The 42,738-nt window shown below is 62.8% G+C and carries 42 protein-coding genes and 2 pseudogenes; 16 read left to right on the top strand and 28 right to left on the bottom strand.

Features of this window, described 5'->3' with window-relative positions:
* Positions 1-257: 257 nt before the first annotated feature.
* Positions 258-1,145 (top strand): threonine/homoserine exporter RhtA, encoded by an 888-nt coding sequence (gene rhtA / locus AC19YT_RS23220; RefSeq protein ID WP_500598445.1) that lies wholly within the window; start codon positions 258-260, stop codon positions 1,143-1,145.
* A gap of 163 nt (positions 1,146-1,308) precedes the next feature.
* Complete coding sequence (locus AC19YT_RS23215; protein ID WP_095110585.1) at positions 1,309-1,590, top strand: hypothetical protein; 282 nt, start codon at positions 1,309-1,311, stop codon at positions 1,588-1,590.
* 4 nt (positions 1,591-1,594) lie between these two features.
* Here AC19YT_RS23215 and AC19YT_RS23210 read toward each other — a convergent pair whose 3' ends face one another.
* Complete coding sequence (locus AC19YT_RS23210; protein WP_500598443.1) at positions 1,595-2,164, bottom strand: TetR/AcrR family transcriptional regulator; 570 nt, start codon at positions 2,162-2,164, stop codon at positions 1,595-1,597.
* 93 nt (positions 2,165-2,257) lie between these two features.
* Between AC19YT_RS23210 and AC19YT_RS23205 the strand changes: the two genes are divergently transcribed.
* The gene (locus tag AC19YT_RS23205; RefSeq protein ID WP_095110587.1) at positions 2,258-2,998 is read left to right on the top strand and encodes an SDR family oxidoreductase; all 741 of its coding nucleotides are present in this window, start codon (positions 2,258-2,260) and stop codon (positions 2,996-2,998) included.
* A gap of 32 nt (positions 2,999-3,030) precedes the next feature.
* Positions 3,031-3,621: a 2-hydroxychromene-2-carboxylate isomerase gene (locus AC19YT_RS23200; protein ID WP_500598440.1), complete on the top strand. Its 591-nt coding sequence runs from the start codon at positions 3,031-3,033 to the stop codon at positions 3,619-3,621.
* A 40-nt stretch (positions 3,622-3,661) separates the two neighbouring features.
* Here the strand turns inward: AC19YT_RS23200 and AC19YT_RS23195 are convergent, their stop codons facing one another.
* The 4 genes from AC19YT_RS23195 to earP form a co-directional block, all read right to left on the bottom strand.
* On the bottom strand, positions 3,662-5,458 hold the full coding sequence (locus tag AC19YT_RS23195; protein ID WP_500598439.1) for an aminopeptidase P family protein: 1,797 nt from the start codon (positions 5,456-5,458) through the stop codon (positions 3,662-3,664).
* Positions 5,459-5,506: 48 nt separating this feature from the next.
* Positions 5,507-6,676 (bottom strand): cysteine desulfurase family protein, encoded by a 1,170-nt coding sequence (locus AC19YT_RS23190; RefSeq protein ID WP_500611090.1) that lies wholly within the window; start codon positions 6,674-6,676, stop codon positions 5,507-5,509.
* 238 nt (positions 6,677-6,914) lie between these two features.
* Positions 6,915-7,487 carry an elongation factor P gene (locus tag AC19YT_RS23185; protein ID WP_095110591.1) on the bottom strand — a complete coding sequence of 191 codons (573 nt, stop codon included), beginning with the start codon at positions 7,485-7,487 and terminating at the stop codon, positions 6,915-6,917.
* A 48-nt stretch (positions 7,488-7,535) separates the two neighbouring features.
* Positions 7,536-8,669, bottom strand: a complete 1,134-nt coding sequence (gene earP, locus AC19YT_RS23180) for an elongation factor P maturation arginine rhamnosyltransferase EarP (RefSeq protein ID WP_500611089.1) — start codon at positions 8,667-8,669, stop codon at positions 7,536-7,538.
* Positions 8,670-8,805: 136 nt separating this feature from the next.
* On the opposite strand from earP, the gene AC19YT_RS23175 reads away from it, so the two are divergent.
* Positions 8,806-9,186, top strand: a complete 381-nt coding sequence (locus AC19YT_RS23175; RefSeq protein ID WP_500611088.1) for a hypothetical protein — start codon at positions 8,806-8,808, stop codon at positions 9,184-9,186.
* A gap of 2 nt (positions 9,187-9,188) precedes the next feature.
* Positions 9,189-9,671: a GreA/GreB family elongation factor gene (locus AC19YT_RS23170; protein ID WP_095110594.1), complete on the top strand. Its 483-nt coding sequence runs from the start codon at positions 9,189-9,191 to the stop codon at positions 9,669-9,671.
* 8 nt (positions 9,672-9,679) lie between these two features.
* Here the strand turns inward: AC19YT_RS23170 and cysB are convergent, their stop codons facing one another.
* From cysB to AC19YT_RS23150, 4 genes are all read right to left on the bottom strand, one after another.
* Entirely contained in the window at positions 9,680-10,654 is a 975-nt protein-coding gene (cysB, locus tag AC19YT_RS23165) for an HTH-type transcriptional regulator CysB (RefSeq protein ID WP_500598432.1), read from the bottom strand.
* 110 nt (positions 10,655-10,764) lie between these two features.
* Positions 10,765-11,265, bottom strand: coding sequence for a universal stress protein (locus AC19YT_RS23160; RefSeq protein WP_095110596.1), 501 nt, complete (start codon positions 11,263-11,265; stop codon positions 10,765-10,767).
* Between the two features lie 85 nt (positions 11,266-11,350).
* Positions 11,351-12,244, bottom strand: a complete 894-nt coding sequence (locus tag AC19YT_RS23155) for a 5'-nucleotidase (RefSeq protein WP_095110597.1) — start codon at positions 12,242-12,244, stop codon at positions 11,351-11,353.
* A gap of 34 nt (positions 12,245-12,278) precedes the next feature.
* On the bottom strand, positions 12,279-12,665 hold the full coding sequence (locus AC19YT_RS23150; RefSeq protein ID WP_500598430.1) for a thioredoxin family protein: 387 nt from the start codon (positions 12,663-12,665) through the stop codon (positions 12,279-12,281).
* On the opposite strand from AC19YT_RS23150, the gene AC19YT_RS23145 reads away from it, so the two are divergent.
* Positions 12,664-13,107 carry a PilZ domain-containing protein gene (locus tag AC19YT_RS23145; protein ID WP_500611087.1) on the top strand — a complete coding sequence of 148 codons (444 nt, stop codon included), beginning with the start codon at positions 12,664-12,666 and terminating at the stop codon, positions 13,105-13,107. The genes AC19YT_RS23150 and AC19YT_RS23145 overlap by 2 nt on opposite strands.
* 135 nt (positions 13,108-13,242) lie before the next feature.
* Positions 13,243-14,319: a 3-deoxy-7-phosphoheptulonate synthase gene (locus AC19YT_RS23140; protein ID WP_095110600.1), complete on the top strand. Its 1,077-nt coding sequence runs from the start codon at positions 13,243-13,245 to the stop codon at positions 14,317-14,319.
* A gap of 59 nt (positions 14,320-14,378) precedes the next feature.
* On the opposite strand, the gene AC19YT_RS23135 is transcribed toward AC19YT_RS23140, so the two are convergent.
* Complete coding sequence (locus AC19YT_RS23135; protein WP_095110601.1) at positions 14,379-15,140, bottom strand: SDR family oxidoreductase; 762 nt, start codon at positions 15,138-15,140, stop codon at positions 14,379-14,381.
* 233 nt (positions 15,141-15,373) lie between these two features.
* On the opposite strand from AC19YT_RS23135, the gene AC19YT_RS23130 reads away from it, so the two are divergent.
* Positions 15,374-16,381: an NADP-dependent oxidoreductase gene (locus AC19YT_RS23130; RefSeq protein WP_095110602.1), complete on the top strand. Its 1,008-nt coding sequence runs from the start codon at positions 15,374-15,376 to the stop codon at positions 16,379-16,381.
* Positions 16,382-16,424: 43 nt separating this feature from the next.
* On the opposite strand, the gene pyrF is transcribed toward AC19YT_RS23130, so the two are convergent.
* From pyrF to AC19YT_RS23105, 5 genes are all read right to left on the bottom strand, one after another.
* On the bottom strand, positions 16,425-17,123 hold the full coding sequence (pyrF, locus tag AC19YT_RS23125) for an orotidine-5'-phosphate decarboxylase (protein ID WP_500611086.1): 699 nt from the start codon (positions 17,121-17,123) through the stop codon (positions 16,425-16,427).
* Between the two features lie 111 nt (positions 17,124-17,234).
* Positions 17,235-18,287 (bottom strand): AI-2E family transporter, encoded by a 1,053-nt coding sequence (locus tag AC19YT_RS23120; RefSeq protein ID WP_095110604.1) that lies wholly within the window; start codon positions 18,285-18,287, stop codon positions 17,235-17,237.
* A 71-nt stretch (positions 18,288-18,358) separates the two neighbouring features.
* On the bottom strand, positions 18,359-19,165 hold the full coding sequence (locus tag AC19YT_RS23115; protein ID WP_500611085.1) for a DUF4892 domain-containing protein: 807 nt from the start codon (positions 19,163-19,165) through the stop codon (positions 18,359-18,361).
* Positions 19,166-19,286: 121 nt separating this feature from the next.
* A complete protein-coding gene (locus tag AC19YT_RS23110; protein ID WP_500611084.1) occupies positions 19,287-20,141 on the bottom strand; it encodes an alpha/beta hydrolase in 855 nt (284 codons plus the stop codon).
* Positions 20,138-20,944: an alpha/beta fold hydrolase gene (locus AC19YT_RS23105; protein WP_095110607.1), complete on the bottom strand. Its 807-nt coding sequence runs from the start codon at positions 20,942-20,944 to the stop codon at positions 20,138-20,140. Before AC19YT_RS23105 ends, AC19YT_RS23110 begins: the two co-directional genes overlap by 4 nt.
* A 196-nt stretch (positions 20,945-21,140) precedes the next feature.
* Between AC19YT_RS23105 and AC19YT_RS23100 the strand changes: the two genes are divergently transcribed.
* The gene (locus AC19YT_RS23100) at positions 21,141-24,125 is read left to right on the top strand and encodes an RHS repeat-associated core domain-containing protein (RefSeq protein ID WP_500611083.1); all 2,985 of its coding nucleotides are present in this window, start codon (positions 21,141-21,143) and stop codon (positions 24,123-24,125) included.
* Between the two features lie 6 nt (positions 24,126-24,131).
* Here AC19YT_RS23100 and AC19YT_RS23095 read toward each other — a convergent pair whose 3' ends face one another.
* From AC19YT_RS23095 to AC19YT_RS23075, 5 genes are all read right to left on the bottom strand, one after another.
* Complete coding sequence (locus AC19YT_RS23095; RefSeq protein WP_095110608.1) at positions 24,132-24,575, bottom strand: hotdog fold thioesterase; 444 nt, start codon at positions 24,573-24,575, stop codon at positions 24,132-24,134.
* A gap of 31 nt (positions 24,576-24,606) precedes the next feature.
* Complete coding sequence (locus AC19YT_RS23090) at positions 24,607-26,262, bottom strand: AMP-binding protein (RefSeq protein ID WP_500611082.1); 1,656 nt, start codon at positions 26,260-26,262, stop codon at positions 24,607-24,609.
* 303 nt (positions 26,263-26,565) lie between these two features.
* Entirely contained in the window at positions 26,566-27,006 is a 441-nt protein-coding gene (sixA, locus tag AC19YT_RS23085) for a phosphohistidine phosphatase SixA (RefSeq protein ID WP_500598418.1), read from the bottom strand.
* On the bottom strand, positions 27,003-27,350 hold the full coding sequence (locus AC19YT_RS23080; RefSeq protein ID WP_095110611.1) for a DUF4389 domain-containing protein: 348 nt from the start codon (positions 27,348-27,350) through the stop codon (positions 27,003-27,005). Before AC19YT_RS23080 ends, sixA begins: the two co-directional genes overlap by 4 nt.
* A gap of 19 nt (positions 27,351-27,369) precedes the next feature.
* Positions 27,370-28,395: an NAD(P)H-dependent glycerol-3-phosphate dehydrogenase gene (locus AC19YT_RS23075; RefSeq protein WP_500598416.1), complete on the bottom strand. Its 1,026-nt coding sequence runs from the start codon at positions 28,393-28,395 to the stop codon at positions 27,370-27,372.
* Between the two features lie 195 nt (positions 28,396-28,590).
* Here AC19YT_RS23075 and AC19YT_RS23070 point away from each other — a divergent pair, with 195 nt between their 5' ends.
* The 5 genes from AC19YT_RS23070 (at position 28,591) to fabB (ending at position 35,544) form a co-directional block, all read left to right on the top strand.
* Positions 28,591-30,717: a TonB-dependent receptor plug domain-containing protein gene (locus AC19YT_RS23070; protein WP_500611081.1), complete on the top strand. Its 2,127-nt coding sequence runs from the start codon at positions 28,591-28,593 to the stop codon at positions 30,715-30,717.
* Position 30,718: 1 nt separating this feature from the next.
* Positions 30,719-31,651 (top strand): ABC transporter substrate-binding protein, encoded by a 933-nt coding sequence (locus tag AC19YT_RS23065; protein WP_500611080.1) that lies wholly within the window; start codon positions 30,719-30,721, stop codon positions 31,649-31,651.
* Positions 31,648-33,549: an ATP-binding protein gene (locus AC19YT_RS23060; protein ID WP_500598414.1), complete on the top strand. Its 1,902-nt coding sequence runs from the start codon at positions 31,648-31,650 to the stop codon at positions 33,547-33,549. The genes AC19YT_RS23065 and AC19YT_RS23060 overlap by 4 nt, the downstream gene beginning before the upstream one ends.
* A 247-nt stretch (positions 33,550-33,796) precedes the next feature.
* Positions 33,797-34,312 carry a 3-hydroxyacyl-[acyl-carrier-protein] dehydratase FabA gene (fabA, locus tag AC19YT_RS23055; RefSeq protein WP_095110615.1) on the top strand — a complete coding sequence of 172 codons (516 nt, stop codon included), beginning with the start codon at positions 33,797-33,799 and terminating at the stop codon, positions 34,310-34,312.
* An 11-nt stretch (positions 34,313-34,323) separates the two neighbouring features.
* Positions 34,324-35,544: a beta-ketoacyl-ACP synthase I gene (gene fabB / locus AC19YT_RS23050; RefSeq protein WP_095110616.1), complete on the top strand. Its 1,221-nt coding sequence runs from the start codon at positions 34,324-34,326 to the stop codon at positions 35,542-35,544.
* A gap of 137 nt (positions 35,545-35,681) precedes the next feature.
* Here the strand turns inward: fabB and AC19YT_RS23045 are convergent, their stop codons facing one another.
* The 4 genes and pseudogenes from AC19YT_RS23045 to AC19YT_RS23030 form a co-directional block, all read right to left on the bottom strand.
* Positions 35,682-36,545 (bottom strand): methyl-accepting chemotaxis protein, encoded by an 864-nt coding sequence (locus tag AC19YT_RS23045; RefSeq protein WP_371856249.1) that lies wholly within the window; start codon positions 36,543-36,545, stop codon positions 35,682-35,684.
* A pseudogene (locus tag AC19YT_RS23040) lies at positions 36,537-37,307 on the bottom strand (MCP four helix bundle domain-containing protein); the annotation flags it as partial. The pseudogene AC19YT_RS23040 and the gene AC19YT_RS23045, both read right to left, overlap by 9 nt.
* 137 nt (positions 37,308-37,444) lie before the next feature.
* Positions 37,445-37,909: a DUF3859 domain-containing protein gene (locus AC19YT_RS23035; protein WP_500611079.1), complete on the bottom strand. Its 465-nt coding sequence runs from the start codon at positions 37,907-37,909 to the stop codon at positions 37,445-37,447.
* 70 nt (positions 37,910-37,979) lie between these two features.
* Entirely contained in the window at positions 37,980-38,984 is a 1,005-nt protein-coding gene (locus AC19YT_RS23030) for an amidohydrolase family protein (RefSeq protein WP_500611078.1), read from the bottom strand.
* Positions 38,985-39,152: 168 nt separating this feature from the next.
* On the opposite strand from AC19YT_RS23030, the gene AC19YT_RS23025 reads away from it, so the two are divergent.
* Positions 39,153-39,569, top strand: a complete 417-nt coding sequence (locus tag AC19YT_RS23025; protein ID WP_095110620.1) for an OsmC family protein — start codon at positions 39,153-39,155, stop codon at positions 39,567-39,569.
* Positions 39,570-39,685: 116 nt separating this feature from the next.
* Here the strand turns inward: AC19YT_RS23025 and htpG are convergent, their stop codons facing one another.
* The 4 genes and pseudogenes from htpG to AC19YT_RS23005 all read right to left on the bottom strand — a co-directional run.
* Positions 39,686-41,590 (bottom strand): molecular chaperone HtpG, encoded by a 1,905-nt coding sequence (htpG, locus tag AC19YT_RS23020; protein WP_095110621.1) that lies wholly within the window; start codon positions 41,588-41,590, stop codon positions 39,686-39,688.
* 108 nt (positions 41,591-41,698) lie between these two features.
* Positions 41,699-42,142, bottom strand: coding sequence for a PaaI family thioesterase (locus tag AC19YT_RS23015; RefSeq protein ID WP_095110622.1), 444 nt, complete (start codon positions 42,140-42,142; stop codon positions 41,699-41,701).
* Entirely contained in the window at positions 42,139-42,612 is a 474-nt protein-coding gene (locus AC19YT_RS23010) for a PaaI family thioesterase (protein WP_500611077.1), read from the bottom strand. The genes AC19YT_RS23015 and AC19YT_RS23010 overlap by 4 nt, the downstream gene beginning before the upstream one ends.
* A 7-nt stretch (positions 42,613-42,619) precedes the next feature.
* Positions 42,620-42,738, bottom strand: a pseudogene (locus AC19YT_RS23005) (IS30 family transposase); the annotation flags it as partial.

Genomic DNA, 42,738 nt, shown 5'->3' with positions numbered 1-42,738 from the left:
GATGACCTGAAGCTCCGCGCTGTCGAAACCTACATAACTCTTTGTTTACCAAGGAGTTTTCCGTTTCGACTGCGCTGGAAGTGGGGCGAATTATAGACAGATATAAATCGCCGTCAACCGTTAATTCAGGTTTTCTATCAATACAGAAGCATCGCAAACAATCTTAGCTCTCGGGAAGTGCGCACTATATTGCTCATTCCTCTAGATTTGAGCATCATACACCTCGTATTACCCCCCCTACAGGATGGCGCGACATCATGACCAGCCCTCAACGCAGCCTCGCCTCCACCCTGTTCCCGGTTGGCCTGCTATTAATAGCCATGACTTCCATCCAGTCCGGTGCGGCCCTGGCCAAAAGCATGTTTCCCGTGGTCGGCGCACAAGGCACCACGACGCTGCGTTTGATCTTTGCCAGTTTCATCATGCTGCTGCTATTGCGCCCTTGGCGTGCCAAGTTAACCTTTGCATCCTTGCGCACAGTGATCGTGTATGGCGTCGCACTGGGAGGGATGAACCTGCTCTTCTATATGTCACTGCAAACCGTCCCGCTGGGAATCGCGGTGGCGTTAGAGTTCACCGGGCCGTTGGCGGTCGCGATCTTCGCCTCACGCCGTGTCCTGGACTTTCTCTGGATAGCCCTGGCGATCCTGGGTTTGCTGTTGCTCATTCCCACAGGCGAGACCCGCGGTGGGATTGACCTGCTCGGCGCAGGCTACGCATTGGCCGCCGGAGTGTGTTGGGCGCTCTATATTCTGTTCGGGCAAAAGGCTGGGGCAGACAATGGCGTTCAAACCGCAGCCCTGGGGGTGATGATCGCCGCACTGGTTGTCAGCCCCATCGGCATTGCGCATGCGGGCGCAGCGCTGTTGACACCCGCCCTGATGCCCGTTGCGCTAGCGGTCGCTATCCTGTCTACCGCCCTGCCCTACACGCTGGAAATGGTCGCTTTGACCAAAATCCCCACCAGGACCTTCGGTACCCTTATGAGCATCGAGCCCGCCATCGGCGCGCTATCTGGACTGCTGTTCCTGCATGAACACCTTTCCCTGACGCAATGGCTGGCAATCCTGTGCATTATTCTTGCTTGCGTAGGGGCAACGACGACTATACGCAGGGAACCCCACGTCGTTGTTGCACGCGATTGAGTCTGATTTGACGAAGCTCTGGCATTTACCGCTCAATTAGGCCATGTTTAGCCGCAACCCGGTGTAAGCCATGGATTTTTTCGCAAGGGATAGCTTCAGTTGGCATATAGCGCGGATAAAGCCAGGCTCAGGGCCCGCTGCGAAGCAAGCTATAAGGAAGGGAATGAAACACGTTTTGATACTGCTAGCAGTACTGGCGATTGCGGGCTGCGCCGCGACGTCTAAAACCTCGGTCAAACACGGCAAGAAAGGCGTGCATATCAACTGCTCTGGCCTGTCCTCCTCGTGGGACAAGTGCCACACCCGCGCCGCCAACTCCTGCGGGGCAAAAGGCTATAAGGTCATCGCCAAGTCAGGGGACTCCGTGGAAGAACCGGGCGACTACCTCTTTGGCCTCAATCCGGCGGGCTACACCAGCCGAAGCATGATCGTGATCTGCAAGTAAGCACTCACTCGTCGGCTTGACGGGCAACCTGACGCCGGATTTGCAGACGATTGGTCGTCAACACGGTGTTTTGCAACGCTGGATCGACCATCATCCGCGCAACCACCAGCGCGCCCACGCATTGCGAAAGAACAGCCCAAGCCAAACTTTCGCTTTCCAGGGTACGAGCCCAGTTCTCGTGCAAGCGACAAATCCATTCCTGGGCCCGCAGTCGCACCTCAACATCAGACCGGGCAATCTCAGCCCCCAGCGCCGGCAAAGCACACCCAACCTCTGGCTTTTTAACGTGGGCCATGCTCAGGTAATGGTTCAGGCAACGCTCCAGCCGTTCCAGGCTCTGTTCGCCCTCACCACTTAACCGCTCAAGGCTATGCCGCAGTTCGCGCTCGACAATCGCGCCGAACAATTCGTCCTTTGACGAAAAGTGGCTGTAGAACGCCGCACCGCTAAGGCCGATGGCTTTCATCAAGCCATCGACGCCCACGGTAGAAAAGCCCTCTTTCTTGGCCGAGAGCGCACTGCTGGCCAGTAACCGTTCCCGGGTTTCCTGCTTGTGGCTTGCTGAATAACGCATGGCTTCCCCTCTGGCTGTCCATCTTGACGCAGTCGAAATCGTAGCATAACGTTCGTTTGGCTAACGACCGTTAACCAAAGAGAGAGGCGCTCCATGACCACGGCGATCAACAATAAGAAAGTGGTGCTGGTAGTAGGTGCGGGCGATGCAACCGGCAGCGCTATCGCCCAGCGATTTGCCCAGGAAGGTTTTATTGCCTGCGTCACTCGGCGCAGCGCGGGCAAACTGCAACCCTTGATCGACGCCATCCACGCAAGCGGCGGCCAGGCCCACGGCTTTGCCTGCGATGCACGCAAGGAAGATGACGTCATTGAGTTGATCGAGCACATCGAGAGCCAGATTGGCCCAATCGAGGCGCTGGTCTTCAACATCGGCGCCAACGTGCCGTGCAGCATCCTCGAAGAAACCGCACGCAAATACTTCAAGATCTGGGAAATGGCCTGTTTTTCAGGCTTTCTCAATGCCCGGGAAGTGGCCAAGCGTATGGTCACTCGCCAACGCGGCACCATCCTGTTCACCGGAGCAACCGCGGGGCTTCGCGGCGCGGCTGGGTTTGCCGCGTTTGCCGGGGCCAAACACGGGATCCGCGCACTGGCCCAAAGCATGGCCCGGGAATTGGGGCCGCTGAATATTCACGTCGCCCATGTGGTAGTCGATGGCGCCATCGACACCGATTTCATCCGCGACAACTTCCCGCAAACGTACGCCCTCAAGGACCAAGATGGCATCCTTAATCCACAGCACATTGCCGAGAACTACTGGTTCCTGCACAGCCAGCCGCGGGATGCCTGGACCTTCGAACTCGACCTGCGGCCCTGGAGCGAGCGCTGGTAACCCGACCATCACGACCATCAGAGGCTAACAACATGAGCAAGACGCTCGAATTCTTCTTCGACCTCGGCAGCCCCGCCACTTACCTGGCCTACACTCAACTCCCCGAACTCTGTGCCCAAGCAGGGGCCGAGTTGGTTTACCGCCCGATGCTCCTGGGAGGGGTGTTCAAGGCCACCGGCAATGCTTCACCCGTGACCATTCCAGCCAAGGGCCGCTACATGCTCCAAGACCTCGGGCGCTATGCGCAGCGCTATGGAGTCGCGCTCAACTTCAACCCGAATTTTCCCATCAACACACTGCTACTGATGCGCGCCGCAACCGGCGTGCAACTGCGTCAGCCCGAGCGCTTTATTGAGTTCATCGATTGCCTGTTCAAGGCGCTGTGGGTGGACGGGCGCGACCTGAACGACCCGGTAGCGCTTAGCGCAGCGCTGGCCGAGCGCCATTTCAGTACCGATGAAATCCTGGCCTTGAGTAACGACGAAGAAGTGAAAGCTTTGCTCAAGGACACTACCGAGCAGGCCATCCGGCGTGGAGTCTTTGGTGCACCGAGCATGTTCGTCGGTGACCAGTTGTTCTTCGGCCAGGATCGTTTGGACTTTGTGCGTGAAGCGTTGGCTTGAACCAGTGGCCGCCGTACGCAAGTGACGGCGGCCCTTGATATCAAATGGCCTCGGTGCGCTCAATCAACCACGCCAACGCCGCCCCCTCCACCAACGGGCGCAAACGCTGGCGCACTTGTTGGTGATAGTCGTTGAACCAGTCGCGCTCTTCCTGAGTCAGCAATGACGGCTCAAGGCAGCGGGTGTCGATGGGGCACAGGGTCAAGGTTTCGAACTTTAGGAATTGGCCGAACTCGCTGGTATCAGCTTCGCGGTTAAGGGCCAGATTTTCGATGCGCACGCCCCAGCGGCCAGGGCGATAGGTGCCCGGTTCGATGGAGGTAATCATCCCCACTTGCATGGCGGTGTGCGGTGCGGGGGCAGCCTGGTAGGCGATGACCTGCGGGCCTTCGTGGACGTTGAGGAAGTAGCCCACGCCGTGGCCCGTACCGTGGCCGTAATCCACGCTTTCGGCCCAGATCGGCGCGCGGGCGATGGCGTCGAGCAACGGCGACAGGATGCCTTTGGGAAACCGGGCCCGGGACAAGGCAATCACGCCCTTGAGCACGCGGGTGCAATCGCGCTTCTGCTCCTGGCTCGGTGTGCCAACCGGCACCATGCGCGTGATATCGGTGGTACCGCCCAAGTACTGGCCACCGGAGTCGATCAGCAGCAAACCGTCCCCTTCGATCACCGCGTGTTCTTCTTCGGTTGCGTGGTAGTGCGGCATCGCACCATTGGCATTGAAAGCCGCAATGGTGTTGAAGCTCAGCGACACATAGCCCGGACGCCGCGCCCGGGCGGCGGTCAGTTGTTCGTCGATGGTCAACTCGGTAATGCGCTGCCGACCCCAAGCCGCTTCCAGCCAGGCGAAGAATTCGCACAGGGCCGCGCCGTCTTGCTCCATGGCCTGACGAATATGCTCGGCGTCGGCCTGGCTCTTCTGCGATTTGACCAGGGTGGTCGGGTTCAGGCCTTCGACCAATTTGACGGCGCTGTCCAGGTTATCCAGCAGGCCTACGGTCACCCGCGCCGGGTCCACGTGCAGGCTCGCCCCAGCCGGCAGCGCGCTCAAGGCCACGGCCACCTCGCTGTAGTCACGAACGCTCACACCATCGCGCTCAAGCACGGCACGCAGCGAGCTGTCGACTTTATCCAGGGCCACGAACAACGTGGCCTGCTCTTGGCCGATCAAGGCAAAGGAGACGAACACCGGGTTGAACGACACGTCGGCGCCACGCAGGTTGAACAGCCAGGCGATGTCATCGAGGGTGGCGATAAAATGCCACTCGGCATTGGCGCTCTTGAGGCTCTGGCGCAACGCGGTGAGTTTTTCCACGCGGCTGACGGTGGCTTGTGGTGGCAGGTGTTGATAGATCGGCTGGCTGGGCAGAGCAGGGCGATCATCCCAGACACATGCCAGCACGTCGATATCGGTACGCAGGCTCGCGCCACGGGCAGTGAGTTTGCCGCCCAGAGTACGTGCCGCGGCCACGGCCATCACCGCGCCATCGACCGCCACCACCGCACCTTGCGGAGTTTGTTCCGCCAGCCAGTCCAACGGGCCGGGTTGCCCAGGCAAAAGCTTGACCAACTCGATACCGCTGTCCTTGAGTTCCTTGGTGGCCTGCTCCCAATAGCGGCTGTCGGCCCACACACCGGCGAAATCCTGGGTCACGATCAGTGTGCCCACAGAGCCATGGAACCCAGATAGCCATTGCCGCCCTTGCCAGTAGGCCGGCAGGTACTCCGACAAATGCGGATCGGCCGACGGCACCAGCAAGGCATGAATGCCTTCGCGGCGCATCTGTTCACGGGTGCGCGCCAGGCGCTGGGGGATCAAGGGCTGCGTGCTCATTACATCTCCTGCTTGTCACGGATCATTGTTATGGGTGGGCCTGCCCGTTCAAGGCGCGGTAACGGCCCAGAACGCGGGGGCACTGGCGATTGCCGCTTTTATCAGTAGAACAGCCTGGTCGATGTCCTGCTCGCAGGTGAAGCGCCCCAGGCTCAAGCGAATAGTGCGCCCGGCGGCGCGAGCATCATGGCCCAAGGCCAACAACACGTGGGACGGCGCATTGCTCGCCGAATTGCACGCCGATGTGGCGGAAAACGCGATGGACGCACTCAACGCCGCCGAATCGAACTCACCTTCATTAAAGGTCAGGCTCAAGGTATGAGGGATACGCTGCGCGGCGCTGCCGTTAAGGCGTACGCCGGCAAGTACCCTCAGTGGCCCGATCAGCCGTTCGTGCAGCGCTGCGATGCTCGCCGCTTCCTCGTCGAAAAACTCGGCGGCCAGAGCAAACGCCGCGCCCATGCCTGCGATCTGGTGCGTGGCCAGGGTGCCCGAGCGCAAACCGCCCTCATGCCCGCCCCCATGAATCTGCGCCTGCAGGCCCTGGCGCGCGCGTGGCCCGACATACAGAGCGCCAATGCCCTTGGGGCCGTAAATCTTGTGGGCGGAAAAGGACATCAGGTCCACCGCCCACTCCTTCAGGTCGATGGCAACTTTACCCGCACCCTGGGCCGCGTCCACATGCAGCAAGGCACCGTGCTCGCGCACGACCTGGCCGATGGCGGGGATGTCGTTGACAGTGCCCAACTCGTTGTTGACCAGCATCAGCGACACCAGGAAGGTGTCGTCGCGCAGCGCCTCGCGCACCGCTTGGGCAGTGATGAGGCCTTCGGCGTCGGGCGCTAGGTAAGTCACCGCAACGCCTGCCTCTTCGAGTTGGCGGGCGGTATCGAGAATGGCTTTGTGTTCGATCTGGCTGGTGACGACATGGCCGCCCGTAACACCGCGAGCCTGGGCCACGCCCTTGAGGGCGAGGTTATTGGATTCGGTTGCGCCGGAGGTCCAGACAATCTGCCCGGCCTCGGCGCCGATCAGGTCCGCGACCTGCTGGCGCGCGCGCTCGACCGTTTGCCGGGCCTGCTGGCCATAGGCGTGGGAGCTGGAGGCGGGGTTACCAAAATTTGCGTCAAACCCAAGACACTCAACCATGACTTGAATGACTCGCTCATCCACAGGGGTGGTGGCGGCATAGTCGAAATACAACGGGCGCTTATTCATGCTTCATGTCTCATAGAGCATATTCCGGGATCAGGTCGGCTCGTCACTGGAAATCTGGCGAGGGGCCAAAACGGCAGGACGTCAGCAATACCTGATCGGATGCAGTTAAAGAAGAACGACTTCATTTAAAAGTGCGTAGGAACGCTCCTAAAGTTGAGCTTAACAGCCCCAGTGTTTATGTGGCGCCCATAAAAAAGCCCGACGCGAAGTCGGGCTTTCATCACGCACGAACCAGGCGTTAAACCTTGGCGCGGCCCTTGTAGGAGCCACCTTCGCGGGTGTCGATCTCGATCCAGTCGCCGATTTCAACGAAATCTGCAACGCTGAGCTCGGTACCGTTTTTCAGTTTGGCAGGCTTCATCACCTTGCCCGAAGTGTCGCCGCGAGCGGAACCTTCGGTGTAGTCAACCTGACGCACGATAGTGGTCGGCAGCTCTACGGAAACCAGACGCTCCTCGAAGAAGATCGCTTCGCAAACATCGGTCATGCCTTCTTCAACGAAAGGCAGAACGGCTTCGATGTCTTCGGCGTTCAGTTCGTACATGGTGTAGTCAGTGGTGTCCATGAACGTGTAGGCGTCGCCGCTGATGAAGGACAGGGTCGCTTCTTTGCGGTCGAGGATCACGTCATCGAGCTTGTCGTCGGCGCTGTAGACGGTTTCGGTCTTGTAACCAGTCAGCAGGTTCTTCAGCTTGGTCTTCATGATTGCGCTGTTACGACCGGACTTGGTGAACTCAGCTTTCTGAACCAGCCAAGGGTCGTTGTCGATACGGATGACCATACCGGGTTTCAGTTCTTTACCAGTTTTCATTACGAATATCCGAATTTGGATGGGATTTACAAAAATCAAGGCCGCGTATCATATCCAATTTCCCCGAAACTGCACCAGCGCCGCAGCAAGATCGGGCCGTGAGGCCTGTTCCAGACACCAGGCGCGGGCATGCTGCTGGAGTTCTGGCCAGTGTTTTTGTGCCCCGCGCCACGGGCCGGCCATGTCCACGCCCCCATTCCACGCCCGCCAGAGGTCGGCCAGGGCCTGCCCGGCGGCGGGCGAAAGGCCTTGGGTGTACAGGGCCAGGAAGGCTTCGAGCTTGTCCAGGTGGATGTCTTCTTCCTGCTGGTAGATGTGCCACAGCAGTGGCTTGCCCGCCCATTGCGCACGCACGAACGAGTCTTCGCCGCGCACGCCGTTGAAATCGCAGCACCACAGCAAGCGGTCGTAATCGTCCTGGGGAACAAATGGCAACACCTGCACCGTCAGGGCCTGGCGCTGCTGCACCGCGCCCACCGCCAGGGCCTCGACACCCAGCCAGCGCTGCACATCCCCCAGTACCCGCCCTTCGGGCACCAGCAGATGGGTGGGCGCGGGGTCTTGGGCCAAGGCGTCGAGCCAACTGGCCAAGCCGGTATTTTCATAGGCGAACAATGAGATCAAGCGGGCACCCGGCGTGGGAACAACCCCCAACCCCCGCAGAAACTCGGATTGGGCCTGCCCATCGCGCTGAAATGCCGCACAACGCTCCAGCAACCCGGCCTCGCGCAGCAAACCGCCAGTACCGGCCTGAAACCCGGGGAAGAAGAAGAACTTCTGTACCTGTTTGTACTTCACCGATGGCAAACCGTGGCAACCGATTACCCAGGGCTCGGCGCTCAGGTAGTCGAGGTTGAGCCACAACGGTGTGGGTTGCCTTGCGGCCATGGCGTCCATGTAGGCCGCCGGCAATTGACAGGCGAATGCGGCAATCACCACGTCCGCCGCGTCGGTGGCCGACCACTCGGCGGCCCAGTGCCGCACCTCGACACCCTGCTGCACCTGCTGCTCGGCCTGCACATCAATGGCCGGGCACAAGCGCTCGAAAGCGCGCAGGTCATCGACCCACAGGCGCACAGCGCAGGGGTGTTCGGCCACCAGTTGCCGGGCCAGGCGCCAGGTCACGCCGATGTCGCCGTAGTTATCGACGACGCTGCAAAAAATATCCCAGCGGGCTTTCATTGCGGGCTCCCTGTGGCGAAAAGCTCGATTGTCCGCATAAATGCCACCGCGCAGAAGGGCCGTGGCCGATTAATCTGCACCGGGCCTGTGCGACAATCGCCGCCATGCCCGATCAAGCCGCCATTAGGAGGCCACCATGCCTTACCGCTCTCGCTCGCGCCTTGTACCGCACCTGCGCTTGAGCCTGTCCATCGCCCTGGGCCTATGGTTGGGCTTTTTAGCCATTGCCCTGACCTGCTGGCTGGCCTCGCGCTTTGTCTTCAGCGCACAACTGGCACCCGTCAGCCGCGCCGTCGAGCAGTTGGCCCAGCCGCCCGTGGTGCAGGCCCCGGCCAGCAACCCGATGTTCGAGCAATACCAGGAAAACCTGCGCCGCAACGAGCAGCGTCAGGCCCTGGACAACGGCCGCAGCGATGCGCGCAACCTGGCCAACCCCAAGTGCCAGTTCTGGCTGCAACAAGACCAGACCGCCCCCAGCGACAAGAGCCGGGCCAATGTCCTGCAATTTTGTGATTGAGCATGAATAAGCACAGCGTCCACGCCCTGATCCTCGACAAACTCCAGGCCGATCTCGACATCGCCCAGCGCGCCGCGCAGACCGCCTACGAAACCGCCACACACGAAGAAAACATCGCCGAGAACAAATACGACACCCTGGGCCTAGAGGCCTCTTACCTGGCGGCCGGCCAGGCCAAGCGCGTGGAGGAAATCCGCCAGGCCCTGGCGTTGTGCCAGAACATGGCCCTGCGCCCTTATGACGAGAGCACCGGCATCCAGGTCGGCACCCTATTGGGGCTGGAGGATGAGCAGGGGCGCCAGCAGTGGCTGTTTCTTGCCCCCGATGGCGCGGGCCTGAAGGTGCAACTGGTGGGGCAACCGATTACCGTCATCACCCCGCGCTCGCCCCTGGGCAAAAGCCTGTTGGGCAAGTTCGAGGGCGATGAGGTGGACATTAGCGTGGCGGGCGCTCGGCAACAGTTCACTGTCACCGAGGTGAAATAAACCGCGTTCTAGTGCACCGGCAACTCGACGCCGTCGAACAGTTCTTCCAGCTCCTGCTTGTTATGGCAGGCAATCGCCTTGGCCATCACTTCGCGGGTCAGGTGTGGGGCGAACTTCTCGATGAAGTCGCACATAAAGCCCCGCAGGAAGGTGCCGCGGCGAAAGCCGATCTTGGTCACGCTGGACTCGAACAACTCGCTGGCGTCGAGTACCACCAGGTCATTGTCGAGCTTGGTGTCGACCGCCATTTTCGCCACGATGCCTACGCCCAGGCCCAGGCGCACGTAGGTCTTGATGACGTCGGCGTCAGCGGCGGTGAACACCACTTTGGGCGTCAGGCCACGATGGCTGAAGGCTTCGTCGAGTTTGGAGCGGCCGGTAAAACCGAACACGTAGGTGACGATGGGGTATTCGGCCAGGGCTTCGAGGGTCAGCTTGGGCAGCTTGGTCAGCGGATGGCCCTGGGGCACCACGACGCAGCGGTTCCAGCGGTAGCACGGCATCATCACCAAATCACCGAACAGCTCCAGGGCTTCGGTGGCGATGGCGAAATCCACAGTGCCATCGGCGGCCATTTCGGCGATCTGCATCGGCGAGCCCTGGTGCATGTGCAGCGCCACGTCCGGGTATTGCTTGATGAAGTTGCTGATGACCGGCGGCAGCGCATAACGCGCCTGGGTGTGGGTGGTAGCGATGGACAGGGTGCCCTTCTTCTCGTTGGAGAATTCCTGGGCGATCTGCTTGATGCTCTCGACCTTGCGCAGGATTTCGCCGGCGGTATTGATGATCCGCTCGCCGGCGGGGGTGACGCGCGTCAGGTGCTTGCCGCTGCGGGCGAAAACTTCGACACCCAGTTCGTCTTCCAGCAAACGGATCTGTTTGCTGATGCCCGGTTGCGAGGTGTAGAGGCTTTGGGCGGTGGCGGAGACGTTGAGGTCGTGGTGCGCCACTTCCCAGATGTAGCGCAATTGTTGGAGCTTCATATGTATCCCTCAAAGCAGATAAACGCCGCGGGCATCAGCGGCGGTATATAACTATAAGAATGGTTTGAAGAATAAATCTAGAACTTTTTTATCAAAGCCACATTTGCGTTTCACACATCGCTCTGGCGTCTGCGCTGCAATAACGGCACCAAATAAACCGGCACCCGGGACAACTGCAACACCCGCGCCGCCGTACGGCCCAAGGGCGTTTCCCCGCCCGCGCCGTGGCTGTGACTTCCTACGATCAACAAATCGACTTCAAGTTTCGACACCTGCTCCAGAATCACCTGCGAGGGATCCCCTTGCAGCACCCGGACCGAGCGTATCAGCGCCAGGTCCTGCTGCCCTTCCCCCAACTCTTCGCGAAAACTGTCGAGCACCCGTTGCTCGATACTGGCCATCACCGTACTCAGGCCTTCACTGTGAAACTCGTTCAGGGCCCGCTCGTCAAGATAGCTCTGCAGTACAGACTCAGCGAACAAGCCCATGGGCTCCACGGCGTGAACGACATGCAGGTCTGCCTTGAAGGTCCGGGCCAGGGCCAAGGCGTGTTGCAGCACAAGCGGTGCATACAAACCGAGGTCTGTGGCGTACAGCATCGAACGAATCATACGGCCTCCTCGCATGCCAACATGGCGCGGATTGACTCAGCTTAGCAGCGCCTCGGGGAGTGCGACGGGCCCTGCGCCCGCAGGTTCAAGGACGCGGTTCGTTGCTCACGCCATGGGGCACATGGCCGGTGGCAACCACCTCGCGGGCCAACTCGCAATGGCCAGCCTGGTCGTCGAAAAACACGTCGGCACCAAAGGCCTCCAGAAACGCCGACTTGGTCAACCCGCCAAGAAACAGCGACTCATCGAGGCGGATGTCCCACTCGCGCAAGGTGCGGATCACCCGCTCATGGGCCGGGGCCGAGCGGGCGGTGACCAGGGCGGTGCGAATCGGGCAGGTTTCGCTGGGAAATTCGCGCTGCAACAGGTTCAACGCCGCCAGGAAGCCCTTGAATGGGCCACCGCGCAACGGCTCGCGGGCCGACTGCCGTTCACTGGCCTGGAAGGCTTCCAGGCCGCCGGTCTGATAAACCCGCTCGGACTCGTCAGAGAACAGCACCGCATCACCATCAAAGGCAATGCGCAATTCCTCACTGGCCGCCCGCTGCGCCCCGCCGGACAGGATGGTGGCCGCCGCGAACCCGGCATCCAGAGCGCTGCGCACATCGTCGGCGTGGGTCGACAAGAACAGGTCGCAGCCAAACGCGGCCAGGTACGGGTAAGGGCTGCGCCCACCGACAAAGGCCGCGCGGGAAATATCCAGGCCGTAATGCTGGATTGAGTTGAACACCCGCAACCCGGTGTCGGCGCTGTTGCGCGACACCAGCACCACCTCCACCCGCGCGCGCCCCAGGCTGGCGTTGAGGCTTAACAATTTTTGCACCAGGGGAAAGGCATCCCCCGGCGCCAACTGCTCTTCTTCGTGCTCGATCTGGTACTGGCGATAGGCTTCGACCCCCTGGGCCAGGTAAACCTTGTGGCTGTCGCTCAGGTCAAACAGGGCCCGGGAAGAAATGGCCACCACCAATTTGTCGCTCATGCCCTTCTCCTTATATGCAATGCACCGCACCCGATCATGGCAACTCCTCGGGCTCTCGTTCCAGGGCCAACGCCAGCGCCGCCGTCAACTCATCGGTGCCGAGGCGCGAACGCAACGCGCCGAAAAACTGCCCATCGCGCACCACAAACAGCGCCGGCAGATGGAACACCTCATAACGCTGCACCAAGCCGCCGTTGTCGGCGGCGTCGATCCAACACAAACGCGCCACGGGCAACGCCAGTGTCGGCAATTGCTGGCGCGCCCAGCGGCAACTGGAGCAGCCGACACTGGTGAAAATCACCAGGCTGACACCACTCATCGCCAATAGCCGCTGGTCGGCGTCGAAATCAGTCAGTTCCCATTGCACTTCTATACTGGGTAAATCGCTGTCAGATAATTGAGACTTGGAGTCCAAGTTCATGGGACGTTTCCTACCTCACCCAGAGGAAATTCCGGTCGAGTTGACCTTGCAAAAACACGAATGCATCTCTGGCCAACGGCTGCACACTATCAGCCTCGGGGGCGTGGCGTGCAATTACCACCGCGCCTGGCGGCGCGGCACGGCGCTGCAAATACGCATGCCCAGCCTGGGCGAAAGCGCCTGTTACCTGGGCTACGTGGCGTGGTGCCTGCGGCGCAAGCACGGTTACCTGGTGGGCATCGCTTTTGTCGACGAACAGACCCTGTTCGGCGCGCGCATGGGCGAGCAGATCTGCCAGATGGAACGCTACCGGCGCCAGTACGGCGCACACGCCCAGGCCAACGACGTTGAGGCCCTGGCCCTGGAATGGGTGCACCAGCATGCCGCCGAGTTCTCCCACGACAGCGTGCGCCAGGCGTTTATGCCGCCCCTGCGGGATTAAACCGGTGTCTGCCCATTGTCGAACCGGCGCTTAACGCGCTAAGGTTCGGCACCCCGACGCGCCCCAATAAATCTGCTGTGCTCCGCCGCGCGGGGATCGCTGGCGGCCGGCACCCGTGACCTGACGAGTAACACGATGGCTGATTTACCGATCAATGACCTTAACGTCGCCTCCAACGAGACACTGATTACCCCCGATCAGCTCAAGCGTGATATCCCCTTGAGCGACGTGGCGCTGCGCACCGTGACCAAGGGCCGCGAAGTCATTCGCAATATCCTCGACGGTACGGACCATCGCCTGTTCGTGGTCATCGGGCCCTGCTCGATCCACGACATCAAGGCCGCCCACGAATACGCCGAGCGCCTCAAGGCGCTGGCCGCGGAAGTGGCCGACACCCTGTACCTGGTAATGCGCGTCTACTTCGAGAAGCCGCGCACCACGGTGGGCTGGAAAGGCCTGATTAACGACCCGTACCTGGACGACTCCTTCAAGATCCAGGACGGCCTGCACATCGGCCGTAAATTGCTCCTGGACCTGGCGGAAATGGGCCTGCCCACCGCCACCGAAGCCCTGGATCCGATCTCGCCGCAATACCTGCAGGACCTGATTAGCTGGTCGGCCATTGGCGCGCGCACCACCGAATCCCAGACCCACCGGGAAATGGCCTCCGGCCTGTCCTCGGCGGTCGGCTTCAAGAACGGCACCGACGGCGGCCTGACCGTGGCGATCAACGCCCTGCAGTCGGTTTCCAGCCCACACCGCTTCCTGGGCATCAACCAGGAAGGTGGCGTATCCATCGTCACCACCAAGGGCAACGCCTACGGCCACGTGGTGTTGCGCGGCGGCAACGGCAAGCCCAACTACGACTCGGTCAGCGTCGCCCTGTGCGAACAGGCGCTGAACAAGGCCAAGATCAAGCCCAACATCATGGTCGATTGCAGCCACGCCAACTCCAACAAGGACCCGGCCCTGCAACCCTTGGTGATGGAAAACGTCGCCAACCAGATCGTCGAAGGCAACCAGTCGATCATCGGCCTGATGGTCGAAAGCCACCTGAACTGGGGTTGCCAGGCAATCCCCAAGGACCTGGCCGAATTGCAGTACGGTGTGTCGATCACCGACGCCTGCATCGACTGGGCCAGCACCGAAACCACACTGCGCAGCATGCACGCCAAGCTCAAAGACGTGTTGCCCAAGCGCGAACGCCAGTAACCGGCACAAAAAAACCGGAACCCTTGAGGGGTTCCGGTTTTTTTGTGCCCGTTTTTTTATCAGATCGCCGTCGCTCCGCCATCCACCGCCAACGCGTGGCCGGTGGTGAAGGCCGCGCCGTCGCTGCACAGGTACAGCACGGCGCTGGCGACTTCCTCCACCGTGCCGATGCGCCCCACCGGGTGCATGGCCGCGGCGAACTCGCCCTTACGCGGATCCGCCTCATGCGCGCGGCGGAACATGTCGGTGTCGATCACCGCCGGGCATACCGCGTTGACGCGGATTTTCTTCTTCGCGTACTCGATGGCCGCCGATTTGGTCAGGCCAATCACCGCGTGCTTGGAGGCCGCGTAAATGCTCATTTTCGGCGCCGCGCCCAAGCCCGCCACCGACGCGGTGTTGACGATCGCCCCGCCGCCCTGGGCCAGTAACAGCGGCAATTGGTACTTCATGCACAGCCAAACGCCCTTGACGTTGACCGACATGATGGCGTCGAACTCGTCCAGGGTGCCGTCGGCCAATTTGCCCTTCTCGATTTCGATACCGGCATTGTTGAAGGCGTAATCCAAGCGACCGTAGGCATTGACTACCTGTGCCATCAGATTTTGTACATCGGCATCCTGGGTCACGTTGCAGCGCACGAACAACGCCTCACCCCCGGCTTCGCGGATCAACTGCACCGTGCCCTCGCCGCCCGCCACGTCCAGGTCCGCCACCACCACTTTCAAGCCTTCGGCGGCAAAAGCCTGAGCCGTCGCGCGGCCGATGCCGGCAGCGGCCCCCGTGACCAGCGCCACTTGCCCGGAAAACGTCATGCTCATTGTGCTGCCCTCGATGAATGCCCACATTTGGATGCCCGCAGTCTAGCCAGCGCACCCTGGCGCGCGGCAGCACTATCAAAAGGCCAGTTGGGCCCTTATGCGTTCCAGTGATGAATAACCCAGGCCAACTATCACCCAACTGGATCAACCCCTATTCGCTATCACGGCAAAGCTTGCCGCCACGGCCATCCGGGTCTATCACTCTGGCTTCCCCTCAGACTTGAGTGCGCACCATGACTGCCCAGACCAACCGCCAGTTCCTCCTCGCCAAACGCCCGGTGGGCGCCGCGACCCGCGAGACCTTCAGCTTCCAGCAGGTGCCCGTGGCGGAGCCAGGCGCCGGGCAGATCCGGGTCAAGAACCACTACCTGTCCCTGGACCCGGCCATGCGCGGCTGGATGAACGAGGGCAAATCCTACATCCCGCCCGTGGGTATCGGCGAAGTCATGCGCGCCCTGGGCGTGGGCCAGGTCGAGGCCTCCAACCACCCGGGTTTCGCCGTGGGGGACTACGTCAATGGTGCCCTGGGCGTGCAGGATTACTTCGTCGGCGAGCCGCGGGGTTTCTACAAGGTCGATCCGAACCTGGCACCGCTGCCGCGTTACTTGTCCGCATTGGGCATGACCGGCATGACCGCCTATTTCGCCCTACTGGACGTCGGCGCACCCAAGGCCGGTGACACCGTGGTGCTGTCCGGCGCGGCCGGGGCGGTGGGCAGCATTGCCGGGCAGATCGCCAAGATCAAAGGCTGCCGCGTCATTGGCATCGCCGGTGGCCAGGACAAATGCAAGTTCCTGATCGAGGAATTGGGCTTCGACGGCGCCATCGACTACAAGAGCGAGGACGTCCACGCCGGGCTCAAGCGCGAATGCCCTAAAGGCGTGGACGTGTACTTCGATAACGTCGGCGGTGACATCCTCGACGCGGTGCTCAGCCGCTTGAACTTCAAGGCGCGGGTGGTGATCTGCGGCGCCATCAGCCAGTACAACAACAAAGAAGCGGTCAAGGGCCCGGCCAACTACCTGTCGCTGCTGGTCAACCGCGCGCGCATGGAAGGTTTCGTGGTGATGGACTACGCCGCGCAGTTCGCCGCGGCGGGGCAAGAGATGGCGGGCTGGATTGCCCAGGGCAAGCTCAAGAGCAAGGAGGATATCGTCGAAGGCCTGGAGACCTTCCCCGAAACCCTGATGAAATTGTTCAATGGCGAGAACTTCGGCAAGTTGGTACTGAAAGTCGACTAACCCCCCTGTAGCAAGCGGGCTTGCCCGCTTGCTACAACCAGGGTCAGTTGAGTTCGGCCACCACCGCCGCCAACGCCTGGGCCGGGTCGGCGGCCTGGCTGATCGGGCGACCGATCACCAGGTAGTCGGAACCGGCGTCCAGGGCCTGGCGCGGAGTGAGGATACGGCGTTGGTCGTCCTGGGCGCTGCCGGCCGGGCGAATGCCCGGGGTCACCAGTTGCAGGCTCGGGTGCGCCGCTTTCAGGGCCTGGGCTTCCATGGCCGAACACACCAGGCCATCCATCCCGGCCTTCTGCGCCAAGGCCGCGAGGCGCAGCACCTGCTCCTGGGGCTCGATATCCAGGCCGATGCCCGCCAGGTCTTCACGCTCCATGCTGGTCAGCACGGTCACGCCAATCAACAACGGCTGCGGGCCGCTGCGCTGGTCCAGCACTTCGCGGCACGCGGCCATCATGCGCAGGCCACCCGAGCAATGCACATTGACCATCCACACGCCCATTTCCGCCGCCGCCTTGACCGCCATGGCGGTGGTGTTGGGAATGTCGTGGAACTTGAGGTCCAGGAACACTTCGAAACCCCTGTCGCGCAGGGTACCGACGATCTCCGATGCACAACTGGTGAACAGTTCCTTGCCGACTTTGACCCGGCACAGTGTCGGGTCCAGTTGATCGGCCAGTTTCAGTGCGGCGTCACGGGTGGGGAAATCCAGGGCGACGATGATGGGAGTCTGGCAGGCGGACATGGGTATGCTCTCAGGCAAGTCGAAATCGGCGCGCATTGTAGCGGAACCTAAACGGCTGCGGGGCCCGAAGATGGCTAAATCCACCCCGCAGCCGATTGGCGGGCCGTGGCCTCAGCGTTTTTCCTCGACCCGCGCCTGGCTGGAGCTCCAGTCGGTGAGCAGGCTATAGGCCACTGCCAGCAGCGTCGGGCCGATGAACAGGCCGATAAAGCCAAAGGCGATCAACCCGCCGAACACCCCCAACAGCACGATCACCAGCGGCAAAGTGCCGCCGCGGCTAATCAGGTACGGCTTGAGCACGTTGTCCACGCCGCTGATTATCAGCGTGCCCCAGATGCCGAGGAACACCGCCATGCCGTACTCGCCCTTCCAGGCCAGCCATGCGGTAGCGGGAATCCATACCAGCGGCGGGCCCATGGGGATCAGGCTGAGCAGGAAGGTAACGATGCCCAGCACCAGCGCACCCGGCACGCCGGCAATCAGGAAGCCGATCAGGGCCAGGATCGCCTGGGCCGCCGCCGTGCCGATCACGCCGTTGACCACCCGCTGCACCGTGCCGGCCACCAGTTCGATGTAGTAGCCGGCGCGGTCGCCGATCAGGCGTTCAAGCAGGCGATGGACGAACATCGCCAGGCGCGGGCCGTCGCGGTAGAAGAAAAACACGAAGACGATGCTCAGGGTCAGCTCCAGGATGCCGCCGCCGATCTGCGCGCTACGGGCCAGTAGCCAGTTGCCGACCTGGCCCAGGTACGGTTTGATCGCCACCATCAGCGCCGCACCTTGCTCGTCGATGCTGTTCCAGATACCCACGAGGCGCTCGCCCACCAGCGGCAGGCCCGCTAGCCACGCGGGGGCTTCGGGCAAGCCATCGACCTGCACATCCTTGATGAACCCCGTGGCGTCGCGCACATGGTCGGCCAGGTTGAACCCCAACCACACCAGCGGAACCGCCACCAGCAGCATCCAGCCCAGGGTCAGCAACGCCGCCGCCAGGGATTCGCGGCCATTAAGCCAGCGGGTCAGCAGGCGCATCAGCGGCCAACTGGCGAACGCCAGCACCGCGCCCCAGAACAGCGCCGACCAGAACGGCGCCATCACCCAGAAACTGGCGCCAAACAGCACCAGCAGCAGGATCTGCACCAAGAGGCGGTCATTATTAATCATGGAAAATCTCGTGAAGGGCCCGCGACTGAGAATAGGCGAACGTCAGTGGGACGCTCGCCTCGCGGCGCAGCTTAACGCAACAGGTCGATGTGCAGGCCGCGGGTTTCCTTGCTGGCCACTTCCATGCGCGCCGCGCGCACACCCTGGCCGATCAGGGCCTGGCGCCAGGCTTCGGCCTGGGGCCCGGACAGGCTGACGCGCGAGGTAGTGTCCAGGTTCAACGCCCGGGACAGCAGGGTCAGCCAGGCCGGTTGCGGCTCGCCGCCCAGGGCGGGTAAGTCCAGCTCGCCGGTGCTCTTGAGCTGGCGCAGCAAGGTTGCCGAGGTGGGCAGCAGCTCGCCCAGCGGTGCGCTGGCGTCGAACTGTTCGACATGCAGGTAGGCGCGGCGGTTGCCCCGGGTGATGCCGTACAGCGCCACCAGGGTGTTGTCTTGGGGGGCAGCCAGGCGCAGCAGCAGGTACGCCTGCTGTTCATCAGCACCGTAGAGCTTGGCGCTACCGAACACGTCGTTGGCCCACAGGCTGCTGGCGCCGCAATCACGGGCCTGGCACCAGAACAGCAACTGCGCACCTTGCTTTTGCAAGGCTTCGCGGGCGGAGGTAAAGGCCTGAGCGGAGGAGTGTTCCGGCGGCAGTTCGTAGGTGACGGCTGTGGTTTGCCCACGGGCGGTAACCTGGCCATCAAAACGCAATTGCCCGCTGATCCGGCGGATCGAGCCCAGTGGGTAGGTGCGTTCCATTTCGGCGACGGGGCGGTAGTCGACGATCTGCGCGTCTGGCATGCGCGGCACCAGCGCCAGGTCCTGGCTGCCGGTAACGTCGGTGGCGAACAACAAGGGACTGGCGCAGCACAAGCCCAGCAGACTGAGTAGACGCATGGGCTCTCTCATCGGTTGGGCAGCGCCTGTGTGGCATCGGGGCGGGGCGCGGCGAGGTAGCGGTTTGACATGGTTGACTCCCGTTTCAATCCGCCCAGCCTCGGCAGTTGCCCGCGTCAAGTCAAGGAACGGCGAAGAAGCGATTGAAACAGTCTGCAACAAGGATCGCACCCGCCTCGTCATTCAGGTGTAAATGATGGCCACCCGGTAGCAGCTCATGGCCGAACGGCAGGCGCGCCAGCAACTCGGGATGTTTGGCTAGCATGCCGTCGGCCGCGACCACCAGCCGCGTCGGACACGCCACCCGCTGGACGAAGGCCATCGCCTGCTCTTCGGTCAGGCGTACCGGTGACGGCAAGGTTAAACGGCTATCACTGCGCCAGGTGTAACCGCCCGGCACCGGCATCAGCCCGCGCTGGGCGAGCAACTGCGCGGCCTCATGGCTGACCGCCACCAAGCCTTTCATGCGCGCGGCGATGGCCCGGTCCAGGCTGTCATGGACGTTCTTGCGCTTGTCCTGCAGGTTCATTTGCGCTTGCAACGCCATGCCCAGGCGTTCGGCCGCGTTGTCGGCCTTGGCCGTGGGCGGGATCACGCCGTCGATCATCGCCAAATGGCTGACCCGCTCTGGCACCGCCCCGGCCAGCACCAGCGACACAATAGCGCCCATGGAATGCCCAAGCAGGGCGAACCGCTGCCAGCCCAGTTGCTCGGCCACCTGCAACACATCGTAGGCGTAGTCCCACAACGCATACCCGGCGCCGGGCGGGCGATGGTCGGAATGCCCATGGCCGGCCATATCCAGGGCGACGATGCGCAGCCCCTCAAGCTTGGGTGCCAGGCGCGCGAAGCTGTTGGCGTTGTCCAGCCAACCGTGCAGGGCGATCACCGGCAAGCCGTCCTCGGGGCCGAACAAATGCGCCGCCAACTCGATGTGGGGCAGGCTCAGGCGCACTTCTTCCACGGCGCTGGTCATTGCCCGCTCCCGCAGGGGCGGCGCTGCCAGCGCTCGAACAGGTTTTTGAGCAGGGTCGCAGTGTCCTGCGGGCGCTCCAGGGGGAACATATGCCCGCCCGGCATGCTCAAGGACTCGCCGTGGGGCATGCGCCCGACGGAACTGGCGTGATGGCGCATCACCACGCGGCTTTTCTGCCCGCGCACCACCGCCAGTGGCACCTGCAACTGGCGGGTGCGGCCGGGGCTGGTGTGGGGCACGCCACGGTAGATGCTGATTTCCGTGGCCGGGTCGAAACGCAAACGTAAGCGATCGCCGACCTGATGCAAGCCGTGCTGCAGGTATGCATCGAAGCAGTCCGGATCGAAGCCGCGAAACAGCGTCTTGCCGGAGAAGTAATGGCGCGCCGCCGCCAGGTCGCTGAATTCCTCGCGCCGCCCCAGGGTGCGCCCGGCCGGTGTCAGGCGGTCGATGAAGCCCAAGCGTTTGGCCGCGCGGATCACCCATTGGTCGGGGCGGGTCAGCACGGGCGAGTCGAGCATCACCACGCCCCGGTAGAGCTGCGGGCAACGCAGCGCCGCGTGCAAATGCAACACGCCGCCAAAGGAATGGCCCACGCCCCACACCGGCTCAGGTTGCTGCTCCAGGTGATGGATCAGCTCGTCCACCAGGTTGTACCAGTTGTCGTCTGCCGGAAAACGCGGGTCATGGGCATGCTGGGGCAAATGTGCCACTTCAAACTCCGGCGCCAACGCCGCGAACAACTTGCCGTAGGTGCCCGAAGGGAAGCCGTTTGCATGGGCGAAAAATATCTGCTGCGACATAGCGACGCGTCCGAAAAATTCAAAACAAGGGCTCGATTGTCTGTAAGAAAGCACCTCACAGCAATGACCGTAAACGCCAGGAATGATGACAGTCCGGTCACGGTGATGGCCGCTACCTGTAAGTTCTGACAGTTGACAGCCACACGCCAGGCGCCCACAACAGCAGAACCTGATGGCCCGCGCCGAGGTTTGTGTGATGCTCCACACCCATACGCCGAACATTATCGCCGCAGACCCCCGCGGCCTGGTTGTACGCACCGTGGCTTACCAGCGCCGCAGCGCCGAGGAGGCGGCCCGACGCTGCGTCACCCAACAGCGCTACGACGCAGCTGGGCGCTTGGTGCAAAGCCGCGACCCGCGCCAATTCCAGCGCCTGGAAGAGGGCCAGCCCGGTATTGCCAACCAAACCACGGTGTTTTCCCTGTCGGGCGCGGCGCTGCTGTCAGACAACAGCGACGCCGGTTGGCGCCTGAACCTCTCCGGCGCTGCCGGGCAGGCCCTGCACGGTTGGGACCAGAAGCACAGCCACACCCGGCAGACCTACGACAATCAACTGCGGGCACAGGCTGTTTTCGTACAGGCCGATGCTGATGCACCACACTGCATCGCCCGCCTTTCCTACGCCGACGCTAGCGCCGAACACGCGGCCCACAACCGCTGCGGCCGCTTGATCCGCCATGACGACACCGGCGGCGCGCAGTTTTTTGCCGAATTCAGCCTCAGCGGCGCGCCCCTGGAACATGGCCGCCGCTTCCTCGCCCAACCCCAGTGGGCCGTGGACTGGCCCGCAACCGAGGCCGAGCGTGACGCCCATTTGGAACCTGAACTGGCGGCTAGCCACTTTGCCTACAACGGCGCCGCCGAACTGATCGCCCAGACCGATGCCCTGGGCAACCGTCAGCGCCTGCGCCACACCCGCGCCGGCGAACTGCACGAAGCGCACCTGAACTTGCAAGGCAGCACACAAGAGCAACTCGTGCTCAGTGAGGTCCGCTACAACGCCTTCGGCCAGATCGAGCAGCAACGGGCAGGCAACGGCGTGCTGTCCAGTGCGACGTTTCGCCCCGAGGATGGGCGCCTGGTGCACCTCAAAACCCAGGCCAACAACAAAGCCCCCAGCCAGGACCTGACCTACACCTACGACCCCGTGGGCAATGTGGTGTCCATCACGGACGCCGCCCAAGCCGTGCGTTCCTCGCGCAACCAACGCATTGCGGCCATCAGCACGTTTCGCTACGACAGCCTCTATCGCCTGATCGAGGCCACTGGCCGGCAAATCCGCAACGCGCCGGGCGGGCCCCAGGCCCCGGCCTTCCAGTCGCCCCCTGACCCCAGCCAATTGGAGAACTACACCCAGGCCTACTACTACGACGCCGCCGGCAACCTGGAGCTGTTGCAACACAGCGCCGCCAGCGGCAACCGCAGCGAACGCACGGCCATCGCCGCCGACAACAACCGCAGCCTGCCTTACACCGACCCGGGCCAAGCCCCCGGCGACGGCGAAATCCGCGATGGCTACGACGACAACGGTAACCTGAAGATCCTGCAACCGGGACAGCACCTGGCTTGGGACGCCCAGAACCGTTTGCAGCAGGTCGATCAAGTAGTACGCGAAGACGGCCCCAACGACAGGGAGTTGTACCTCTACGACAGCAACGGCCAGCGCCTGCAAAAAATCCGCGAGGCCTACACCGCAAAACTGACCCGCACCCACGAAACCCGCTACTTACCAGGGTTGGAAATTCGTACAGGGCCAACGCAAACCCTGCACCTCATCACCCTGCACGCCGGGCGCTGCACGCTGCAGGTGCTGCACTGGCAACAGGGCCGCCCTGCCGACATCCCCCAGGACCAGATGCGCTACGGCTTCACCGACCACCTGGGCTCCAGCACCCTGGAACTGGACGCCAACGCCGCCCTTATCAGCCAGGAAAGCTATTACCCCTACGGTGCAACCTGCTGGTGGGCAGGGCGCAACCAGGCAGAGGCCAGCTACAAGACCCGGCGCTACTCAGGCCAGGAACGCGATGCAACCGGGTTGTACTACTACGGCCAACGCTACTACGCGCCGTGGCGCCAGCGCTGGCTCAATGCCGACCCCAGTGGCACCGCCGATGGCTTGAATCTATTTGCCATGGTGCATGGCAACCCGGTGCGGTTTGTCGACATGCAAGGGTTGGGCGCGCTTGAGGCCTTGCGAGCATTTGCCTGGACCTTCGGGCGCGAAAGCGTTTCAGCCATCGCCAGCGCGGTAGTGCGCTACGGCAGCACGTTAGTCATCACGGCCCTGCACAGCGCCGTTGGGAACCCACTAGGGTTCACGGTGGCAGGCGTCGTCGTAGGCGGCGCAATAGGCATGGCGACCGGCATGGCGGCCGCCAACAACTGGGCCCATGGCTCCCGGCACCGAATGGCGCTGTTGGCCGCTGGGGCAGCGACGGGCTTGGCGCTCAATGCTGGGCCCTCAGTCCTTGGGCATTTCATCCCTGTGCTTGATGTCGCAGGCGCCGCTATTAATGTGCCAGCAATCTTCACCCTCGCCACGCCACTGGCGAACCTGGCACGGGAGAGTGTCTCGCAAGCGGTCAATCATATTGGCCAGACCAACCCCTGGGTCGGCGTGCCGCCCGCCGCGGCGTTCAGTTACAGCCTCGCCGCCTCCGGCGCCACGGCGGGTTCCGTGGGCGCCTTGACCAGCCTCATGCTGAGCAATGATCCCTACGACCCTTTAACCATCGTCGAAGGCACGTTGGGGGCAGGTATCGCCACCGGCAGCGGAGTGGGCGCATCCGCGGCGGCCCGGACCGGCAACGCGAGCGCCCCCACCAAACCCGCCAAGGGCGGCTCCATGACGGTAGACGCCGAAAAACTGATAGTGAACACCGTGATGCGTTCTGCGTTTTCCCTTCCAGTTCAATTGGTCACCCACCCACTGGCGGTGACCGAAGTCCTGGGGCCGGCCCTGGGCTTGGCCACCCGTGGTGTGAGTCGCGCGTCCACCAGCGTCATCGCGGGGCTGCGGTTGGCGGTCAAACCTGCAATCGAACAAGGTGTGGAGAACTTCCTGAACCCCGGCGCCAACGAGGCGGCGACGCCGATTCAAGAGATTGAACTGAGCGAAATCCAGACCCTTTCCCGCAGGCTTCAGGTCCCTCTAGGCGGGCATGAACGCTTGGTCTGAGGGCGGTTACCGCACCGGCGGTGTCTGCCCCAGCGGCACCACCGCCATGGTCAGGCGCGACACACAACTGGCCTTGCCTTCATCGCTGGTCAAGCGGATGTCCCAGACGTGGGTGGTGCGCCCGATGTGGATGGCCCTGGCCACCGCCGTGACCCGGCCGCTGCGCAAGCCGCGCAGGTGGTTGGCGTTGATTTCCAGGCCCACGCAATAGAATTGGCTGGCGTCGATGCACAGGTAGCTGGCCATGGAGCCGACGGTTTCGGCCAGCACCACCGAGGCGCCGCCATGGAGCAGGCCGTAGGGCTGGTGGGTGCGATGGTCGATGACCATGCTGGCGGTGAGGGACTCTTCGTCAAAGGACTCAAAACGGATATCCAGCACTTGGCCAATGGTGTTTTTCTGGATCGCGTTCAACTGCTCGATATTGGGAGTGGTACGCCACAGGCTCATCGCTACTTCCTTTTATGGTTTTTGGAAACGCTCAATCCTGCCACAGGACGGCCTCGCCCTGCTCGCTCCAGGCCTCCAGACGCGGGCCGTAGGTGGCTTCGATGACGTTGCGCTTGATTTTCAGGGTGGGGGTCAAAAAGCCGTTATCCACTGCCCAGCGCTCCTTGACCACCACCAGGCGTTGCAGCCGTTCGTGTTTATCCAGGCTGGCGTTGACCTGGTGCAAGAGGCTCTCCAGGCTGGCGCACAAGTGCTCGCGGGCCTCGGCCAGGCCTTCGGCCGAGAGCACGCATAAGCCCAGCGGTGCTTTCAGGCCATCACCCACCAGGCATACCTGCTCGATGCGCGGGTGTGCGGCCAGGCGATTTTCGATGGGCGCCGGGGCGACGTACTTGCCAGTGCTGGTTTTGAAAATGTCCTTGAGGCGCCCGGTGAGGCGCAAGTGGCCCTGGCTGTCCTGCTCGCCTTTGTCGCCGGTACTGAGGAAACCGTCCGCCGTCAGGGCTTCGGCGGTTTTTTGCGGCTCCTTGAAGTAGCCGAGCATGGTGGCCGGGCTACGCACCAACACTTCGCCGGTGGGTTCGATGCGCACCTCGACCTGCGGGCAAGGCTGGCCGATCCACCCCGGTTTGCTCTGCCCTGGCACACACACGTGGGAATAGCCGCAGTTCTCGGTCATGCCGTACACCTCCAACACATCCAGGCCCAGGCGCCGATACCAGTGCAGCAGGCTCAGGGGCACCGGCGCCGCGCCCGAGAGGGCGATGCGCACGGCGTCCAGCCCCAACCCGGCGAGTACCTTGCGCCCCACCCGCGGCCCTATCCAGGGCAAGCCCAGGAGAAAGTCCAGGCGCTGAGCCGGGATCTTGGCGTACACGCCCAACTGGAACCGGCTCCAGATGCGCGGCACGGCAAACAGCGCCGTGGGCCGCGCGCGTTGCAGGTCGGCAACGAAGGTGTCGAGGCTTTCGGCGAAAAACACGGTTTGGCCGCTATAGATCGACGCCAGTTCGACGAACATCCGTTCGGCCACATGGCACAAGGGCAAGTACGACAGCAAACGGTCGCCCTCCCCCAGGCCAAACAGCTGGGTGCCTTGGGTGGCGGCAAACCCCAAGCTGGCGAAGCTGTGCATCACCCCTTTGGGCAGGCCCGTGGTGCCGGAGGTGTAGACGATGGTTGCCAGTTGCCCGGCGTCGGGGCTGGGGTTGTCCTGGATCGGCGAGCAAGCTTGCAGGTCGGCCCAGGTGAAATCGAACGTGCCCTCGGGGCACAGCGGCAGGCTGATACGGGGCAGGCCAGGGGCAACGCCGGTGGCCATGGCCGGCCAGTCATCGAGCTTGCCGATGAACGCCAGCGCCGCCTCCGAATGCTCCAACACCTGGGCCACGGCTTCGGCGGTGAGGTTGGGGTACAGCGGCACCGAGACATGGCCGGCCATCCAGATCGCCAGGTCGGCGATGATCCAATGGGCACAGTTCTTCGAGATGATGGCGATGTGGCTGCCCTGGGGCAGCTCCCGCGCCCGCAGCCAGTGAGCCGCACACCGCGCCTGATGGCCGACGTCGGCCCAAGTCAGGGTTTCGACCCGCCCACCGCCCAAGGGCTGGACCAGAAAACGCTGGCCGGGGTGGCGCGCTTCGCGCTCGTAGAACGGGTCCAGCGGCAAACGCAAGGCAGCAAGCATGGGTGTGCTCCTTTATTGTGTTTGCCGGCAAGCGTAGTTCAGGCGCTGGCACTTGGCTGCCAATGCCCCCTCCTGCACCCGCTACGCCCAATCCTGGGGGAGCAGGCTTTTGTGGGAACCCGCAATGGCGATTTGTCAGAAGCACCCATGTCGACTGTTCTGCCGCCATCGCGGGCAGGCCCGCTTCCACAGTTGAACTGTGTGGGTGGGGGGTTCATTTTCCCTCTGTGGGGAGCCTGGAGTGGCGGTGACGACGGGTAGGCGCCCTCTTCGACAGAGGTTTGCTGCTACCTAAGCATCCGCTCAGGGGTGTTTGACGCTGTTGAGGGCCATCGCCGCCGCCAGCGGCCAGTCGCCTTCGAGTTCAGCGAGGCTGGCGGTGCTCATGGGTTGCGGGGGGCCGCCGTGCAGCAGGCCGATCAAGTTGCCCACCAGGGGTTGGTGGCTGACCAGCAGCAGGTTGTCGGCCGAGTCCAGTTGCGCCAGGGCCGTCAACGGGTCGGTGTCGGGCGTGAGCCAAGGCACGGTGCGGATCTCGGGTTCGAAACCCAGGGCCTCGCGCACCAGTTGCGCCGTTTGCTGCGCCCGCACGTAAGGGCTGGCGAGGATGGCCTGGATCGGCTGGCCGACCAGGTGGGCGGCGCTGCGCAACACCTCCCGGCGGCCCTGCGCGGTCAGGTTGCGTTGCGCGTCACTGGGGGCATGGGGCTGGGCCTCGCCGTGGCGCAACAGCCACAGCTTCACAGCTTGGGTTCCTCGTCACGCACCGGGTGCGGTGCCGGGGGCACGGTGTGGGGCGCTTCGCCTTCGGGGCTGCGCGGGGTCGGCCAGTCGGCGAACGGCCAGGGTTTCTGGTCGCTGTGGAAACTGCCGAAGCGGCCGATCTGCGCCAGAAACTGGCTCAGGCTATCGCCAAAATTCATCAGGCTGGCGCTGGGTGCGCCGTAGATCAGGCGATAGACCAGTTGCACCAGCACCACTGCGCCGAGGATCAACTGCGCCACCTGCCACACCAGCAGGTACACCAACATCCACACCACGCGCAGCAGGATGGATTCGTACTTGGCCGCCGTTTTTGCATCGTTCATGGCTTGCTCCCGTTGTCGTTCAGTTGAAACCGCTGGTGGAAATAAAGTCGACGTCGGTCTTGGGTTCGCCGCGCATCAGCAACTCGATCACTTGGCTGAGGGTACGCCCTTCGAACAGGATCGCGTGCAACCCGGCCACCAGCGGCATGTACACGCCCACTTCCTGAGCCTTGGCCTTGAGCACCTTGAGGGTATTGACCCCTTCGGCCACCTCGCCCAGGCGTGTAACCGCCTCTTCCAGGCTCAGGCCCTGGCCCAGGGCGAAACCAACCTGGTAGTTGCGGCTCTTGGCCGAGGAGCAGGTGACGATCAGGTCGCCCACCCCGGCCAGGCCAAGGAAGGTCATGGGGTTGGCGCCCTGGTTTACCGCAAAACGGGTCATTTCCGCCAGCGCCCGGGTAATGAGCATGCTCTTGGTGTTTTCCCCCATGCCCAGGGCCACCGCCATGCCGGCGATGATCGCGTAGACGTTCTTCAGCGCCCCGCCCAGCTCCACGCCAAAGCGATCGGCGCTGGCATACACGCGAAAGGTGCGGCCATGAAGCGCAGCCTGGACCTGCTGGCACAAGGCTTCGTCTTCACTGGCCACCACTGTGGCGGTCAAGGCATGCTCGGCCACTTCGCGGGCCAGGTTGGGCCCCGACAACACACCAATGCGCGCCTGGGGGGCGATTTCTTCGAGGATCTGGCTCATCAGCTTGAAGCTCTGGGCCTCGATGCCCTTGGTCAGGCTGACCAGAAGCTTGCCGCTCAGGCGTTCGGCGTGGGGCGCCAGCACCGCGCGCAGGGCGCTGGAGGGCAGCGCGACGAAGCACAGGTCGCAATCATTCAGTGTGGCGGTGAGGTCGGTGACCGGCGCTACGCCCGGGTGAATCTTGATGCCCTTGAGGTAGCGCGGGTTCTCGCGGTTGACCCGAATGGCCTCGGCCTGCTCCGGGTCACGCATCCACTGGCGTACCTGATGGCCGTTTTCGGCCAGCAGATTGGCCACGGCGGTGCCGAAGCTGCCGCCTCCCAGGACCGCAATGGGCTGCTGTTGAGTCATAGGTGATCCGTTAATCCATACCGAGGGCGATGGCGCATTATACGGAGCCGCCGACCTGCGGCCAGCCCCGTGGCCATTTACCTGAACATGCGGCAATCGCCGGGGTTAATCGGGGGAAAATGCAAGTAACTGGACTGGAAAACTCCAGCGCCTCGGTTAACATGCGCGCCCATTACCGGTTTTCAAGGCTGTACCGTGTCTTTTGGCCCCCGCCCCTCGTGTTCGCCCCTGTTGCTGCTGATGCTACTGCTCAGCGACAGCTTGCTGGCCGAGGACCTGTTCCTGGACAACCCGCCCCTGCCCCACGTGCTCACCGCCACGCGCCTCAAGCAGGCCCCGGCGGCGGTGCCGGGCAGCATGACGGTGCTCGACCGGGCGCTTATCAACGCCAGCGGCGCGCGGGACATCAGCGAACTGCTGCGCCTGGTGCCGGGGATGATGGTCGGGCACATCAGCGGCAACCAGGCCCTGGTCAACTACCACGGCACCAACGCCAACGAAGCGCGGCGCATGCAGGTGCTGATCGACGGGCGCTCGGTGTACCGCGCCGGGTTGGCCACCGTGGACTGGAGCGATATCCCGGTGGCCCTGGAAGATATCGAGCGCATCGAAGTGTTCCGCGGCCCCAACACCGTCAGCTACGGCGCCAACGCACTGATGGCGGTGGTCAACATCCTCACCCGCGCCCCGGCCGACAGCCATGGCACGCGGCTCAAGGCCACGGCCGGCCAGCGCGGCATCGGCGACTGGTACGCCAGCCAGGGCCAGGGCTGGGACGGCGGCGACCTGCGCCTGTCCCTCTCCGGCCAGCAGGACGATGGCTTCGACAACGACCGCCGCGGCGCCGACTACCGCGACAGCCGTCGCCTGAACCGCGTCAACCTGGCCTTGAGCCAGGCTCTGGACGAGCGGCAAAGCCTGGACTGGCAATTCAACGCCAAGGAAGGCAGCAACCAGCGGCCTTATACCTACCGCCCCGTGTTCCATGGGGTGACACGCGGCGGCGATAATTCTGACGTGAGCGCCAAAGACTACGCCGGCTCGCTGCGCTGGAACCTGGAGCTGGACCCACGCCACAGCCTGTATATCCAGGGCTCGGCGCAGCAGTGGGACCGCCAGCAGACCTGGCGTGCCTGCGACGCCGCCATCTCCTTCAGCCCCGAGCTGAGTCGCCTCTGGCAGCTCAACCCGCACTACACCGAACGCCTGGCGCGCAACATGGACAAGCACGCCAGCGGCCCGGCCCCCGCTGGCACCGCCGAGGAGCGGGCCCTGGCCGAGCAGGTGCTCGCACAATGGAAGCAAGGGGGCAACCAGACCCTGTGCGGCGACATCGACCAGAGCATCCGCGAATCGCGCTACGACCTGGAAATCCAGGACACCCTGAGCCTGTCCGATAGCCTGCGCCTGGTCAGCGGCATGAACTATCGTTACGACCGGGCAGATTCCGAGACTTACTTCAATGGCACCCTCGACGACACCACATGGCGCCTGTTCGGCCAGTTGGAGTGGCGGGCTAGCGAACACTGGCTGCTGCAAGGCGGCGCGATGTTCGAGGACACCCGTTTGAGTGGTCATTCGCTGACCCCGCGGGTGGCCCTCAACTACCTGATAACCCCGCGCCACGGCCTGCGGGCGGTGTATGCCGAAGCAGTACGCTCGCCGGACATGTTCGAGAACAACATCGACTGGAGCTACCGGGTCACCGGCCTGTCGCCGCGCCCCAACGGCCAGGACAGCGGCCGCTACTTCGTGCGCACCCGGGGCCCGGGCAACCTCGACAAGGAGCACATGCGCTCGCGGGAGCTGGGCTACAACGGCCACTTCGCCGACCTGGGCCTGGCGCTGGACGTCAAGCTGTTCCACGACGACATCAGCGACATGATTAGCGAGCCCCTGCGCAACAATCAGTACATCGCCACTAACGCCAGCAGCGCCCGCTTCAGCGGCGCTGAAACCCAGCTCGACTGGCAACTGGGCAGCGCCGACCGCGTGCGCCTGACCTACGCCTATGTCGACGCCCACGCCAGCAATGCCCTGGACCGCAAACTCTCGGCGCGCAACAGCGGCTCGGCGGGCTGGATGCGCGATTGGGGGCGGGGCTGGTCCAGCGCCCTCTTCTACTATGGCGACAGCGCCCTCAACGGCTACCGCTTCGAGCGCCTCGACACGCGCATCGCCAAGCGCCTGAGCCTGGGCAAAGCCCAACTGGAACTGGCCGGCGTGCTGCAACAGCGCCTCGACCAGCAACCCAGCACCTTCGCCGACAACGCCTATGACTCGCGCCACCAGGCGTACTTCAGCGCGCAGTTGGAGTTCTGACATGGGCGCCCAGCGGTCACGAGTGGCATCTATTGTGCGACGCAGGCTCGGCACCCTCGGCCTGGCGCTAGCCTGCGTGATCGCCAGCCTCGGCGCGCGCGGTGCCGACATCCTGCTGGTGGGCGCACAACACAACGACGGCATCGCCGCGTTCACCCAGGCCCTGCGGGACCTGCGCCCCGCCGACAGCGTGCGCTTCCAGCCCCTGGCCGACGCCCCCGCGCCTGGCAGGCTGGCCGCCGACACGCGGCTGATCCTGCTCGACCCGCCGAGCCTGGACTGGCGCCTACAAGAGCACCGCGGCCCGGCGACCCTGGTGCTGCGCATCAGCCGCCTGCAAGCGCGCCAACGCCTGGGCGAGCAGGTGCCGCCCAGGCTCAGCCTGCTGTGGAGCGACCCGCCCCTGGCGCGGCAACTGCGCCTGACCCGCCAACTCCTGCCACAGGCCAAGCGGGTGGGCGTGCTGTACAGCGACGGCAGCGAATTCCTGCTGCGCGAACTGCATCACCTGGCCGGCCCCATGGGCCTGGAACTGGTGGCCCAGCGCTGGGACAACATCGCCGACAGCCGCCCCTTGCAACATGTGCTGGGCAGCAGCGATGTGCTGCTGGGCCTGGACGATCCGCAGTTGTACAACTCCAAAACCGCGAAAAACCTGCTGCTCAGCACCTACGCCCGCCAGCAGGCGCTGATCGGACCCAACGCCGGTTTCGTCAAGGCCGGCGCCCTGGCCAGCACCTACAGCGACCAGGACGATTGGCTCGCTGTGCTCGACACCCTGCTCGACCGCCCTCCCAGCCAATGGCCGCGCAGCCTCTACCCGACGCAATTCAAAGTGCAGAGCAACCCTCAGGTGGCACGCTCCCTGGGGCTGGAACCGATCGATGAGCCCGCCATGGCCATCCGGCTGGCCGAAGGAGAGCAGCGCCCATGACCTTGCGTCGCCGTTGGGACATCCATACCCGCACCCAGGTCATCAGCGTCGGCCCGGCGCTGTTGCTGACCCTGTTGCTGGTCAGCTTCTTCACCTTCGTGCGCATCCAGGATTTGCGCCAAGAGCTCAACCACACCGGCCAATTGATCGCCAACCAGTTGGCCCCGGCCACCGAGTACGGGGTGATTTCCGGCAACAACGAAGTGCTGGAGAGCTTGCTGCAAGCGACCCTGTCGATCCCCCACGTGCGCTTTCTAGAGGTGCAGGACCGGGCCAACAATATTCTGGTGTACGTCGAGCGCCCTTCCGACACCCACAACCTGTCCCAGCAAGTCGAGGTTTTCCAGGCGCCGGTACGCTTGCAGCGCATCGCCTTGAACAATGACTTTTTCCAGAACCGTGGCGCCGCTCCCGGCGCACCCGCCGAGGATTACCTGGGGCGGGTGATTGTCGGCATGTCCAATGACGCCTTTAGCCAGCGCCAACAGGAAATCCTCTTGAAAGCGGCGGTGCTGGCATTGTTCGCCCTGCTGTTCACCTTCCTCCTGGCCCGACGCCTGGCGGCGAGCCTGGCGCAGCCGATCAGCGCCATGGGCACGGCGGTAAAGGCCATCCAACAGGGCGACTACAGCAAACCGCTGCCGGTGGTGGACGATGCCGAACTGGGTAGCCTGGCCAAACACATCAACAACCTCGCCCGAGGCCTGGATCAGGCCAGCCGCGAGCAGCAGCAGGCCATGGCGCAACTGATCCAGACCCGCGAAGAAGCCGAACGGGCCAACAATGCCAAGTCCGATTTCCTGGCCATGATGAGCCACGAACTGCGCACGCCGATGAATGGCGTGCTGGGCATGCTGCAACTGCTCGAAACCACCGAGTTGACCGAGGAGCAGATCGAGTACGCGGCCCTGGCCTGCGAATCCACCGAGCACTTGCTCAAGGTCATCAACGACATCCTCGACTTCTCACGCATTGAACGCACGACCCTGGAACTGGAGCACATCCCGTTCAACCTCGCCGAGCTGATTAACAGCTGCGCCCAGGCCTTCGCCCACGACGCCACGCAGCGTGGCCTGAGCCTGGAGGTAGACATTCCCGCCGGCATGCAGGCACTGGAGGTATGCGGCGATCCGACGCGCATCCGGCAAATATTGGTCAACCTGGTGGGTAACGCGCTGAAGTTCACCGAGCAGGGCCGCGTCACCATTGCCCCGCAATGGCAAATCCTGGACCACGACCTGCTGTGGTTCACCTGCAGCGTCAGCGACAGCGGCATTGGCATCTCCAAGCAGAGCCTGGAACTGATGTTCAACGCCTTTCAGCAGGCCGACAGCTCAATCTCCCGGCGCTACGGCGGCACCGGCCTGGGCCTGCCCATCGCCCGCACACTGGCCGAACGCATGGGTGGCACCCTGCGCGCCCAGAGCGAGGAGGGCCGGGGTTCGGTGTTTACCCTGCAAATCCCCCTGGAACTGTGCCGCCGGCCCCTGCCGTCGCTCGCTCCACGCACCCTCAGCGCCAAGGCGCACGGCGAAGGGCGCAATGTGCTGCTGGTGGAAGACAACCCGGTCAACCAAACCGTAATAGAAGCCATGTTGCGCAGCCTGGGCTTTACCGTCAGCGTCGCCACCGATGGCGAGCAAGCGGTGCGCAGCGCCGAGAGTCTGATCTTCGAGGCGATCCTGATGGACTGTCGCTTGCCGCTGATCGACGGCTACGAGGCCACCCGGCAAATCCGCCAACTGCCCGGTTGCGCCGAACTGCCAATCATCGCCCTGACCGCCAATGCCCTGCAGGGCGACCGCGAAGCCTGCCTGCGGGCGGGAATGAACGATTACCTGGCCAAGCCGTTCAAACGCACTGACTTGCAGCAGATTTTGCAGCGCTGGGTGCGGTAGCACAGAGCTTTCATCGATCTGCGACTGGCGTGAAAGACGAAAGTGCGGCAGTCTTAGGCACCCTAACGGGCCTCTAAAAGGGCTTGAATAAAAATTTCAGTGCACAAGTGTACATTCATGTCCTTGGTGCTGTGACTTTCACTACAACGCAATAGTCTATGAGTAGGCTACCGGCTCGGGGCATCACCGCTCCGGGCGCCTGGGAAGATTGACCCCACCTGCCGCATGGGATTATTGAGGAGCTCGCATGACCAAACAAAACGCCTTTACTCGGGAAGAACTGCTGCGCTGCAGTCGCGGTGAGCTGTTCGGCCCGGGTAACGCGCAATTGCCCGCCCCGAACATGCTGATGGTGGATCGCATCACCCATATCAGCGAAGAGGGTGGCAAGTACGGCAAAGGTGAATTGGTCGCCGAGTTGGATATCACCCCGGACCTGTGGTTCTTCGCCTGCCACTTCGAGGGCGACCCGGTCATGCCCGGCTGCCTGGGCCTGGATGCCATGTGGCAACTGGTCGGCTTCTTCCTCGGCTGGCAAGGCCTGCCGGGCCGCGGCCGCGCCCTGGGTTCTGGCGAAGTGAAGTTCTTCGGCCAGGTTCTGCCGACCGCCAAGAAAGTCACCTATAACATTCAGATCAAGCGCGTGCTCAAGGGCAAGCTGAACCTGGCCATCGCCGATGGCTCGGTCAGTGTCGACGGCCGCGAAATCTACACCGCCGAAGGCCTTCGGGTCGGCGTTTTCACCTCCACTGACAACTTCTAAGGGTTATCCGCATGCGCCGCGTCGTAATCACTGGTCTGGGCATCGTTTCCTGCCTGGGCAATGACAAAGAGACCGTCTCCGCTAACCTGCGTGCAAGTCGCCCTGGCATCCGTTTCAACCCGGAATATGCCGAAATGGGTCTGCGTAGCCAGGTTTCCGGCTCCATTGACCTGCCCCTCGAAGAACTGATCGATCGCAAGATCTACCGCTTCGTCGGTCACGCCGCCGCCTACGCCTACCTGGCCATGAAAGACGCCATCAGCGACGCTGGCCTGACCGACGAGCAGGTGTCCAACCCGCGTACCGGCCTGATCGCCGGCTCCGGCGGTGCGTCGACCCTCAACCAGATGGAAGCGCTGGACATCCTGCGCGAAAAAGGCGTCAAGCGCGTCGGCCCGTACCGCGTCACCCGGACCATGGGCAGCACGGTGTCCGCCTGCCTGGCCACGCCGTTCAAGATCAAAGGCCTGAACTACTCGATCTCCTCCGCCTGCGCCACCAGTGCTCACTGCATCGGTACCGCGGTCGAGCAGATCCAGATGGGCAAGCAGGACATCGTCTTTGCCGGTGGCGGTGAAGAAGAACACTGGAGCCAATCGTTCCTGTTCGACGCCATGGGCGCCCTGTCCAGCCAGTACAACGAAACCCCGGAAAAAGCCTCCCGCGCCTACGACAAGAACCGCGATGGCTTCGTCATCGCTGGCGGCGGCGGCATGGTAGTGGTCGAGGAACTGGAACACGCCCTGGCCCGTGGCGCGAAGATCTACGCCGAAATCGTCGGCTATGGCGCCACTTCCGACGGCTACGACATGGTCGCGCCAAGCGGCGAAGGCGCCATCCGCTGCATGCAGATGGCAATGTCCACCGTTGACGGCCCGATCGACTACCTCAACACCCACGGCACCTCCACGCCAGTGGGCGACGCCAAGGAAATGGAAGGCGTGCGCGAAGTGTTCGGCGCCAACGCCCCGGCCATCAGCTCCACCAAGAGCCTGTCGGGTCACTCCCTGGGCGCCGCTGGCGTTCACGAAGCGATCTACTGCCTACTGATGATGGAAGGCAACTTCATTGCCGGCTCCGCCAACATCGAGGAACTGGACCCGGCTGTCGCGGACATGCCGATCCTGACCAAGACCCGCGAAAACGTCACGCTCAACAACGTGATGAGCAACAGCTTCGGCTTCGGCGGCACCAACGCCACGCTGGTGCTGCAACGCTGGCAGGGCAAGTAAGCCAAGCCCCGCGATTGAAAACGCCCCGACTGGTTCGGGGCGTTTTTTTTTGGGGGGAGCCATATCCGGCACCTGAATCGCGCTCCCACAAAACAGCACCAGTGCCCGCGATAACGGCGCGAGCCCACAGGCACCGACTACACCGAAAACCGCGCCACCATCGTGTTCAAGTCCACCGCCAGGCGTGACAACTCCTGGCTGGCGGCGCTGGTCTGGTTGGCGCCCGCCGAGCTCTGCATCGCCAGGTCGCGGATGTTCATCAGGTTGCGGTCCACCTCCCGGGCCACCGCAGCCTGTTGCTCCGAGGCGCTGGCGATCACCAGGTTGCGCTCGTTGATCTGGGTGAAGGCCGTGGCGATATCCTCCAGCGCCACGCCTGCTGCCTTCGCCACTTCCAGGGTGGTATGGGCACGGGAGTTGCTCTGCTGCATGGAACTGACCGCCTCCTCCGTACCCTGCTGGATACCACCGATCATCAGTTCGATTTCCCGGGTCGACTGCTGGGTGCGGTGGGCCAGCGCCCGCACCTCATCGGCCACCACCGCAAAACCGCGCCCGGCGTCCCCCGCCCGCGCAGCCTCGATGGCGGCGTTCAGGGCCAGCAGGTTGGTCTGCTCGGCAATGGCGCGGATCACATCCAGTACCTTGCTGATGCCATAGACCTTCTGCGCCAGGTCACCAACCCGCTCTACGTTGGTGTTGACGTCATCGGCCAGGGACTCGATGGACAGCACGGTCTGGTGCACCTGCTCGCGGCCATGGCGGGCGATGCGGTCGGATTCGCGTGACGCCTCGCTGGTGGCCACCGCGTTGCTCGCCACCTCCTCCACCGCCGCCGTCATCTGGTTGACCGCCGTCGCTGCTTGCTCGATTTCCTGGCTCTGCTGATGCAAGCCACGGGTGGCGTCCTCGGTCACGCAACTGAGCTCCTCGGAGGCCGAGGCCAATTGGCTGGAAGATTCGGAGATACGCCGGATGGTGTCACGCAGGCTCTGCTGCATGGTCTTGAGGGCCTGCAACAGACGGGCCGGCTCGTCCTTGCCGCTGATGGCAATGTCGCCGGTCAGGTCGCCCTCGGCCACCCCCTCAGCCAATTTCAGTGACTGGGACAGCGGCACCACGATGCTACGGGTCAGCAACAAGGCCAGGGCAATGGTCATCACCCCCGTCACCAGCACCATGCCAATCACCCATCTGCGCGATTCGCTGAATACATCGCGGGCCAGCACCGTGGCCTGGTTGGCGTTGCTGCGGTTCAAGTCGAGCAGTTCATTGAGGGTTACGGCCAACTCATCGGCCATTTGGCTCATTTCACCGTTGAGTTCAGTCACCGCCTCGGGCACCTGGTTGCGGGCGGACAGGGCCATCACTTCGCCTTGGTGCTGGAGATAGGTTTTTTCCTTGGCCTGAAAGCGATCAAATAGCTCCCGCTCGCGGGGCAGCACAATCAGGGCTTCATAGCGCTTCTGGGCGGCACCCAAGTTGCGCTTGACGTCATTGAGTTTGCTTTCGTTGCTGGCCAGCGCCTGGGGGTCGCGGTTAATCAGCAACCTCATGGTCAGGGCCCGCACCCGCAGCAGGTCCTGGTTGATCTCGCCGACCGCCATCACGCTGGGCAACCAGTTGTTATCCACCTCGTCCGACTGCTCGCGCATGTTGGACATCTGCATCAGGGCAAACGCCCCCAAGCCAAACACCATCAACGCCAACAACCCGAACCCCAGGCCTGCCCGGGGTGCGATATTGAGATTCCTGATACTCATCCTCTGGTTCCTTCCAAAAGCGCTGCATCATCCATGCAGTTGGCTGCTCTTGAAGGTATCGGCCCAAAGGAGATTTGCGTAAGACGAAAACGTGATATCAAAGTGCCCAAGCACTCCGAATCGGGCGGCGCCTGGCCTCAGCGCACCGTGAAGCGCTGCTGCGCCAGCAAGCGGTCGCCCTGGAACACCATAAACCGCCACTCACCACGCACCACTTCGTGGTTTTCGGTGAACTCGAAGGCCATCACATCCTGGGGCGCACCCGGCACCAGTTTCTGCACCACTTCGAGTTTGTCGTGGCGCTGGCCGTCGGGGGTCTGGATGCCTGGGGTGAAATACAACAGGGTCAACGGCTGCTCCGACTCGACCTTGCCCAGCAACTGATACCGCAGGCCAAACTTGGTACCCAATTTGGCCGGGACTATGTCAGTGCGCTCGATGGTCTCGTTACTGCGCCGCAGCACGCGCTCCCCGGCTTGCAGGTCGGCCTTGGCACCGGCAAACACGCCATACTCCACCGGCCCTTCGACGCGCACCTGCGCGCCAGCCAAGCCACTGGCCAGCAACAGCGCCGCCAGACTGGTTAAACGAAAAAAAGACATAGCGCGCTCCTTGATTGAAATTGAGCGCGAGCTTATGACGTAGGCATGACGAACTGATGACAAAGCGACATCAACGTTTGCGCGGCAAAATCGCCAAGAAGTTATCCCGCGCCACCTGACGCGCCACCGCTTCTGGCAGGGCATCGAGGAACGGGTCGAAGCTGTGCATTTCCTCACCCAATTTGTTGAAGCGCCCTACCACATCCGACCCCAGCATGAAGCGCTCCGGGAAGCGTTCTACCAGCGCCAGCCACTGCGGCCGTGGCTTGCCCGCCTTATCCAGCAAGTAAGGCCTGAGCACGCTCCAAGACAGATCCACATACAAATTGGGATAGCTCTCCAGCAACCGTGTCAGGGTGGGCAGCAAAAAGTCCATCTGCACTTGGTGCCGGTGGATTTCCAGGCTGGTGCCGGCGTGGGCCCAAATGAAGCGCGTGTGAGGGTGGTTGCGCAGAGGCTGTTCGATTTCAGCCAGGTAAAGCGGGTTTTTCTCACGCTTGGAGGTGATGTTGGAATGCAGCAACACCGGCAAATCGTTTTCCGCCGCCAAATGATAGATCCGCGTCATCGCCTCATTGTTGGCCCGGGGCGTATCGCCGGAGGTCAGGGCGGTGAGGTCGTCGTGGCGGGTGAACACTTCGCCGATGCCCTGCCACAGCCCGGGGTTGAGGTCGAGCATGCGCTGGATATGGGCGTCACTGTTTTTGTCGTTGGGGTTAAAACCGGACAGGAACGGATGGAAATACGGACGCTTGTCCGCCGGCAACTTGCTCACCGCCGCCGCGACTATCACGTCAGTGGCGCTGTACCAGTACGCATCGGCGTCGTCACCGGCGTAGTAGCGCGGGCGCTTGGGTTCGTCTTCGTGCCATTTCTTGGCCACAGGCACGCCGGAAATCATCACGTGCTCGATGCGATTTTTCGCCATGGCCTCAAGCAACGCGTTCATGCCCGCCGATTCCTGGAAGAAATCCACGTAATGCAGATGGGCGTCGCTGTAGCGGTATTCGCGGGCGCTGGCGAACACGGAACAAAGGGCCAACACACAGGCCAGGCTCAACCGGGTCGCGACCACGGGCAATCTCCACAAAGGCAGGAGCAAGGTAGACCGCCGCCCGCGCCCCAGGGTTCAGCAGAAAAAAGAGGAACGCTCGGGCACAGGGATGCTCTATAACAACAGCTGCTTAATACCGCGACAGGCTACAACGCTGCGCGACCTTTCCTACTGCCAATGAGGTGCCCCATGACCATTACCGTCAATACCGAGTCCAGCGAAGGTTTTCGCCACAGCATCCAGATCGATGACCATGAAGTCTTCACTGACCTGCCCAAGACCGCCGGCGGCGAAGGCACCGCCCCCGATCCCCACGATTATTTCGACGCCGCGCTAGGCGCCTGCAAGGCCCTGACCCTCAAGCTCTACGCGCAGAAAAAAGACATCCCGCTGACCGGGGTCACGGTGGAGCTCAAGCACGACAATAGCCAGGAGCAGCAAGGCAAGTACGCCCTGCACGTCAAGCTGACCCTCAAGGGCGTACTCACCGATGCGCAGCGCGAAGAACTGCACCGCGTCGCCGACCGCTGCCCGATCCACAAGTTGATGACCACCGCGCAAGTGACCGTGGAAACCCACTTGTCCGAAGGCGCGTTTAGTCAGTAAGGGAACGTTTTGCTGCTGGCGCCGCGGCGGGCCAGCACAGAACCGGGTGGCTGGGCCATCGAACCAGCCCCCATGAAAAAACCCGCCGAAGCGGGTTTTTTCTACTACCTACCGGGTCAAACCGAGAGTTCGACCAACAGCTTGTTCAGTCGGCGCACATAGGCCGCCGGGTCTTTCAGGCTGTCGCCGGCCGCAAGGGCCGCCTGGTCGAAGAGGATGTGCGACAGGTCGCCAAAACGCTCTTCGCTCTGCTCGCTGTCGAGTTTCTCGATCAGCGGATGAGTCGGGTTGAACTCGAAGATGGGCTTGGAATCCGGCACTTTCTGCCCACTGGCTTCGAGGATCTGGCGCATTTGCAGGCCCAGGTCCTGCTCGCCAATGGCCAGGATCGCCGGCGAATCGGTCAGGCGATGGGACACCCGCACTTCGCTGACGGCATCGCCCAGGGCGGTCTTGATCCGCTCCACCAGGCCTTCCTTGGTCTTGGCCACTTCTTCGGCGGCTTTCTTGTCTTCCTCGGAGTCCAGGTTGCCCAGGTCCAGGTCGCCGCGCGCCACGTCGACAAAACTCTTGCCGTCGAACTCGTTGAGGTAGCTCATCAGCCACTCGTCGATGCGGTCGGTGAGCAGCAGCACTTCGATGCCTTTCTTGCGGAAGACCTCCAGGTGCGGGCTGTCCTTGACCGCTTCGTACTTCTCGCCGGTGAGGAAGTAGATCTTGTCCTGGCCTTCCTTGGCGCGAGCCAGGTACTCGCCCAGGGAAACCACTTGCTCGCCGTCGTTGCCGTGGGTGGAAGCAAAGCGCAGCAGGCCGGCGATTTTTTCCTTGTTGGCGAAATCTTCGGCCGGGCCTTCTTTCATCACTTGGCCGAAGTTCTTCCAGAAGCCCTTGTATTGCTCAGGCTCGTTCTTCGCCAGTTTTTCCAGCATGTCGAGGACGCGTTTGGTCAGCGCCGACTTCATGGAGTCGATGATCGGGTCTTTCTGCAGGATTTCCCGCGAGACGTTCAGCGACAGGTCGTTGGAGTCGACCACACCTTTGATGAAGCGCAGGTACAGCGGCAGGAACGACTCAGCCTGGTCCATCACGAACACGCGCTGCACGTACAGCTTCAGGCCTTTAGGCGCTTCACGCTGGTACAAATCGAACGGCGCCCGGGCCGGCACGTAGAGCAGCGAGCTGTATTCGAGCTTGCCTTCGACCTTGTTGTGGCTCCAGCTCAGCGGATTCTCGAAGTCGTGGGCGATGTGCTTGTAGAACTCCTGGTATTCCTCGTCTTTGACCTCGGTGCGCGGACGGGTCCACAGGGCGCTGGCGCGGTTGACGGTTTCCCATTCCAGGGCCGGCGCCTCTTCGCCTTCGGCGGGGGTGGCTTCCTTGGGCAACTCGATCGGCAGGGCGATGTGGTCGGAATACTTCTTGATGATGTTGCGCAGGCGCCAGCCATCGGCGAATTCGTCTTCACCGGACTTGAGGTGCAGGACGATACGCGTACCGCGATCAGCCTTTTCGACGGTGGCGACTTCAAATTCGCCCTCGCCCTTGGACGACCAATGCACGCCTTCGCTGGCAGGCAGGCCGGCGCGGCGGCTAAACACTTCAACCTGGTCGGCCACGATGAACGCAGAATAGAAGCCCACGCCGAATTGGCCGATGAGGTGGGAGTCTTTCTTTTGATCGCCGGAAAGGTTCTTCATGAAGTCGGCCGTGCCGGATTTGGCGATGGTACCCAGGTGGGTAATCACATCGTCGCGGCTCATGCCGATACCGTTGTCTTCGAGGGTGACGGTCTTGGCGTCCTTGTCGAAGCTCACACGGATTTTCAGTTCGGCGCCACCTTCCAGCAACTCGGGCTGGGAAAGGGCTTCGAAGCGTAATTTGTCGACAGCGTCAGAAGCGTTCGAGATCAATTCGCGAAGGAAGATTTCCTTGTTGGAATACAGCGAATGGATCATGAGGTGCAGCAGTTGCTTCACCTCGGTCTGGAAGCCCAGGGTTTCCTTTTGAGTTTCCACACTCATGGTTATCAAACTCCAATTGGATGGCAGTGGCCGCGCCCTTGCGGGTTGGCGGCGGGTTGTCATCAAAGTTGGGGGCTTGGGTAGGGATTTCAAGGGGTGAAGCGAAGATCAGCCTTCTTCGATTTTGAAATGGGCCCGAGCGGTGGCGATAGGCTCGTCGCGCGTGCTCTGCCACGCGGTAATCGCCACGTTGGCCACCCGTCGGCCCTGGCGGCATACCTGGCACGTGGCGTAGGTGTCGCGAAACTGCCCGGCGCGCAGGTAATCGAGGGAGAAATCGATGATCTTCGGCACGCCCGGCGAGCCGGTGAGCACCAGCAGATGCAGGGCCGCCGCCAGTTCCATGAACCCGGCGATCACCCCGCCGTGGATGGCCGGCAGTAGCGGGTTGCCGATGTTGTCCTTGTTGGCCGGCAGGCGAAACAGCAGCTCATCCCCCACCCGTGAGCATTCGATGCCAATCAATTTGGCGTAGGGGATCTGATGCAGCAGCGAGGCATAGTCGCCCTGGGCGTGGGCCTGTTGCAGTTGTTCCTTGAAGTGATCGCTCATGCTGCACCGCCATTGATCGCGCCGCCAAAGCCGCGGGTGCCTTTGATGCCCTTGCCCATGCGCATGAACGTACCCACCACATGGGCCACCGGGCGCTCGCGGTCGTCCTGGTAGGCAAAGCCGCGGGCGAAGATCACATCGGTGGTGACCCGGTAGCACTCGGCAAAACCGTAGACATCTTTATTGGGCTCGGCCGGGTGCATGTAGTCGATGCGCAGGTCCAGGGTCGGGCAGACCTCGAACTGCGGCAGCACGCACAAAGTGGCCATGCCACATGCGGTGTCCATCAGCGAGGTAATGGCGCCGCCATGAATCACCCCACTCTGGGGGTCGCCGACAATTTGTGGGCCGTAAGGCAAAATCACCGTGATGCCGTCCGTCGAGGCATCGTGCACCTGCATCCCCAGTACCTGGCAATGCCGCAACGCCGACAAAAAGCGGGTCGCACGCTCAAAAATAGGGTTTTGCACCCTGAATTCAACACATAAGTGCAACGCTCACCCCTGTATGCACTTCGTACGGCGTCTTCCAGCCCAAGCGCTTGCGCGGGCGTAGATTGATCCTCGCTACTGTCCGATTGACGGCTTCGACGGTCA

Source organism: Pseudomonas sp. MF08875, assembly GCF_059862525.1.
Note: the sequence above shows the minus strand (reverse complement) of the source record. Positions and strands in the feature narration are given on the sequence as shown.

What these genes read in the sequence shown, in the direction of transcription:
- AC19YT_RS23075 (WP_500598416.1), bottom strand. Translation starts at nt 28,395, where the DNA reads ATGACTCAACAGCAGCCCATTGCGGTCCTGGGAGGCGGCAGCTTCGGC.
- fabB (WP_095110616.1), top strand. Translation starts at nt 34,324, where the DNA reads ATGCGCCGCGTCGTAATCACTGGTCTGGGCATCGTTTCCTGCCTGGGC.
- AC19YT_RS23065 (WP_500611080.1), top strand. Translation starts at nt 30,719, where the DNA reads ATGGGCGCCCAGCGGTCACGAGTGGCATCTATTGTGCGACGCAGGCTC.
- earP (WP_500611089.1), bottom strand. Translation starts at nt 8,669, where the DNA reads ATGAAAGCCCGCTGGGATATTTTTTGCAGCGTCGTCGATAACTACGGC.
- AC19YT_RS23195 (WP_500598439.1), bottom strand. Translation starts at nt 5,458, where the DNA reads ATGAGCACGCAGCCCTTGATCCCCCAGCGCCTGGCGCGCACCCGTGAA.
- AC19YT_RS23105 (WP_095110607.1), bottom strand. Translation starts at nt 20,944, where the DNA reads ATGTCGCAGCAGATATTTTTCGCCCATGCAAACGGCTTCCCTTCGGGC.
- AC19YT_RS23215 (WP_095110585.1), top strand. Translation starts at nt 1,309, where the DNA reads ATGAAACACGTTTTGATACTGCTAGCAGTACTGGCGATTGCGGGCTGC.
- AC19YT_RS23205 (WP_095110587.1), top strand. Translation starts at nt 2,258, where the DNA reads ATGACCACGGCGATCAACAATAAGAAAGTGGTGCTGGTAGTAGGTGCG.
- AC19YT_RS23015 (WP_095110622.1), bottom strand. Translation starts at nt 42,142, where the DNA reads ATGAGCGATCACTTCAAGGAACAACTGCAACAGGCCCACGCCCAGGGC.
- AC19YT_RS23120 (WP_095110604.1), bottom strand. Translation starts at nt 18,287, where the DNA reads ATGATTAATAATGACCGCCTCTTGGTGCAGATCCTGCTGCTGGTGCTG.
- AC19YT_RS23025 (WP_095110620.1), top strand. Translation starts at nt 39,153, where the DNA reads ATGACCATTACCGTCAATACCGAGTCCAGCGAAGGTTTTCGCCACAGC.
- AC19YT_RS23155 (WP_095110597.1), bottom strand. Translation starts at nt 12,244, where the DNA reads ATGAGCGACAAATTGGTGGTGGCCATTTCTTCCCGGGCCCTGTTTGAC.
- AC19YT_RS23200 (WP_500598440.1), top strand. Translation starts at nt 3,031, where the DNA reads ATGAGCAAGACGCTCGAATTCTTCTTCGACCTCGGCAGCCCCGCCACT.
- AC19YT_RS23100 (WP_500611083.1), top strand. Translation starts at nt 21,141, where the DNA reads ATGCTCCACACCCATACGCCGAACATTATCGCCGCAGACCCCCGCGGC.
- AC19YT_RS23145 (WP_500611087.1), top strand. Translation starts at nt 12,664, where the DNA reads ATGGGACGTTTCCTACCTCACCCAGAGGAAATTCCGGTCGAGTTGACC.
- AC19YT_RS23110 (WP_500611084.1), bottom strand. Translation starts at nt 20,141, where the DNA reads ATGACCAGCGCCGTGGAAGAAGTGCGCCTGAGCCTGCCCCACATCGAG.
- pyrF (WP_500611086.1), bottom strand. Translation starts at nt 17,123, where the DNA reads ATGTCCGCCTGCCAGACTCCCATCATCGTCGCCCTGGATTTCCCCACC.
- AC19YT_RS23045 (WP_371856249.1), bottom strand. Translation starts at nt 36,545, where the DNA reads ATGCAGCAGAGCCTGCGTGACACCATCCGGCGTATCTCCGAATCTTCC.
- cysB (WP_500598432.1), bottom strand. Translation starts at nt 10,654, where the DNA reads ATGAAGCTCCAACAATTGCGCTACATCTGGGAAGTGGCGCACCACGAC.
- AC19YT_RS23115 (WP_500611085.1), bottom strand. Translation starts at nt 19,165, where the DNA reads ATGCGTCTACTCAGTCTGCTGGGCTTGTGCTGCGCCAGTCCCTTGTTG.
- AC19YT_RS23130 (WP_095110602.1), top strand. Translation starts at nt 15,374, where the DNA reads ATGACTGCCCAGACCAACCGCCAGTTCCTCCTCGCCAAACGCCCGGTG.
- fabA (WP_095110615.1), top strand. Translation starts at nt 33,797, where the DNA reads ATGACCAAACAAAACGCCTTTACTCGGGAAGAACTGCTGCGCTGCAGT.
- AC19YT_RS23190 (WP_500611090.1), bottom strand. Translation starts at nt 6,676, where the DNA reads ATGAATAAGCGCCCGTTGTATTTCGACTATGCCGCCACCACCCCTGTG.
- AC19YT_RS23060 (WP_500598414.1), top strand. Translation starts at nt 31,648, where the DNA reads ATGACCTTGCGTCGCCGTTGGGACATCCATACCCGCACCCAGGTCATC.
- AC19YT_RS23210 (WP_500598443.1), bottom strand. Translation starts at nt 2,164, where the DNA reads ATGCGTTATTCAGCAAGCCACAAGCAGGAAACCCGGGAACGGTTACTG.
- AC19YT_RS23160 (WP_095110596.1), bottom strand. Translation starts at nt 11,265, where the DNA reads ATGATTCGTTCGATGCTGTACGCCACAGACCTCGGTTTGTATGCACCG.
- AC19YT_RS23170 (WP_095110594.1), top strand. Translation starts at nt 9,189, where the DNA reads ATGAATAAGCACAGCGTCCACGCCCTGATCCTCGACAAACTCCAGGCC.
- AC19YT_RS23135 (WP_095110601.1), bottom strand. Translation starts at nt 15,140, where the DNA reads ATGAGCATGACGTTTTCCGGGCAAGTGGCGCTGGTCACGGGGGCCGCT.
- AC19YT_RS23090 (WP_500611082.1), bottom strand. Translation starts at nt 26,262, where the DNA reads ATGCTTGCTGCCTTGCGTTTGCCGCTGGACCCGTTCTACGAGCGCGAA.
- AC19YT_RS23095 (WP_095110608.1), bottom strand. Translation starts at nt 24,575, where the DNA reads ATGAGCCTGTGGCGTACCACTCCCAATATCGAGCAGTTGAACGCGATC.
- AC19YT_RS23080 (WP_095110611.1), bottom strand. Translation starts at nt 27,350, where the DNA reads ATGAACGATGCAAAAACGGCGGCCAAGTACGAATCCATCCTGCTGCGC.
- AC19YT_RS23185 (WP_095110591.1), bottom strand. Translation starts at nt 7,487, where the DNA reads ATGAAAACTGGTAAAGAACTGAAACCCGGTATGGTCATCCGTATCGAC.
- htpG (WP_095110621.1), bottom strand. Translation starts at nt 41,590, where the DNA reads ATGAGTGTGGAAACTCAAAAGGAAACCCTGGGCTTCCAGACCGAGGTG.
- AC19YT_RS23150 (WP_500598430.1), bottom strand. Translation starts at nt 12,665, where the DNA reads ATGAACTTGGACTCCAAGTCTCAATTATCTGACAGCGATTTACCCAGT.
- AC19YT_RS23175 (WP_500611088.1), top strand. Translation starts at nt 8,806, where the DNA reads ATGCCTTACCGCTCTCGCTCGCGCCTTGTACCGCACCTGCGCTTGAGC.
- rhtA (WP_500598445.1), top strand. Translation starts at nt 258, where the DNA reads ATGACCAGCCCTCAACGCAGCCTCGCCTCCACCCTGTTCCCGGTTGGC.
- AC19YT_RS23035 (WP_500611079.1), bottom strand. Translation starts at nt 37,909, where the DNA reads ATGTCTTTTTTTCGTTTAACCAGTCTGGCGGCGCTGTTGCTGGCCAGT.
- AC19YT_RS23140 (WP_095110600.1), top strand. Translation starts at nt 13,243, where the DNA reads ATGGCTGATTTACCGATCAATGACCTTAACGTCGCCTCCAACGAGACA.